Source organism: Flavimarina sp. Hel_I_48, assembly GCF_000733945.1.
In the GTDB taxonomy this organism is placed as follows: domain Bacteria; phylum Bacteroidota; class Bacteroidia; order Flavobacteriales; family Flavobacteriaceae; genus Leeuwenhoekiella.
The window spans coordinates 1,228,015-1,285,685 of the sequence record NZ_JPOL01000002.1; the positions used below are offsets into that span (position 1 = coordinate 1,228,015).

The 57,671-nt window shown below is 39.7% G+C and carries 46 protein-coding genes (2 of these 46 only partly in view); 25 read left to right on the plus strand and 21 right to left on the minus strand.

Going from position 1 to position 57,671, the window contains the following annotated elements:
• The 3 genes in view from fusA to rpsL are tightly spaced (at most 56 nt apart) and all read right to left on the minus strand, a layout consistent with a single transcriptional unit that may run on beyond the window.
• Positions 1-2,035 carry the 5' portion of an elongation factor G gene (gene fusA, locus P162_RS05570; RefSeq protein ID WP_031426253.1) on the minus strand. The gene continues 101 nt to the left of window position 1, outside the view, so the window shows 2,035 of its 2,136 coding nt (coding positions 1-2,035); the start codon lies at positions 2,033-2,035; its stop codon lies beyond the left edge, outside the window.
• A gap of 8 nt (positions 2,036-2,043) precedes the next feature.
• Entirely contained in the window at positions 2,044-2,520 is a 477-nt protein-coding gene (gene rpsG, locus P162_RS05575) for a 30S ribosomal protein S7 (RefSeq protein ID WP_031426255.1), read from the minus strand.
• Between the two features lie 56 nt (positions 2,521-2,576).
• Positions 2,577-2,951, minus strand: coding sequence for a 30S ribosomal protein S12 (gene rpsL / locus P162_RS05580; protein ID WP_031426256.1), 375 nt, complete (start codon positions 2,949-2,951; stop codon positions 2,577-2,579).
• A gap of 262 nt (positions 2,952-3,213) precedes the next feature.
• Here rpsL and P162_RS05585 point away from each other — a divergent pair, with 262 nt between their 5' ends.
• The 4 genes from P162_RS05585 (at position 3,214) to P162_RS05600 (ending at position 10,074) form a co-directional block, all read left to right on the plus strand.
• Positions 3,214-4,821 carry a BamA/TamA family outer membrane protein gene (locus tag P162_RS05585; protein WP_031426257.1) on the plus strand — a complete coding sequence of 536 codons (1,608 nt, stop codon included), beginning with the start codon at positions 3,214-3,216 and terminating at the stop codon, positions 4,819-4,821.
• Positions 4,822-4,956: 135 nt separating this feature from the next.
• Positions 4,957-8,172, plus strand: coding sequence for a SusC/RagA family TonB-linked outer membrane protein (locus tag P162_RS05590; protein ID WP_031426259.1), 3,216 nt, complete (start codon positions 4,957-4,959; stop codon positions 8,170-8,172).
• A gap of 51 nt (positions 8,173-8,223) precedes the next feature.
• Entirely contained in the window at positions 8,224-9,639 is a 1,416-nt protein-coding gene (locus P162_RS05595) for a SusD/RagB family nutrient-binding outer membrane lipoprotein (protein ID WP_164076214.1), read from the plus strand.
• Between the two features lie 249 nt (positions 9,640-9,888).
• Positions 9,889-10,074: a RagB/SusD family nutrient uptake outer membrane protein gene (locus P162_RS05600; protein WP_164076216.1), complete on the plus strand. Its 186-nt coding sequence runs from the start codon at positions 9,889-9,891 to the stop codon at positions 10,072-10,074.
• Between the two features lie 343 nt (positions 10,075-10,417).
• On the opposite strand, the gene P162_RS05605 is transcribed toward P162_RS05600, so the two are convergent.
• Complete coding sequence (locus P162_RS05605; protein WP_031426262.1) at positions 10,418-11,845, minus strand: amidohydrolase; 1,428 nt, start codon at positions 11,843-11,845, stop codon at positions 10,418-10,420.
• Between the two features lie 296 nt (positions 11,846-12,141).
• Between P162_RS05605 and P162_RS05610 the strand changes: the two genes are divergently transcribed.
• The 10 genes from P162_RS05610 to P162_RS05655 all read left to right on the plus strand — a co-directional run bounded on the left by P162_RS05610 (position 12,142) and on the right by P162_RS05655 (position 30,603).
• A complete protein-coding gene (locus P162_RS05610) occupies positions 12,142-15,363 on the plus strand; it encodes a SusC/RagA family TonB-linked outer membrane protein (protein ID WP_031426263.1) in 3,222 nt (1,073 codons plus the stop codon).
• A 14-nt stretch (positions 15,364-15,377) separates the two neighbouring features.
• The gene (locus P162_RS05615; RefSeq protein WP_031426264.1) at positions 15,378-17,033 is read left to right on the plus strand and encodes a SusD/RagB family nutrient-binding outer membrane lipoprotein; all 1,656 of its coding nucleotides are present in this window, start codon (positions 15,378-15,380) and stop codon (positions 17,031-17,033) included.
• Positions 17,034-17,044: 11 nt separating this feature from the next.
• Complete coding sequence (locus tag P162_RS05620) at positions 17,045-17,950, plus strand: hypothetical protein (protein WP_031426265.1); 906 nt, start codon at positions 17,045-17,047, stop codon at positions 17,948-17,950.
• A gap of 114 nt (positions 17,951-18,064) precedes the next feature.
• Positions 18,065-18,799, plus strand: a complete 735-nt coding sequence (gene rlmB / locus P162_RS05625) for a 23S rRNA (guanosine(2251)-2'-O)-methyltransferase RlmB (protein ID WP_031426266.1) — start codon at positions 18,065-18,067, stop codon at positions 18,797-18,799.
• Between the two features lie 393 nt (positions 18,800-19,192).
• Entirely contained in the window at positions 19,193-22,426 is a 3,234-nt protein-coding gene (locus tag P162_RS05630) for a SusC/RagA family TonB-linked outer membrane protein (RefSeq protein WP_164076218.1), read from the plus strand.
• A 10-nt stretch (positions 22,427-22,436) separates the two neighbouring features.
• Complete coding sequence (locus tag P162_RS05635; RefSeq protein ID WP_051907791.1) at positions 22,437-23,882, plus strand: SusD/RagB family nutrient-binding outer membrane lipoprotein; 1,446 nt, start codon at positions 22,437-22,439, stop codon at positions 23,880-23,882.
• A gap of 374 nt (positions 23,883-24,256) precedes the next feature.
• A complete protein-coding gene (locus P162_RS05640; protein WP_164076220.1) occupies positions 24,257-24,910 on the plus strand; it encodes a hypothetical protein in 654 nt (217 codons plus the stop codon).
• A gap of 128 nt (positions 24,911-25,038) precedes the next feature.
• Positions 25,039-27,672, plus strand: coding sequence for a carboxypeptidase-like regulatory domain-containing protein (locus P162_RS05645; protein ID WP_316931590.1), 2,634 nt, complete (start codon positions 25,039-25,041; stop codon positions 27,670-27,672).
• A 4-nt stretch (positions 27,673-27,676) separates the two neighbouring features.
• Positions 27,677-28,906 carry a DUF4249 domain-containing protein gene (locus P162_RS05650; protein WP_031426271.1) on the plus strand — a complete coding sequence of 410 codons (1,230 nt, stop codon included), beginning with the start codon at positions 27,677-27,679 and terminating at the stop codon, positions 28,904-28,906.
• Positions 28,894-30,603, plus strand: coding sequence for a hypothetical protein (locus P162_RS05655; RefSeq protein ID WP_031426272.1), 1,710 nt, complete (start codon positions 28,894-28,896; stop codon positions 30,601-30,603). Before P162_RS05650 ends, P162_RS05655 begins: the two co-directional genes overlap by 13 nt.
• Before the next feature lie 4 nt (positions 30,604-30,607).
• Here P162_RS05655 and P162_RS05660 read toward each other — a convergent pair whose 3' ends face one another.
• Positions 30,608-31,354 (minus strand): rhomboid family intramembrane serine protease, encoded by a 747-nt coding sequence (locus tag P162_RS05660; RefSeq protein WP_031426273.1) that lies wholly within the window; start codon positions 31,352-31,354, stop codon positions 30,608-30,610.
• An 83-nt stretch (positions 31,355-31,437) separates the two neighbouring features.
• Here P162_RS05660 and P162_RS05665 point away from each other — a divergent pair, with 83 nt between their 5' ends.
• Positions 31,438-32,715, plus strand: a complete 1,278-nt coding sequence (locus P162_RS05665) for a replication-associated recombination protein A (protein WP_031426274.1) — start codon at positions 31,438-31,440, stop codon at positions 32,713-32,715.
• Here P162_RS05665 and P162_RS05670 read toward each other — a convergent pair.
• From P162_RS05670 to radC, 6 genes are read right to left on the minus strand one after another with little or no spacing between them, the layout of a single operon-like run.
• Positions 32,709-33,638 carry a hypothetical protein gene (locus P162_RS05670; RefSeq protein WP_051907792.1) on the minus strand — a complete coding sequence of 310 codons (930 nt, stop codon included), beginning with the start codon at positions 33,636-33,638 and terminating at the stop codon, positions 32,709-32,711. The two genes, P162_RS05665 and P162_RS05670, sit on opposite strands and share 7 nt — an antisense overlap.
• 3 nt (positions 33,639-33,641) lie before the next feature.
• A complete protein-coding gene (locus P162_RS05675) occupies positions 33,642-35,042 on the minus strand; it encodes a DUF5723 family protein (RefSeq protein WP_051907793.1) in 1,401 nt (466 codons plus the stop codon).
• Entirely contained in the window at positions 35,029-35,583 is a 555-nt protein-coding gene (locus P162_RS05680; RefSeq protein ID WP_031426277.1) for a hypothetical protein, read from the minus strand. The genes P162_RS05675 and P162_RS05680 overlap by 14 nt, the downstream gene beginning before the upstream one ends.
• 50 nt (positions 35,584-35,633) lie before the next feature.
• Positions 35,634-36,326 (minus strand): YjjG family noncanonical pyrimidine nucleotidase, encoded by a 693-nt coding sequence (locus P162_RS05685; protein WP_051907794.1) that lies wholly within the window; start codon positions 36,324-36,326, stop codon positions 35,634-35,636.
• Positions 36,319-37,623 carry a polysaccharide deacetylase family protein gene (locus P162_RS05690; protein ID WP_031426281.1) on the minus strand — a complete coding sequence of 435 codons (1,305 nt, stop codon included), beginning with the start codon at positions 37,621-37,623 and terminating at the stop codon, positions 36,319-36,321. The genes P162_RS05685 and P162_RS05690 overlap by 8 nt, the downstream gene beginning before the upstream one ends.
• Before the next feature lie 37 nt (positions 37,624-37,660).
• The gene (gene radC / locus P162_RS05695; RefSeq protein ID WP_031426282.1) at positions 37,661-38,359 is read right to left on the minus strand and encodes a RadC family protein; all 699 of its coding nucleotides are present in this window, start codon (positions 38,357-38,359) and stop codon (positions 37,661-37,663) included.
• Positions 38,360-38,522: 163 nt separating this feature from the next.
• Here radC and P162_RS05700 point away from each other — a divergent pair, with 163 nt between their 5' ends.
• Positions 38,523-38,966, plus strand: a complete 444-nt coding sequence (locus tag P162_RS05700; RefSeq protein WP_031426283.1) for a DUF1569 domain-containing protein — start codon at positions 38,523-38,525, stop codon at positions 38,964-38,966.
• A gap of 49 nt (positions 38,967-39,015) precedes the next feature.
• Here P162_RS05700 and P162_RS05705 read toward each other — a convergent pair whose 3' ends face one another.
• From P162_RS05705 to P162_RS05730, 6 genes are all read right to left on the minus strand, one after another.
• Positions 39,016-40,368, minus strand: coding sequence for a UDP-N-acetylmuramate--L-alanine ligase (locus P162_RS05705; RefSeq protein ID WP_031426284.1), 1,353 nt, complete (start codon positions 40,366-40,368; stop codon positions 39,016-39,018).
• A gap of 104 nt (positions 40,369-40,472) precedes the next feature.
• On the minus strand, positions 40,473-41,429 hold the full coding sequence (locus tag P162_RS05710) for a tetratricopeptide repeat protein (RefSeq protein WP_031426285.1): 957 nt from the start codon (positions 41,427-41,429) through the stop codon (positions 40,473-40,475).
• Between the two features lie 78 nt (positions 41,430-41,507).
• The gene (locus tag P162_RS05715; protein WP_031426286.1) at positions 41,508-42,029 is read right to left on the minus strand and encodes a DUF4136 domain-containing protein; all 522 of its coding nucleotides are present in this window, start codon (positions 42,027-42,029) and stop codon (positions 41,508-41,510) included.
• Between the two features lie 134 nt (positions 42,030-42,163).
• A complete protein-coding gene (gene obgE, locus P162_RS05720; protein ID WP_031426287.1) occupies positions 42,164-43,180 on the minus strand; it encodes a GTPase ObgE in 1,017 nt (338 codons plus the stop codon).
• 48 nt (positions 43,181-43,228) lie between these two features.
• On the minus strand, positions 43,229-43,801 hold the full coding sequence (locus P162_RS05725; protein ID WP_031426288.1) for an adenylate kinase: 573 nt from the start codon (positions 43,799-43,801) through the stop codon (positions 43,229-43,231).
• Positions 43,801-44,337 (minus strand): phosphoribosyltransferase, encoded by a 537-nt coding sequence (locus P162_RS05730; RefSeq protein WP_031426289.1) that lies wholly within the window; start codon positions 44,335-44,337, stop codon positions 43,801-43,803. The genes P162_RS05725 and P162_RS05730 overlap by 1 nt, the downstream gene beginning before the upstream one ends.
• 168 nt (positions 44,338-44,505) lie before the next feature.
• Here P162_RS05730 and P162_RS05735 point away from each other — a divergent pair, with 168 nt between their 5' ends.
• The 4 genes from P162_RS05735 (at position 44,506) to P162_RS05750 (ending at position 48,994) form a co-directional block, all read left to right on the plus strand.
• Entirely contained in the window at positions 44,506-45,666 is a 1,161-nt protein-coding gene (locus P162_RS05735; protein WP_031426290.1) for a 5-(carboxyamino)imidazole ribonucleotide synthase, read from the plus strand.
• A gap of 129 nt (positions 45,667-45,795) precedes the next feature.
• Complete coding sequence (gene purE / locus P162_RS05740) at positions 45,796-46,281, plus strand: 5-(carboxyamino)imidazole ribonucleotide mutase (protein WP_031426291.1); 486 nt, start codon at positions 45,796-45,798, stop codon at positions 46,279-46,281.
• A 260-nt stretch (positions 46,282-46,541) separates the two neighbouring features.
• On the plus strand, positions 46,542-48,566 hold the full coding sequence (locus P162_RS05745) for a M3 family metallopeptidase (RefSeq protein WP_031426292.1): 2,025 nt from the start codon (positions 46,542-46,544) through the stop codon (positions 48,564-48,566).
• Between the two features lie 98 nt (positions 48,567-48,664).
• Positions 48,665-48,994: a TIGR04104 family putative zinc finger protein gene (locus P162_RS05750; protein ID WP_031426293.1), complete on the plus strand. Its 330-nt coding sequence runs from the start codon at positions 48,665-48,667 to the stop codon at positions 48,992-48,994.
• A 16-nt stretch (positions 48,995-49,010) separates the two neighbouring features.
• On the opposite strand, the gene P162_RS05755 is transcribed toward P162_RS05750, so the two are convergent.
• Positions 49,011-50,258 (minus strand): glycosyltransferase, encoded by a 1,248-nt coding sequence (locus P162_RS05755; RefSeq protein ID WP_241077735.1) that lies wholly within the window; start codon positions 50,256-50,258, stop codon positions 49,011-49,013.
• A gap of 75 nt (positions 50,259-50,333) precedes the next feature.
• Here P162_RS05755 and P162_RS05760 point away from each other — a divergent pair, with 75 nt between their 5' ends.
• From P162_RS05760 to P162_RS05780, 5 genes are all read left to right on the plus strand, one after another.
• Positions 50,334-50,837: a GbsR/MarR family transcriptional regulator gene (locus P162_RS05760; RefSeq protein WP_031426295.1), complete on the plus strand. Its 504-nt coding sequence runs from the start codon at positions 50,334-50,336 to the stop codon at positions 50,835-50,837.
• Positions 50,838-50,914: 77 nt separating this feature from the next.
• Positions 50,915-51,697 carry a hypothetical protein gene (locus tag P162_RS05765; RefSeq protein WP_051907795.1) on the plus strand — a complete coding sequence of 261 codons (783 nt, stop codon included), beginning with the start codon at positions 50,915-50,917 and terminating at the stop codon, positions 51,695-51,697.
• A 2-nt stretch (positions 51,698-51,699) separates the two neighbouring features.
• The gene (locus tag P162_RS05770) at positions 51,700-52,314 is read left to right on the plus strand and encodes a deoxynucleoside kinase (protein ID WP_031426297.1); all 615 of its coding nucleotides are present in this window, start codon (positions 51,700-51,702) and stop codon (positions 52,312-52,314) included.
• Positions 52,315-52,644: 330 nt separating this feature from the next.
• Positions 52,645-53,697, plus strand: coding sequence for a glutathione synthetase (locus P162_RS05775; RefSeq protein ID WP_031426298.1), 1,053 nt, complete (start codon positions 52,645-52,647; stop codon positions 53,695-53,697).
• A 74-nt stretch (positions 53,698-53,771) separates the two neighbouring features.
• Entirely contained in the window at positions 53,772-54,674 is a 903-nt protein-coding gene (locus P162_RS05780) for a succinylglutamate desuccinylase/aspartoacylase family protein (protein ID WP_031426299.1), read from the plus strand.
• A 102-nt stretch (positions 54,675-54,776) separates the two neighbouring features.
• Here the strand turns inward: P162_RS05780 and P162_RS05785 are convergent, their stop codons facing one another.
• The 3 genes from P162_RS05785 to P162_RS05795 form a co-directional block, all read right to left on the minus strand.
• Positions 54,777-55,970, minus strand: coding sequence for an esterase (locus P162_RS05785; RefSeq protein ID WP_031426300.1), 1,194 nt, complete (start codon positions 55,968-55,970; stop codon positions 54,777-54,779).
• Positions 55,971-56,172: 202 nt separating this feature from the next.
• Entirely contained in the window at positions 56,173-57,141 is a 969-nt protein-coding gene (locus P162_RS05790) for an App1 family protein (protein WP_051907796.1), read from the minus strand.
• Positions 57,142-57,407: 266 nt separating this feature from the next.
• A protein-coding gene (locus tag P162_RS05795) for a sodium-translocating pyrophosphatase (protein WP_035916885.1) crosses the window boundary here: on the minus strand, positions 57,408-57,671 show its end. Its footprint extends 2,013 nt past the window's final position; only the last 264 of its 2,277 coding nucleotides appear in the window; its start codon lies beyond the right edge, outside the window — the gene reads right to left on this strand; it ends in the stop codon at positions 57,408-57,410.

Consider the following 57,671-nt stretch of genomic DNA (forward strand, 5'->3'; position numbering starts at 1 on the left):
CAGATGATAATGTTCTTAAAGTAGTTACGTAACCAAACATTTCCGATAATGGTACAGTAGCCTTCACAACCTTAGCACCGGCACGGTCACCCATACTGGTCATTTGACCACGGCGACGGTTCAAGTCACCTACGATATCCCCCATATTCTCTTCAGGAGTGATAACCTCTAATTTCATTATAGGCTCAAGAACCACGGCTCCAGCTGCCTTAGCAGCAGATTTAAAACCTAGCTTAGCTGCAAGTTCAAAAGAAAGGGCATCAGAATCCACAGGGTGGAATGATCCATCTTTCAAAGTTACTTTCATACTATCCATCTCAAAACCAGCAAGTGGACCATTTACCATCGCTTGCTTGAAACCTTTTTCTACAGCAGGTATAAATTCCTTGGGAACGTTACCACCTTTAACAGCATTTACAAATTCAAGTCCTTCAAAAGTTTCATCTTCAACAGGCTCTATAGTAAATACGATATCCGCAAATTTACCACGACCACCAGATTGCTTCTTATAAACCTCTCTGTGATCTGCTGATCTTGTAATAGCTTCCTTGTACTCTACTTGTGGCTGACCTTGGTTAACTTCAACTTTAAACTCACGTCTAAGTCGATCACATATAATATCCAAGTGCAACTCGCCCATACCAGAAATAATGGTCTGACCAGAAGCTTCATCTGTACGTACCTGGAAAGTAGGATCCTCTTCAGCAAGTTTTGATAAAGCCATACCTAATTTATCAACATCAGCCTTCGTTTTAGGCTCAACAGCGATACCAATTACCGGATCAGGAAAGTCCATGCTCTCAAGAATAATTGGATGTTTCTCTGCAGAAAGCGTGTCACCTGTTTTGATATCTTTAAAACCAACAGCAGCACCAATATCTCCAGCTTCAATATAATCAATAGCATTCTGCTTATTAGAGTGCATCTGGTAAATACGAGAGATACGCTCTTTGTTACCAGAACGGTTATTCAACACATATGAACCAGCATCCAAACGACCTGAATATGCCCTGAAAAATGCTAGACGACCCACAAAAGGATCCGTTGCAATTTTGAAAGCAAGAGCTGCAAAAGGTTCGCTAACATCTGGCTTACGTTTTTCTTCTTTTTCAGTATCAGGGTTCACACCTACAATACCCTCTTTATCCACCGGAGATGGAAGGTAACGACAAACAGCGTCAAGCAAGAACTGAACTCCTTTATTTTTAAAAGCAGAACCACATATCATAGGAATTATGGACATATCCATTACAGCAGCACGCAATGCAGCATGCACTTCATCCTCTGTGATAGAATCCTCATCCTCCATGAATTTTTCTAAAAGACTCTCATCATAAGCAGCAACTTCTTCAATAAGCATACCGCGATACATGCGAACTTCTTCCTTCATTTCTTCAGGAATTTCAACTACGTCAAAAGTAGAACCCTGCGTCTCGTCATGCCATATAACACCACGATTCTTAACTAGATCTACAATCCCCCTGAAGTTATCTTCATCACCAATAGGAAGAACAATAGGCACTGCATTAGAACCTAACATTTCCTTAACCTGCTTACAAACTTCTAGGAAGTTAGAACCCTGACGGTCCATTTTATTTACAAAGCCCATACGAGGCACTTTGTAATTGTCAGCAAGTCTCCAGTTTGTTTCAGATTGTGGCTCAACACCATCAACTGCACTAAATAAGAAAACCAAACCATCAAGTACACGTAAAGAACGATTTACCTCTACGGTAAAATCAACGTGACCCGGAGTGTCTATAATATTAAAGTGATAATCTTTAGAATCTGGTAAAGGCTGTGCATTTTCCATGGGAAATTTCCATGAACAAGTCGTTGCAGCAGAAGTAATGGTGATACCACGCTCCTGTTCCTGCTCCATCCAGTCCATAGTTGCAGCGCCATCGTGCACCTCACCGATTTTGTGACTAACCCCAGTATAGAACAAAATACGTTCTGTTGTAGTGGTCTTGCCCGCATCAATGTGTGCAGCGATACCTATATTTCTTGTATATTTTAAATCTCTTTGTGCCATTTTATTTTCTAGAATCTAAAGTGAGAGAATGCTTTGTTCGCTTCGGCCATTTTATGCGTATCGAGACGTTTTTTAACAGCGGCTCCTTCTTCTTTAGCAGCAGCCAAAACTTCAGCAGCCAATTTAACGGCCATTGACTTTTCGTTCCGCTTACGGGAATAACTTATCAACCACTTCATTGCAGTAGAGATCTTACGATCTGGCCTGATCTGCATAGGGATTTGAAAAGTTGCTCCACCTACTCTACGGCTACGTACTTCAACATGAGGCATAACATTGGAAAGAGCATCTTTCCAAACCTCAAGAGAAGTTTTCTCTTCATTATTTTTTTTCTCCTCAACGATATCCATTGCATCGTAAAAGATTTTGAAGGCTACCGATTTCTTACCATCCCACATCATCATGTTCACAAAACGCGTAACAAGTTGATCGTTAAATCGAGGATCTGGCAACAATGGCCTTTTTTTCGCCTGTCTTTTTCTCATTGCTTCATTGTAATAATAAGTTCGTTTTAAAAAACGACTGACTTATCAGTTAATTTTTACTTTTTAGGGCGTTTTGCTCCGTATTTAGACCTACGTTGTAAACGGCCTTGAACACCAGCGGTATCCAATGCGCCACGTACAATGTGATATCTCACACCTGGCAAATCCTTCACCCTTCCACCTCTAACCAATACTATCGAGTGCTCTTGTAGATTGTGACCTTCTCCACCTATGTATGCATTCACCTCTTTACCATTTGTCAACCTTACACGCGCTACTTTACGCATCGCAGAGTTCGGTTTTTTAGGTGTGGTGGTATACACACGGGTACAAACCCCGCGGCGTTGTGGGCACGAATCCAAAGCAGCCGATTTACTCTTCTTGGCTATTTTGGTTCTTCCTTTTCGTACTAATTGTGAAATTGTTGGCATAATTTCCTTTACCTAATTATAGTTATTCTAATAACCCTATTTTCTAAGGGCTTGCAAATGTATAATAATATTTGTGTTTATCAAACCCATAATCAATTAATTTTCAAATGAAATCATGTTATAAATACAGTTCTGTAATTTTATCTTTGTTAATGCGTTAAAAGAAAGCTACAGACATCCTTTGATAAAAATCCAATATTTTATATACACTTTGTTACTATTGCTAACGGCTACTTACGCTGGTCTAGCACAAAATGTAAATTTGAAATTAGAAATCACTACTAAGGACAGCCTTACCACTATTTACGATAACAAGGAATATCAAAATTTTGAAAACCTAAATAACACTGTTCAAAAAACACGCGACAGCCTTCAAAAAATCGGGTTTTTTGACGCGAATATTTCTCGCTTAAAGAAAGAAAACGACTCTTTATATATAGCGTACATAAATGCTGGTGCTAAAACATCAATCCTCAGAATCAAATTAAGGGACAGTATAGTACGTACTTATGCTGAAAAATCAAACCTATTTGCGAGAGAAAATCAGGATTTATTCATAAATGTATCAGATTTTGAGTCCATTATGGCTGATTTTACAGCTAAGGAGTCAAAAAATGGCTACCCACTTTCTTCGTTTCAATTAAAAAATACAATATCTAATGGGGATACGTTGATTGCAGACCTTGTCCTTAAAAGAGAAAATTTGAGGAGGATAGATAAAATAGTAATTGAAGGATATGACAAATTCCCCCTAGCCTATCTCAAACATTATGCTGGTTTCCGACCTAACAATCCTTTTGACCGTATTTTGATCAATAGAAAATTTGAAAATCTTACGAATCTTCCATTTATTAATGCTCTAAAAGACCCTGAAGTACTTTTTGAAAAGGATAGTACAAGCCTATTTTTATACGTTGAAAAAATTGCTGCAAATCGTTTTGATGGTTTTCTCGGTTTCGGTAATAGTGAAGATTCAGGAAAACTTCGTCTCGATGGATATCTTGATCTACACCTTCTTAACAATTTAAATTACGGCGAACTTCTAGAACTGAATTATAAGAGTGATGGAAATGATCAACAAACGCTACGCGTAGCCCTGGAAATACCTTATTTATTCAAATCCCCTTTGGGAATTCAGGCTGAGCTCAACCTTTTTCGCAGGGATACTTCTTTTTCAACATCACAGCAGCAGTTGGATCTTTTTTACCAACTCAAAGGTAATTCCAGAATAAGCAGTGGAATCAACCTTGAAAATTCGACTTCATTAAAAGAAATCCTTAGTTTACCAAATGATAGTATTGCAGACTATAAAAAAACACAATTTAATATAGGCTTTAATCAAAATAAACGATCAAAAGAAAAACTCTTCCCAAGCAAAAGCGCTTTCTTTCTAAAAACATCGCTTGGCAAAAGAACATCTTTAGGTGCAACTGAAAATCAAATTGTAGTAGAAGGCGGTGCTCTTTATACGTTTGTTTTAAATCCTAAACAACGTTTTGTGATAAGCAATAACACAAAGAACATTATTTCGGATCAATACATCAGCAATGAACTTTTCCGTTTTGGGGGAATCAATAGCATAAGGGGATTCAAAGAGAATACTATAAATGCGAATTTATATTCCGTTTTTAGAACCGAATACAGTTTTCTGGCATCCCCAAGCCTATATGTTCATACTATAACAGATGCTGCTTATTTTGAAAATGAACTATTAAACGAACAAAGTTTTCTGTACAGTTTTGGAATCGGAGCAGGCATAGCGACCTCTGCAGGTTTACTCCACATAAATCTAGCCAACGGGTTAAGAGAAGGACAAAATTTCCAATTTTCTAATTCCATTTTACACATCAGGTTAACTACCAACTTCTGAAAACGATTTCGTACTTTTTAACGAATAACTTACGTTAACATTAACAAAACTATAACAAAACATTAGGTTAATTCCTACCTAAGTTCACTTCTTAAGTTTCAAATTTGGCAAGGCTAATTTAAATAATAATTAAACATGAAAACAAAATTAAATGGATTACTAACGCTTTTATTCGCGTTAGTAGTGCAAATTTCATTTGCACAAACTAAATCAGTGTCCGGTACGGTCACCGATGGAGGCGGTGTACCACTTCCTGGGGTGAATATTTTAGTACAGGGTACTGCCACTGGAACACAGTCGGATTTTGACGGGAATTATACAATTGAAGCCGCCACTGGCTCAAAACTTACATTCTCGTATGTAGGATTTTCCGATCAACTGGTAACTGTGGGAAGTGCTAATACATACGACATACAAATGGAGGCAGGTGAGTCTCTTGATGAAGTCGTTGTAACTGCTCTCGGTATATCCAGAGAAAAGAAAACTTTAGGTTATGCAACTGAGGAAGTTTCTGGAGATCAGGTAAGCACAGTAACTCAAGGTGGTAACGTTGCCAACTCACTTTCCGGTAAAGTTTCCGGTCTACAAATTAGACGTAACAGCAACATAGGTGGTTCTACTAACGTGCTTTTGCGTGGTACTAATTCCCTGACTGGGAATAACCAGGCACTTTTTGTTGTTGATGGTGTAATTATTGACAATTCAAATACCAATACCTCTTCACAGCAAACCGCTGGTTCAGGTTTTGACTATGGTAATGCTGCCTCAGATATAAATCCTGAAAGCATTGCAACAGTGAACGTACTTAAGGGTGCAGCTGCAACCGCCCTCTACGGTAACCGTGCCTCTAACGGTGCGATAATTATCACCACCAAAAAAGGAAAAAGAGGTGAAGGTCTGGGAGTTACCGTTAACTCTGGAATACAAATAGGAAAAGTAAATAAAGAAACTTTCCCTACGTACCAAAACCAATATGGTGGAGGTTATGGAGCGTTTTATAGTGATTTAAACCCATATTTCTTCGAACAGGATGTAAATGGGGATGGCACTAATGATTTAGTAACCCCACTTACCGAGGATGCTTCTTACGGTGGAGCTTTTGACCCTTCTCTACTTGTTTATCAATGGGATGCGTTTTTTGACCCTACCAGCCCTAATTTCAACACTGCAACACCATGGGCTTTTGCTGGTAAAAACGGACCTATATCTTTCTTCGAAGATGCGGTTACAATTACTAATAGTGTTGCAGTATCTGGTGGTACAGATGTATCATCATTCCGTTTGAACTACTCTAAGTTTGACGCAGAAGGTATCTTACCGAACAGTGAGCAAGATAAAAACACCATTAACTTTAGTGGTAGTTATGATTTTACTGAGGACTTTACAGTTTCCACAAACATCAACTTCATCAATCAGAAGACATTGGGTCGTAATGGCACGGGATATTCAGACAATATCATTTCCAATTTCAGGCAATGGGCACAGACCAACGTGAATTTTCAAGATCAGCGTAGGGCTTACGAACGCACAGGAATGAACTACACCTGGAACCCTTCATCTTCTACAAATCCAACCCCTATTTTCTGGGATAATCCTTATTATGTGCGTTATGAGAACTTTCAGAATGATGAGCGTAATAGGGTTTATGGTAACGTAGTACTTAACTATGATATGACAGATTGGTTTAGTGTAACTGGTCGTATTACAATGGACTCTTACGATGAAATGCAGGAGGAAAGAACCTCTACTGGAAGTAACCCTGTAGCGGATTACTCGCGTTTCAACAGAACTTTTAGGGAGTACAATTACGACCTGATTCTTAATTTTGATAAAGATATCACCGAAGACATAACTTTTAATGGTCTTTTAGGTACTAACATACGTCGTAGTAATGAGAATTCTATACGTGCTTCAACCAATGGTGGCTTTGCAGTACCAGGAGTATTCTCTTTGGCAAATTCCCAAAACCCTATAATTGCTCCAACAGAACAAGAAATAGAACTAGGTGTAGACGGTGTTTACGCTCAAGCAAGTTTTGGCTTTTTCAACAAACTCTATCTAGAAGGAACAATAAGAAGGGATGCTACATCTACACTTCCATCAAGTAACAATACTTTTTATTACCCATCAGTTACCGGAAGTTATATTTTCTCTAATGACATCAATGCAGACTGGTTGAGCTTTGCTAAATTACGTCTTAACTATGCAGAGGTAGGTACAGGTGCAGATTTTGCGGCCCTTAGGGATATATTTATTAAACCTACCCCATTTGGTTCTGCCAATTTATTTTCAGTATCAGATAGAAGAAGGAATCCAGACCTAAAAGAAGAGCGACTTACAAGTTATGAAGGTGGTCTGGAATTGGATTTCTTAAACAGAAGACTTGGTTTGGATATTTCTTATTACAGGACCTTAACCAATGATCAGACTATCCCATTAGCGGTTAGTGGTTCAACAGGTTATCTTGAAAAAGTTATAAATTCAGGTGAGTTGGAAAATAAAGGTTTAGAAGTTGCGTTAAACGCCAGCCCTATCCAAACTGAATCTGGATTTAACTGGGACTTGCGAGTGAATTTTGCACGTAACCGAAACAAACTCCGTAGCCTTTCTGAACAAACGAATAATATTGTTTTGGGAAGTTTTCAAGGAGGTGTGACTTTGAACGCAACAGTAGGTCAGCCATATGGTGTAATAAAGGGTACAGATTATGTTTATAATGACAATGGAGAACGTGTAATCAATGCTAACGGCCTTTTCCAACGAACTGGACCAGACGCCGTTATTGGGGATGTAAACCCAGATTGGACTGGCGGTATCTATAACTCCTTTAGCTACAAAAACTTAAGCTTGAGCTTCTTGATTGACATACAAAAAGGTGGTAGTGTTTTCTCACTTGACCAGTATTATGGTCAGGCAACCGGTCTATACCCCAATACTGCTTTTACAAATGACTTAGGAAATCCTGTGCGAAATACATTAGAAAATGATGGAGGAGTAGTATTTAATGGTGTGTATGAAAATGGACAACCTAACACTACACGTGTAGACGTTAGTTCCTTTGGAGTTTTTGGATATCAACGTTTTCCTAATTCAGAATTTGTTTATGATGCTGGTTACGTTAAGCTTCGTGAAGTGGCGCTTAGCTACACCCTTCCTGAAAGTTTCTTAAAAAATGTCTTCTTTCAAAAAGCCACATTTACACTTACAGGTTCTAACTTGTGGATTATTGATAAAAGCACTCCCTACTCAGACCCAGAAGCAGGTTTAAGTTCTGGTAACCTTCAGGGATATCAGAGTGGTGTTATGCCAACTACTAGAGATTACGGGTTTAACATTAATCTTCAATTTTAATACAATAGTATCATGATAATAAAGAGAATATTACTTATAGCTTTGGGACTTGTGCTTGCGCAATGTTCCAATGATATCGAGAACTTAAATGAAAATGAGAAATCATTTACTGACGTTCCCGGTGAACCATTAATGACGAATGGTCAGCGTGATCTTGTAGATCAGTTAGTCAATACCAGCGTAAACTTTAATGTATTCCGTCTCTTTGCTCAGCAATGGAGTGAAGCTACCTATGTAGATGAAGCGCGCTATAATATTACTACACGTTCTATACCTCGCAGACATTGGAATGTTATGTATGTGGATGTCATTAAGGATATGAATGAGGCAGCACTACGTATTAGTGCACAAGAAGTACTAAATGTAAGCCCAGCTCAGTTTGAAGAGGATTCTGCAATAAAGGCGAATAAACTTGCAATTATTGAAATTCAAACCGTTTTAGCCTATCAAATTCTAGTTGATACCTTTGGGGATATTCCTTATTCTGAAGCTCTTGATATAGATATTATCAACCCTTCTTACGATGATGATATGGCTATTTACATGGATTTAATTAGTCGTATCAATTCAGCACTTGATAATTTAAATACAACTTATGACAGTTTTGGAGCACAAGATTTGATTTACAATGGTGATACGGCAAGTTGGTTGACTCTTGGTAATTCCATTAAAATGAGAATGGCCATGCGCATTGCAGATGTGAATCCAGACTTAGCTCAAACTTTGGTTTCTGATGTAGAAGACAATATTATTGTATCCAATGATCAAAATGCCATCCTTCAATATCAAGCTACCACTCCAAATACAAATCCTATTTGGGTTGACTTGGTGCAAAGCAATCGTAAAGATTTTGTTCCAGCAGATACATTCGTAAATGCTTTAAATGGTCTTGATGATCCCAGAAGTGATGTATTTTTCTCAGACCCTGTAGAGGGGGAATATTTAGGTGGGCCTTATGGGAGCACAGTACAATATGCCAATTTTTCACACATTGGTGCTCCTTTTTACGAGCCAGACCTTCCAGGTGATATATTTGATGCTGCAGAAGGTAACTTTTTGCTAGCCGAAGCCGCAGCACGTGGTTTTATATCTGGAGACGCTGCAGATTTCTATGAGACCGCAATTACAGCCAGTATGGAGTATTGGGGTGTAAGTGCAGATGACATTGCTGCTTATCTGGCTCAAAATGACGTAGCTTATGATAGTGCTGATGGTGAATTTAGACAAAAAATAGGTGTTCAAAAATGGATCGCGCTATACAATCGTGGTTTTGAAGCTTGGACGGAATACCGCAGATTAGGGTATCCTATTTTAGAAGCTCCTGAAGGATCTGAGTTTAATGCTGTTCCTAAGCGTTTTACTTATCCAGTTGTTGAACGTACGCTCAATGAGCCGGGTTACACCGCTGCAGCATCTGCAATAGGAGGAGATGAATTAGATACGGCTATATTCTGGGATGTTGAATAACATTTGAGTATTATATATTTTAAAAGCCACCCCAAAAAGGTGGCTTTTTTATTTATAATTATGTTTACCAATAAATTAGTTCAATATTCAAACACCATTGCGTGCGATATAAGAAGTTTTCGGTAAGATATTACCCTAAAACAAAAGTATATTGATCGTCTTGATTATGATAACGATACGCGTATTATCTCATTATATAATGCAAATTAAATGCTACTCTTTACAAAATGGCAAAATCAATTTGCAAAAGTGCTAGGCATATGCTTAGCAGAGATGTACCTCATCAGCGCAGAAAGTAATTTTAGACTTAATGGTGATGTGGGTGCGGCATCATTAGATGATATTAATGTGCTTAGGGAGCGTGCAGGGGTTGAAAATGCTGGATCTATATATCTGGCTGCAATTCTGCTAGAGCGCAAAGGACATGGGTTTTGAAGGACGTGCGCTGCATTATATAAGAAGATTAAAGAAGAACATTGACAATCTGGCTTATAATGTTAAGCCGTTAATTCCTATCCTATAACCAGAAATAGATGTAAATCCAATTAGAATAAAAACCCCGGGAATACTAATTTAAAAACGCCAATAAATGTCTAAAAACGGCCATTTTATATCTAAAATAGGCCATTTTTTATATTTAAAATAATTGGTTTATATCATTTATCACTTAAATGGAATCAGGGGATAACACATTTAACTTTAAAGTATAGCATAAAAAAACCAATTGTATTTTCATACAATCGGCTTTTTATATTTTAGTTTATCTAAAAATTCCCTTCTACTCTACCCCATCCCTATAATCTAATGCAGGTTCACGGTCTCCCAATAGCGGTACATATTCAAAATCATTACCACGGGCTTCTTCAAATTCTTTTTTTGCAGCAGCGACAATAGCAGGGTCACTCAATAAATCCATACCGGTCAAGGCTATGGTTTTTGCAGCTACCATCATCCCCTTTTCCCCTATGCTCATTCCGCCAGCGGCAACAGCTTGCCAACTGTGCGCCGATGTACCAGGCACCCAGGTTGCCGCTGACATACCCACGGTGGGTATTGTGAAGCTCACATCGCCCACATCTGTAGAACCACCTGGTTCTGCATTGGGGTCAAAAGGTTCAATACCCTCAACATAAGAAACATCTAAAGGCTTGTCTAACGATTTTGAGATTTCTTCCGCAAAGACCTTTTCTTCCGAAGTGTAGGTATAACCTCCTACCTCATTAAGGTTATCATACATAAGTTTTTGAAGCGTCAAATTTGGCAGTAATTCATGTGTGCCACCTATCATTTCATAGTCCATTGTAGTTCCTGTTCCCATTGCAGCCCCTTCAGCAGCTTTTACCATACGATCAAAAATATCAATTACGATATCGCGCTGAGGACTTCTCGCGTAATAATAGACTTCGGCAAAATCTGGAACCACATTGGGAGCTTTGCCGCCATCTGTAATCACATAGTGAATTCTGGATTCCATGGGCACGTGTTCCCGCATCATGTTTACCATATAATTCATTGCCTCAACGGCATCAAGTGCAGATCGTCCTTTTTCGGGAGCTGCTGCAGCGTGGGCTGAAACTCCATAAAACCGAAATTTAGCAGATTTATTGGCAAGTGCTGCACCGGGATTTGCTGCATTTTTGTTTCCTGGATGCCAGTTTAAAGCCACGTCTACTCCATCAAACATACCTTCACGGGTTAGATACACCTTACCGGAGCCGCCTTCTTCCGCTGGACAACCGTAAAATTTGACCGTACCTGATTTACCGGTTGAAACAAGGTAATTTTTCATTGCGATAGCCGCTGCCATAGATGCCGTTCCAAAAAGATGATGCCCGCACGCATGACCCGCGACATCACCCATTGACTCTTTATGGGAAACGGCCTTTTGTGAAAGCCCGGGAAGGGCATCATATTCGCCCAGGACTGCGATAACCGGAGAACCAGAGCCATAAGAGGCAACAAAAGCAGTGGGCATTCCGGCAACACCTTTACTCACCGTAAACCCTTCATCTTCTAATGTTTTTTGAAGCAAGACGGTGCTTTTTTCTTCCTTATAACCCATTTCGGCCAATGACCAAATCTTATGGGCAATTTCTCCGTATTCCGTGGCTTTCGCATCGATTTGTTTGAGAATTTTTGCTTTGTTATCCTGAGCAGATATTGAAACTACTGAACAACATAACAGACTAAGTAAAAGATTTTTCATATGTATTCTATTGTTTTAAGTTAGATGTTATGGCAATATGCTCATTTTTATTGGAATATGTAATAAAATAGGAATGAGGTATAACAGAAACACCGCAAACGTTTTAGATTCTACGATATCGTTATAATAATCGATAAATAATAATGATAATTAAAATTTATTCACAAATCATTCATTTTAACGCAACAGATTTAAATAAAAGTTAATAAAACGTGAAATTATTACGATAAATTCAGTGCTTGATTGACAAATTTTATCCATTTTTGATACTGGCTAAATCAACTAAACATTAAACTATGAAATCAAACTACAAAAAACTGCTGATGCTGTTTTTCGCGTTGGCAATGCAAACCACGTTGTTTGCACAAACAAAAACAATTACGGGTACGGTCACTGACGAGGACGGTATGCCCCTACCCGGAGTAAATATTATGATTCAAAATTCCTCATCGGGTGCACAAACTGACTTTGACGGTAATTACAGTATATCTGCCACATCAGGCGATATTCTCGTTTACAGTTACGTTGGATTTTCATCGCAAGAAGAAATTGTGGGACCTAACGAAGTTATTGATATTACCATGAAAGCAGGCGAGGCTCTTGAAGAAGTAGTAGTAACTGCCCAGGGTATTACAAGAGAGAAAAAGGCACTTGGTTATGCCGTTGCCGAAGTAGATAGTGAGCAGCTAGAATCACGGGCGGAGGGAGATATAGGCCGCGTTCTGAACGGTAAAGCCTCAGGTGTTAATATTACCGCCCAGAGTGGACTTTCAGGTTCTGGGACAAACATTAATATTAGGGGACTTAGTTCATTTAGCGGAAGTAATCAGCCTCTATTTATAGTAGATGGGGTTCCTTTTAGTAGTGATACCAATGCGCAGGGCGATTTTGTGGAAGGTAATTCTGGTGGTAGCCGTTTTTTTGATCTTGACCCTAATAGTATCGCAAGTGTGAATGTCTTGAAAGGACTTGCAGCCGCTACTTTATACGGTACTGCGGGAAGAAACGGGGTAATACTAATTACCACAAAAAACGGAAGCTCAAAAGGTGGTCGTAAGAAAAATGAAATTACGGTAAATACATCAGTCTTTTTTAATAAGGTAGGTTCCCTTCCGGATTATACCATGAAATATGGTAACGGATTTGACCAGGCATTTGGCTGGTTTTTCAGTAACTGGGGGCCTAGTTTTTCTGAAGGAGGAGTCGCAGGTTGGGGCAATGACGCTGCGATTGATGACAATGCAACCCTTCCTCACCCCTATTCTACGGCAAGTCTTGGAACAGGAATTCCTCAGGCTTTCCCAGAATTTCAGGGAGCTCGTTATGACTGGAAGCCTTACAACAGTGTGGAGAACTTCTTCCGTACAGGTACGGTGAGCAACACTACCGTAAACGCTGCAGGTTCTTCTGATGATGGTACCGTTACTTACAATATTAGTGGTGGTCATCTTGAAGATCAAGGATTTACTCCTGAAAATGGCGTGATACGTAATACCCTGGGTATTGGAGGTCGTGCTAAACTGACGAATAACTTTACCGTTTCTGGAACAATGAACTTTTCAAGGACAGATTTCAAGTCCCCTCCAGTTTCTGCTGGTGATGGAAATACAGTTTTTGCCGGTGGTGGTTCTTCAGTATTCTCAAACGTGTTTTTCACACCTCGTAGTGTTGATTTGAATGGGTTACCTTTTCAAAATCCACTAGACGGTTCAAGTGTGTACTATAGACAATCAAACAATATTCAAAATCCCAACTGGACCGTTTTCAACGCCAGGTCAGAACAGGTTACAAACCGTGTGTTTGGTAATACTGCTGTTACCTATGACTTTACTGAAAATTTAAACCTGACCTATAGATTAGGTATTGATGTGTATAGCGAGAATAATGTTAACTATCAAAATAAAGGTGGTGTTACTGATAATACGAGAGTTAGAAGTGGTTTTTATGACACTTACAATAACACCAATACGATCTGGGATCACAATTTGACATTAAGTGGCAGCTATGACTTAGCAGAAAATCTTGGCCTATCCTTTAACTTAGGTGCCACAACCAGAAGAACTGTATTTGATCAAAATGGGGTTTCCAGTTCAGGACAGGCTGTTTTTGGAGTCTTAAGACATATCAACTTTCAATTACAGGACGAGATACAATCTTTCAATGAGCAAAATATAGCTGGTATTTATGGTCAGGCAGAAATTGACTACGATTCTTATCTCTATTTAACGCTTGCTGCTAGAAATGACTGGGTGTCAAATTTATCTTCTGAAAATAGATCTATAGGCTATCCAAGTGCGAGCTTTTCATTCTTGCCTACAGCAGCTTTTGAGGGGATGCGCGGAAGCAAAGTTCTCAATTTTCTAAAACTAAGAGCGGGTTACGGTACCTCCGCAAATTTTCCTGCGCTATATCCGGTGGCCACACGAACCTTATTGGAAACACAGGCATTTTTAGATGATGGTGGTGGATTTGTAACTACAAACACTACCGATGACAACCGTGGAAACCCTGATCTCAAGCCAGAAACCCTAACAGAACTTGAATTTGGTATAGAATCCCGCTGGTGGAATAATAAAGTTACATTGAACGCTTCATACTTCAATAGGGTCACAAAAGATTTGATCGTAAATCGCGACCTTGATGCATCCACTGCATTTACGAGTACCAGTACTAACATTGGGGAAATCAATGTGAAAGGTCTGGAAATCGATATGGGTGTTGATGTTTTTGAAAACAGGGAAGGCTTTAGCTGGAATCTCAATGCTAACTTTACAACCATTGACCCAGTTGTGAAAGACCTAGGTGCAGATACAGATATTATAGTCTATTCCGGTTTTACAAACCTGGGAAATGCTGCGATACCTGGCAAACCACTGGGTACTATTGTAGGATCCCGAATACTCCGCAATGACAATGGTGATTTAATTACTAACAGCCAGGGCGATTATGTAGTTGAAACCGGTCAATTTGATATTGGTAATCCCAATCCTGATTATACGCTCAACGTGGGAAGCACAATGAGCTATAAAAATTTAAGCTTTAGTTTCCTGATGACACATGTTTCAGGCGGAGATATATATAGCCAGACCATTGCCACACTTCTGGGAAGAGGACTTACTTCTGATACTGATGACCGTTTAAACAGTTTCATTTTGCCAGGTGTTAACCAGGATACCGGAAATCCAAATACAGTACAAATCAACAATTCTCAATACTACTTTGATAATATTCTATTTGGTCCTGATGAACTTCAAGTATACGATGGCTCAGTAGTAAGATTACAGGAAGTTTCGTTGGCTTATTCATTACCAGAAACTATTCTGGAGAAAACACCATTTGGTTCCCTTAAAATAAGCTTATCGGGTTATAATCTCTGGTTTGATGCCTATAATACGCCAGACGGTGTGAATTTTGACCCTAATGTTGCCGCTTTAGGTGTGGGTAATGGTCAGGGCTTTGATTTCTTGAGTGGACCAGGTTCTAAACGATATGGTATTAGCGTTCAAGCTTCATTCTAAAATAAAAAACTATCATGAAAAGAATATATATACTCTTAACAGCATTGCTCGCTACGGGAATGATTTTCCAGTCTTGCGAGACTACAGACCTGGATTTAACAGGTAACCCCAATGCACTTACAACAGATCAAACAGATGTTGATTTTTTCAACAATGCCATACAGATACGCTATGCAAATCTTATGGAAAAATTCGGTACGACCAGTGCCCAGGTAGTTCGTATAGAATACTTGGGAAGTCGTAACTATTTAAATGCATTCGCTCCAACCGCTTTCGATGATGAATGGGATGATGCTTATAGGGAAATACTCGCAGATGTACAAGCCATGCGTCCTATCGCCCTTGAAAATGAGCAATACAGGCACCTTGCCATCGCGCAGGTATTATCTGCAGATGTCTTAGTCACGCTTGTAGACAATTTTGGGGATATTCCTTATTCAGAAGCATTGCAGGGAGCTGATGATCTCTTAAATCCCAATGTTGATTCGGGTGTAGCTGTTTACTCAGCCGCAGAAGGTATGTTAAACGATGCCATAAGCAATTTTACCAGGGATGGCTCACAACCAGGCCCCGATACTGATTTGTTTTACGACAATGATTATGATCTTTGGGTAAAACTTGCAAATACCTTAAAGATGAAAATCTATTTACAGACGCGGCTCGTTGATGCAGATGCAAATAGCAAGTTCAACGCTATTGTTGCTGCGGGGAACTATATCACAGACACGAGTGAAGATTTTGAGTTTCAGTGGGGAACTAATGAAAATCAACCAGATACAAGAGCTCCAAAATACGCTGACAACTATACGCCTACCGGAGCCGGGGATTATTTATCTAATTGGTTGATTGGCACTATGCAGGACAAGGATGACCCACGATTGAGATATTATTTCTATAGACAAGTTAATGCAGTACCTGGTGAGGAAGTCCCTCCAAACGAGCAAACATTAACCTGTTCTTTAGAAAATGCCCCACAACATTACATTGACGGTGGATTTACATTTTGTAGTTTACCCAATGGCTACTGGGCACGGGATCATGGTGATAATGATGGTACTCCTGGAGATGGTTTTCTAAGAAGTACCTATGGTGTATATCCTGCAGGAGGAAATTTTGACGATAGTCGTTTTGATCCTGTAACTCAAGGTGGTGGTGGAGCTGGTGCTGGTATTACGCCTTTAATGTTAGCTTCATGGGTTGATTTTATGAAAGCAGAGATGGCATATCTCGAAAACCCTGCAACTGCCGAAGAATTTATTATTGCAGGCACACAAAAATCTATCGCTAAAGTACGGTCTTTTGGAAGCCTGGATGGCAGCGCAGATTTAAGTGTAGCTCCATCTGATGATGATGTAAGTACTTATCTTGACGACGTCGCATCAGATTATCAGAGTGCTACAGAAACAGGAAAATGGAATGTTATGGCAGAGCAATTTTGGATCGCCTCTTTTGGAAATGGTACACTTAATTACAATTTTTACAGAAGAACTGGCTATCCTACAACACTACAACCTAACAGGGAGTTCAATCCAGGAGGATTTATCCGTTCATTCAGATACCCTGCAAACTTTGTAAATAACAATTCATCTGTAAGTCAAAAACAGGATGTAACGGCCCAGGTTTTTTGGGACACCAATCCTCCATCGCCAGAATTTCCAACTTCTAATTAAAAAACGCTATTATGAAAAATATAAAACTAATTTTAGCTTTCACCTTCTTGACCCTTATATGGGGCTGTAGTGATGGCGACAGAATTGTAGATCAGGTTTTTGATGAAACCACCTCTGGTGGTATATTGAGGACATTGAGTACTAATAACGGCACATTCGATTTTAACGATCCCTCCATAGGTTGGTCCGTCACATTGGAAGCCCAAGATGAACAGAATGGTGACCTCCTGCAAGCTGTAAATGTGTATGCTGGTCTTTATCGTAACACCGCTCTTGTGGGCACAGAGGAATTTGTTAAAGAAGTTCCAGCTTCTGCTTTTACAGAGGGGAAAAATGGATTACCTGTGGGTGATGTTATCGCAACACTTACTGAAGTTGCCAATAGCCTTGGGTTGAGCCCATCAGACTATAGTAGTACGGATGAATTCAGGATTAGGCTGGAATATGTTATGACCAATGGGCAAACATGGAGTAGAAGCGATGGCGCCGGTACGGTATTGACAAGCTCTTATTTCAAATCTCCATACTTATATACCGTACCTTTTTTCTGTTCACTAGAGAATGCATCCATATTTAATGGAGATTACACTGTCACAACAGATTCCTGGGAAGATTACACTGCAGGCGATGTTGTACCTGTGGTTTATGATGCCGATAATGGCGAGTATACCTTTCATATACTGGCAACAAATAACCCATATCTTGTGAACGCAGATTCAGCCTATATGATCGTTACCATAGATCCTTCAGACGGCTCCGTTGATGTTACGGCAAACGAAGATTTTGATTATGGTGGTGACTTTGTGGTAACGGTAACAGGTGAGGGAACAGTTGCCACGTGTACCGGTAATATAAATCTTAGAATAGATTTCGGCCCTAGTTATACCGATAATGCTTTTCGTTTAACTAAAAACTAAGTTAATTAGCCAATTTAGTTTTCTGGGGACCGCCTAATAAGCGGTCCTTTTTTATATCGCTATTTTTTATTCCCTTCTTCTAAAAACCTAAAAACTTAATTCTAAATTTGCAATATGAGCAAAGAAACGAATATATACGGTACACGGGCCATAATAGAAGCCATCAAAGCCAAAAAAGAAATAGGTAAAATATACCTCCAGAAAGGAATATCAAATCCTTTGAGCAAACAATTGGAGCACCTCATTAAAGATGAAGGAATCTCAGTTTCTTATGTTCCAGAGGAAAAACTTCACAAACTTTCTTCTCAAAACCATCAGGGCGCAATTGCAACCATCTCCCCTATTCGTTTTGCCGACTTTAGCCAGGTAGCCGAAGCCATCTTGGCCGGAGAAAAAAAAGGGCTCTTTTTATTACTGGATCAATTATCAGATGTGCGTAACTTTGGTGCCATTATACGTACTGCGGAATGTACAGGTGTTGATGCTATTATAATTCCTAAATCTGGTGGGGCTCCAGTCACTGATGATACTATTAAAACATCTGCTGGGGCGGTTTTCAATATTCCTATATGTAAAGTAGATCATATTAAAGATGCCATCTTTTATCTACAGGGATCTGGTGTTCAAATAGTCGCAGCTACCGAAAAAACCGACGATCTTATATATGCTGTGGACTTTAAAGACCATACCGCAATAGTTATGGGAAGTGAAGGAAAAGGGGTTACTCCTGGAGTTTTAAAACTAGTAGACGTCAAAGCGAAATTACCCCTGAGTGGTAAGATAAGCTCACTAAATGTTTCTGTTGCCTGCGGTGCATTTTTGTATGAAGTAGTCAGACAGCGTTACTAATGGTCTTTTTTCGAGACAAAAAGACTGGATCTTTATATAAATTCCTTTGAATATTTCAAAGGAATTTTTCTTTATATAATATGCTGCTTTTAAACACAAAATAAATTCTATTAAAGCATATGAATATTTAAGCAATCAGTATTTCCATGAAGATTTAATTAAATATTTACATATATAATTGAACTAAGCGGTAGATGGCAGCAAAGGTTTGGAATATTCTTTTGAATATTGTGAAAATTAAACTTTTTCTCACAAACCTTTAAATAAAATAAGCATAAGCTTGTTTAGAGATGATTAATTATTGGCTAATTGAAATTTTTACACCATTTTTGACCAACTAATATTTAAATTATTTATATGAAATCAAACTACAAAGCATTATTTACGCTATTGTTGGCTTTGGTAGTGCAACTCGGGTTTGCACAAATCAAGACCATTACAGGCACAGTTACAGATGATGGAGGTGTTCCTCTTCCAGGTGTTAACATTTTAGTGAAAGGATCATCTACAGGAACACAAACAGATTTCGACGGAAACTATAGTATAGAAGCTTCTCAAAATAGCATTCTTGTTTTTAGCTACGTAGGTTTTCAAGAGGCCGAAGTTGCCGTAGGCACCTCCTCTGAAATAGACATGGAACTCGTGGCCGGTGAAATGCTAGAAGAGGTTGTAATCAACGCACTGGGTATAGAAGTAAATCGTGCAACACAAGCATCATCCGTTTCAGAAGTTGCGGCTACCGCAGTTCAATCATCTGGTGAAACAAGTATCGCTAAGGGTCTTGCTGGTAAAGCTTCCGGAGTTCAAATCATCAGCTCTTCTGGTGATGCAGGTTCTAGTGCCTTTATACAAATTAGGGGGCAAAGCACAATAACTAGGAGTCTACAGCCTTTGATTGTTGTAGATGGTATACCTATAAGCAACGAAGAAGTAGGTGCAGGTGTAGGGGGAGTTACCCAGCAGTCTCGTTTAGGTGATTTAAACCCTAATGATATTGCTGATGTAAAAATTTTGAAGGGGGCTTCAGCAGCTGCTTTGTGGGGTGCTAGGGCAGGAAATGGAGTTGTAGTAATTACGACCAAAAAAGGTAAAGGCCTAGGAAAAGGTTCCCTGCAAGTTTCTATATCATCAACCGTTAGTTATGATCAGACGAATGATGTATTAGACACCCAAAGCATATTTGGCCAAGGGACTAATGGCTCATTTGCTGGTGGAACACAGGCGAATTCTTGGGGAGACAAAATCAGCCTTCGGTCAGGAGGTCCTGATGAAATTGATGCTAATTCGTCAAACTATTTTGTTGCACGTGATGGCACAACATATTACCCAATTATTTCTAAGAACAGCACAGAAAATTTCAATGACAGCAATTATGACGCCGTAATAAACCAAGGTTTGTACCTTGAAAATAATGTTAGCCTAAGTGGAGCTACTGAATCAGGAAACTATTTTATGAGTGTTAGCGATCTCAAACAGGATGGTATCATTGATGAAAATGATTACAACAGAGTTTCACTACGCTTAAATGGCGAATTTAAACTCAATGATAAAATAAAATTTACAGCTACCTCTACTTACTCTCAAATCAATTCTAATCGTATACAACAAGGATCTAATACGTCAGGATTGTTATTAGGATTATACAGAGGCCCAGCTGATTTTGACATTAGGGACTATATTGGGACACGTTATCAAAATGGTGTTATCAGCACTACAAACAGTCAACGCTCATATAGAAGAGGGTTAGGCACCCTAGATAATGAATCTCCTATTTACAATAATCCATTGTGGACTACAAACATACAGTCAAACCCGAATACTGTTGAACGCTACATAATGGGTGGTCAGTTCAATTATAAAGCAACCGACTGGATGACATTGATTGCGAGGGCTGGACTTGATCATTTTACGGATGAACGTAAAAATTTCTTCCCAAAAAACTCTGCAGAGGCCAATGGAAGTGGAAGTGCTACAGAACGCTTGTATACAAGCACGCAGTCTAACATAGACTTCATTGCTCAAGGCGATCTAGTCTTTTCAGATAGGCTGAGTTTCGGGTATTTAGCAGGTCTAAACTTTAATAGAAGGTTGAATGAGACACGTGGTGGTGGATATACAAACTTCATTTTAGATAGTGATAAATTCTTTTATACAAATGCTGTTATTGCGAATAGATCAACTGTTATAGGCGAGAGCGAAGTCAGAATTACTGCGGGTTACGCACAGGCTAATTTAAGTTTTGACGATTTGCTCTTTCTAAACTTAACAGGTAGGGCAGAGACGGCTTCTACTTATGGAGATGCGAAAACATTCTTCTATCCTTCCGCAGAATTGGGTTTTCAATTCAATAAACTATTTGATGACCAAAGTACATTGTCAAATGGAAAGCTACGTCTTACATTTGGTAAAGTAGGTATTGAACCTGCAGCGTATGCAACAAACACATACTTTGAAAACGCAGATGGAGCAGAAGGATATGGTCCTGCTTATGATGCTGGGGCATATGACGGTTCTTTTGTAAGGAGTACGGTACAAGGCAATGCCAATCTTGAACCAGAGAAAAAAACAGAATACGAAGGAGGTATAGATCTGGGCTTTTTCAATAACAGATTTACTCTTGGGGCTACTTATTACTATAATGAAACTACAGATGCATTATTTACCGTTGCAATTCCCGGAACTACAGGGTTTTCAGGTCGTTATGATAATGCCGCTTCATTACAAAACGAAGGGCTTGAACTTGACCTTAGCATTGATGTAATTAGATCCGAAGATTTTGTTTGGAATGTTTATGGTAATTTTTCAACAAATGAGAATGAGGTAACTTCCTTAACAGGAACTGAGTCACTGTTTTTAAATGGTTTTACGGGCGTATCCTCTAGGGCTGTAGAAGGACAACCAGTTGGAGTTCTTTGGGGAGGACGTTATGCCAGGGAAGATAGTGGTTCTTTAATACTTGACGATCTTGGATTTCCAACTGTTGCATTGACGGAAGGTGTTATAGGTGATCCAAATCCAGACTGGAGAGCGGGTATTGGAACATCTTTCAGCTTCAAAGGATTTACTATAAGCACACTTTTTGATGCCTCTGTAGGTGGAGATGTTTGGGATGGTACAAACGGAGCTCTAAATAACTTTGGAAGAACTCCCGAAACTGCTAACGAAGTAACCGTGAGCGCTGCAGATGCTGAAACTATTATCGCAGCTAATGGCGCCACACTAGCATCAAGACCTCAGGCTGTAGTAAATGCTGATGGCTCATACACCATACGGGGAAACATTCGTGATTTTGGCGCAGGCCCACGTCTTTTGGATCAGGCCTACTATACTGGTATAGGTGGAGGTTTTGGCCCAGTAGGAGAGCAATTTATATACGATGGTTCATGGGTTAAGTGGAGACAACTCACCTTGAGCTATAACTTTGTAAACCAAAAATTGAAAGAAACCTTGGGTCTGAAAAATATTGAACTTTCTTTGACGGGAAGAAATCTTCTTTACTGGTCTAAGCACGATTTCGGTCAAGATCCAGAATCCAATCTTACAGGTGCATCAAACGGTAGAGGTCTTCAATATTTTAACAATCCGAACACTAGGTCCTATCTAGGAACACTTACCATTAATTTCTAATACTCGAAAAATGAAAAAAATATATTTACTCACATTCGCCAGTATCTTTTTTGCAACCTCTTGCTCTGACTATGTGGAAGATTTAAATGACGACCCTAATCAGCCTACTGATGCTGGTCTTGAAAATATAGTACAGGGTATTCAATTATCAAATCAGTTCTGGCAAACTGGAGAAGCTAACAGAACCGCAATGCTATGGCTTAATCAAGCTACCGGATCTGATAGGCAGTATTTAGCTCTTAACGATTGGAATACTGCTCAATCCACTATATTTGATGGTATTTGGAACGAAGCAATGGTGGGCACTATAAGCCAGGCACAAGTTTTAGAAAGTAAAGCTAGCGCACTTGGTAATACGTCTATGTTAGGTTTGGCTCAAGTAATAGAAGCAAATGCTTTTGGCACTTTAACATCCCTGTTCGGAGACATACCTTTTGAAGAAGTTAATAAATATGAAGAATTTCCCAATCCTTCATATCAACCACAGCAAGAAGTTTACGCAGGTGTTCAAAATCTTTTAAGTGCAGCAATTGCAAATTTAACTGAAGGATCAGGTGATATAGTCAATGATTTGGTATATAATGGCAACAATGAAGCATGGATTGATGCTGCATTTACTCTCAAAGCTCGTTATTTTTTGCACGTTAAAAATTATGAAGCCGCTCTCTTAAATGCACAGGAAGGTATTTCTTCTGCTGATGGAGATTATAAGGCCTATTATGGAACCACTTATGGTGCTGATTTTAATCCATTTTATAGCTTTCTTGTTTATGACAGAACAGGATATATGTCAGGTGAAAATGCCTATGCTCCTAAGCTATTAGACCCATCAACTACCATTTATAGAGGTAATATTAAAACAGATGAAACGGCAAGGTTTGGATTCAATTATCTTGATTCTGAAAACATTTATAATATTGGCTACGAAATGAATTTTCTTTCGGAATTTGACTGGGGTGCACCCGATGGGAAATTTGGCACTAATACTGATATGCCGCTTATAACTTATGGAGAAAATTTATTGATCATTGCTGAATGTGAAGCTAGGATTAATGGTATTGATGCAGGCATACAAGCCTATAACACTTATAGGGCTTTACTAGACACTGGCTACTCAATAGGAGTGGATAACAACGGGTACAATGATTTGACATTTAACTATGATCCTTACACCGCTGTAGATTTTAATTCTAATGGTATTGAAAACGCTGATGGCATTTCACAGCTTGATGCATTTTTACGCGAAATTTATGAAGAGCGTTACGTTTATTTCAATGGTCATTATGAATCTTTCGTAGATCTAAACCGCACTAATAATATTGCAGAAATACAATTAAAAACAGGATTTTCTGGCAATGCCGAAAGGTTTGTGTATCCTCAAGTAGAGGTGAATGGAAACCTAAGTATACCGTCTCCATTACCAGGTGTTCAAGATCCTACTCCTGTAAATCAGTAATTTTTATTTGATAGAAATCAGCTTTTAAAATTTCTTTATTAACCATAAAAAGAGGATGCACGAAGCATCCTCTTTTTTGTGGCTTACTGTTTATAGATAATTGAAACTCTTGATTAAAACATAACAAAAATAACTTCCATCAACTATTTTCAATGGAATTTATTTATTAAAAAGTAAAAAATAGTCATTAATCTAGAATTCTATTGTGTAGGAAAATTATAATTTTTAATATTATATCTTATACTCAGATTTTGAAGGAAAATGAAAATTACATACACACACTAAAATTAGAGAGAGACCATTTTAGTTTATTATCTTTTTATGTTGTTCTTTTTATTTTTATAGCGGTTTGGCCTATCCAAGCGCAACAGAATTTGAACTCCAAAGATGCCTCAAACTTTCTGGATGAACATTTGGGAAAAGAAAACCTCCCGGTATTTAATGGAGTACGCTTTTATGATCTTCTTCAAAGTAATAACAAGGATTTTCGATATTTTGAACGCTATAAGCCTTTCAAAGCGACGATTGTTTACAACAATAAGTCCTACCACAACATTCTTACGCGCTATGATTTACTGAAAGATCATCTAATTGTTTATACTGAAGGAAAAATTTCCTTCTTTCAGGTTCAATTGGCAAATGAAAGAATAAATGCTTTTCAACTGGATAGTCTGGATTTTGTTCGATTGGATTTAAGCACAAAATATACTAAAGAAAAAAATGCCTTCTATGAAATGGCCTATACCGGTGATTATATTAATTTATTTGCGGCATGGTCAAAAGCCGAAAATTTGAAGACCAATACCCAGAATCCCTATTATACATTTAAAGTTTCGCAGGAATATTATTTTCAGAAAAAAGAAGAATATTTTAAGATAAACAACAGGACTGATGTGATCGAATTGTTTCCCGAATTCAAATCGGAGATTAAAGCATTTTATAAAGCCTATAGCAACATTGATAAAAAAGACCCCAAACAATTCATGCGGAAACTAGCTTTATATCTGGATCAAACCCTGAAGAACTAAACTGTATTATGCAATTTTCAAAAGGGAATAAATATTTAGTACTCCTCCTACTCTTTTTGAGTTGCTGTATAAAAAACGTTTATTCACAAGATCAGACAGTGCTCTCACATACGTTTCAAGAGACAATTTTGACTGAAGCGCTATTATCTATAGAAAACGAAACCGATTATAGATTTTACTACAAGGAAGAATGGCTAACGCCATATACAGTAAATGCAACATTTGAAAATGCTGAACTAGAAACGGTTTTAAATGCCCTTTTTAAAGAAACCGAATTAAATTACATCATACGCGACAAAAGTATCATCCTTACCAAAAATGCGATTGTTTACCAGAATTTGCCTCAAAACTATTTCGATACGGATAGTTCAAATGTTGACGTCTCAGGACAAAATGCTATCATAAAAACTCAGAGCCAGCCTACAAGTCAGGTCATATCTATTGGAAAACAGCAAAGAGGAGATAGCAAAACTCACATCTTATCTGGTATCGTAAGAGATGCCGTTTCAGGAGAACCGTTAGCTTCACTTGCTATAACCACTACAGACCGATCGCACTATACCACTACCCTAACAGATGGTTCCTATAAATTGGAATTGCCCTCAGGTTATAATTCTTTAGAAACAAATTTACTGGGCTATCAGCAACAGTCTTATACTATTGTTCTCTATGGAGATGGAACCCTGGACATGAAATTAGAAGAGAACACCGAAATGCTGGGAGAAGTCCTCATTGACGCCGAAAGAGATAAAAATATTAGTGAAGCGGTAATGGGATTGACATCTATAAATATTGAATCCATTAAAACCATTCCGTTAGTTCTTGGAGAACGTGATATACTAAAAGCTGCCATTACATTGCCTGGAATTAGTACAGCAGGGGAAGGTGCAAACGGCTACAATGTACGCGGCGGCAGGACAGATCAAAACCTTATTCTTCTAGATGACGCCGTGCTTTATGCACCCAATCATTTTCTAGGTTTTTTTTCTGCGGTAAATCCATTCACGACAGCAAAAGCTGATATTTATAAAGCAAGTATCCCTGCAGAATTTGGAGGTAGGCTTTCCTCTGTCATTGATATTGAAACAAAAGATGGCAATACATCTGATTTTTCTGGAGAAGGTTCCATTGGTCCTGTAACCGCTAATATTGCGCTTGAAATTCCTGTAGTAAAAGAAAAAGCGGCTATTATCGCTGGGGTACGCGCGACATACGCAGACTGGATTTTGAATTCCTTAGATGAGGAATCCTTGAATAATAGTGAAGCTTCCTTCTACGACGCGATTGTAAAATATCATCATAAAATTGGAGAAAAAAATACCATTTCTGCTACCGGTTACTACAGCAGGGATCGTTTTAGTATTACCACAGATTCCCTTTATGATTATGAAAACAGTCTGGCTTCAATAAAATGGGAGACCCGATTAAATGATAAAACTAACGCAGATTTTCACTTAAACACCACGCATTATACTTATGATATCAACTTTGATGGAGATACGAATGCAGATTTCGATTATGGCTACGCGGTTAATGAAACGCAGTTAAAAGCTAATATTAACCACAACCTCAACGAAAAGCACAAATTGCAATATGGGCTTTCAAGTAAAATTTATGGCATACAGCCAGGAAATATCTCGCCAAGAGGAACAAACTCTGATGTATTGCCCTTACGTTTGGCTTATGAACGTGGGTTGGAATCGGCCGTTTTCTTTTCAGATTCCTACAAACCGAACAAAAATTGGCTTTTTGACCTTGGTTTTCGTTTATCTATGTTTAATGCCCTGGGCAGTTCGACTCAAAATTTTTATGCTGATGACGAACCTAAAAATGATGGCTCTATCGTACGTACAGAAAGTTACGATGATTTTCAGGTATATGAGACTTATTTTACTCCTGAATTTAGACTTTCGGGCCGCTATTTTTTGACCGAAAGCGCATCTTTAAAAGCAAGTTTTAATAGGTCTGCGCAGTATATCCATCAGTTAACAAGCAATACCACAGTATCTCCTACAGACATTTGGAAACTTTCTGACAGCAATATAAAACCGCAACGGGGTAATCAATACGCGCTGGGGATCTATAAAAATGTAGACACAAGAGATTTAGAAATTAGCCTGGAGGGATATTATAAAACAATGGATAATATTCTGGATTACAAAGTGGGGGCAGATCTTACTTTAAATCAAACTATAGAGCAAGAACTCCTACAGGGAACAGGGCGCGCTTATGGAGTTGAACTTTTGATCAAGAAGGAAAAAGGGGATTTTAATGGCTATTTTGGGTATACGTACTCGCGTTCAGAGCTGAGGTTAAACAGCACCATTCCAGAAGAAAACGTTAACAACGGGCAATATTTCCCGGCAAATTATGATAAGCCCCACGACTTTTCCCTCGTTTCTAATTACAGACTGACAAGGCGTTTCAGTTTCTCCTCGAATTTCGTATACCAGACGGGCAGACCAGTTACCTACCCCACCGGAAAATTTATTTACGCCGGCCAGGAACAAGTAGTGTATAGTGATCGCAACAGGTTTAGAATTCCAGACTATTACCGGCTCGATTTAGGGATAAATATTGAAGGGAATCATAAGAAGAATAAATTAGCGCATAGCTTTGTAAACATTTCAGTCTATAATGTTCTTGGTCGCAACAATCCCTATTCTGTGTTTTTTGTAACTGAGGACAATGAAATCAAAGCTTTCCAGACCTCTATTTTTTCGATCCCAATACCTACGATAACCTATAACTTTAAATTTTAACAGGATGAAAAAGATAGTCCACTACGCTTTTTTATTGGTATCTATCCTTTTGTTAGCAAGCTGTAGGGACGAACTTCCTTTAGACACTTTTGAATATGAAAATTATCTCGTCGTAGAGGCAATGCTTACCAATGTTCAAAAACGGCAGGAAATTAGATTGTCACGCACCACGCAACTGGACACTTCTTTTGCAAATGTTGAAAACAACGCAGAAGTTTATGTTGTGGTTAATGAAACAACACGTTACGATTTTGAGCAAAATGAAGACGACGGTACTTATGTATCAACCGAAGTTTTTGACGCGCAGACTGGCAACGACTACCAGCTTTTTATAAATACATCAAATGGGAAGTCATACTCCTCTGCTGTAGTACGTCCTGAAACTGTTGTTACTATTAGCGATTTGTATGCTGAGCGGGCTATTAACAAAGATAGTATAGAAGGTATACAGGTTTTAATGGACGTCAAAAGTGATGACAGTCGGTTTTTTAGATTTCAATACGAAGAAACCTACAAAATCGTATCTCCATTCCCTTCACCGGTAGATTTTACTATTATAAATTATGAAATCGATGAAAGAAATAGTATTTCTTTTGATGTAGATACAATGGCAAACCCCAGACTTGAAGAAGAGAGCGTTTGTTATACCACAAAGATGTCAACAGGATTTAATCTGGGTAGCTCAGGAGCATTGGAACGGGATGTACTTCTACGACAGCCCATTGTTTTTATACCCGCAGACGACCCAAAATTACAGCAACGCTATAGTATTCTAGGCAAAGTACTTTCGCAAAATGCGAGCAGTTACACATTTTATAAAAACCTGGAGGAACTTAGTACTAATGACGACCTACTCTCTCAAAAGCAACCTGGTTTTATTGCTGGAAATATCATCGCTATGGACGAGAATGGAGAAAATGTATTAGGTTTCTTTGATGTGGCAATGGAAGCAGAACAACGTATTTATTTCAACCATTCGGATTTTAATTTTAAACAGCCTCCATATTTCTATGATTGCGATACCATAAAACTGAATTATAATGATAATACCGTTCTTGACCGAACACCTAATCAGCGGGAAGAAATCTATTCTTCTCTTATATCTGGAAAGTATAATATTTATCAAAGATTCAACTATGGGGACATAGAGAATACATACATTTTAATCAGTGATTTGTGTAGTGACTGTACCGAATTTTCATCTCACGTAAAACCTTTATTTTGGGAAGACTAACCTTTATTCTAATAGCTACTTTAACATTTGTGCCATTAGTTGAAAGTAGCGGCCAAAAATCATCTGATACTTTAAATTCTTTAGAATATAACTGTACTGATACTAACACCTCAATAATCCTAAGTGGAGAAAATCTTTTGTATCGAGTAAAACTTTTCTCGCCTCAAAATCTGCTTAGCCAGATAGTATATGTCATTTTAATTGATGAAAACAAAAAAATCTGGTTTCATCACAAAGTGAAAGTAAATAAACAAGGTATAGGAGTTGGGAATTTTACCATTCCTACAGAAGCCAAGACAAGAAATTATAAGTTGATTTCTTATACTTTATCGTCTGAGAACAAAGGAAAAAATTCCTTCTTCAGTAAGGATATATTGATTATAAATCCTTTTTTTCCACTAGAACAGGCTAAATTATCAACAGTATCAGGGAATGCCTTTAGACTAAATTTGAAACCTCCGGCAACGCAGATTGTTCTTGAAAACAGTCCCATAAATTTGGGTATCAACGCACAGATATTTTCTCCCCGTGAAAAAGTGCAGTTAAAAATAAATATAAAAACAGCCCACTTTGATGGGAATTATCTTGTCTCCGTTCGGCAATTGCCCGAAGCACAAACCACTAAAAAAGTACCTGCCACATTCGTGGACCCAGAACCAACCTTTAGGACTTATCCCAAAGAACTCAAGGGCGAAATAATAAGTGGAACCATTTCTCCAAATATAACGTCAAAACAAAGCCCGCTGCTGGTTTCCCTAACTATTCCTGGTAGAGACTATCTTTTTAAAATAACCAGTACTCAGGAAGATGGAAGATTTAGTTTTTTAATAGATCAACCCTATTCTACAGCAGAAAGTACCTTACAGGTTCTGGAATCCCCCCAGGAATATACGATTACGCTAGATAAGACGATACCCCACTTACCTGAAACAATAAATTTTAAAAACGTAATTCTGAATCCCGCCCTAAAAGACTGGATTACCCAGCAAAGTATTGATCTGCAAATTGAAAATGCTTATAAAGAAATTCAAGAAGAAAATCCAGAAGACAGCATACAGCAGCCACCTTTTTACCATCCTTTTGCCACGCGATACATTCTTGAAGATTTCACCTTGTTTAAAAGCATGCATGAAACATTTATTGAAGTTATAAAAACCGCAGCGATGCGTTTAGATCCAGAAGGCACCCGCTTGCTTGTTTACAATGAAAAACAAGTTACAAGCGATGCACTTGACAGGCTGGACCCACTGGTATTGATAGACGGAATTCAAATTCAGGATTTTTCGTTGGTGGCTAATTTAAATCCAGCGCGTGTAAACTATATTGATGTAGTGGCCCAACAATACCGCTACGGACCAAAAATCTTTAGCGGAATTATTGCCCTATCCACCAAGAAAAATGACTTTAAATTGCCAGAAAACAGCCCTAATACGCTGAATTTTGAGTTAAAAAGTCCGGAGAAAAATAATGAATTTAGGGTAAAAAACAGCCGAAACCCAACCATTTCTAGCCGAATTCCAGATTACAGAACACAACTTTACTGGGACCCCTATTTAAAAATTACAAATGAACCTCAGGAAATTACATTTTATACTTCAGATAAAGAAGGGCTCTTTGAAATTTGCATAACTGGTTATAAAGCTTCTGGAGAAAAAATCGAGGTCAAGAAAACGTTTCGCGTAAAAGCAGGAAAATAATAAATTATTTCAAGTCATTAATATTTTCTTCTTCAACTCTTGACGTCACATCCTCAATAGTATCTTCTTCTTCTTCGGGAAGGAACTCTATAAAATTTCCATCCTTGTCAAAATGCCGTAGAAAATCATCGTTTTCTGCATTAAAATCGGGGTTTTCCCATTCGTATTTAACTGGTTTTGGTATTTTTTGCCTTATAAAATAAGCTAGGAACAATCCGCTTGCAAAACCGGAAAGATGCCCTTCCCAACTCATGCCAGGATCCAGCGGCATGGTGCCCCAGACCAGGCTTCCGTAAAGAAATATAACAATTAAGGAGAACGCGATAAGGCGGTAATATCCAGACCAAATTCCTTTAAAAAACAAAAAAGCAGCAAGACCGTAAACGATTCCGCTTGCCCCTATATGATAAGACTCCCTGCCAATAATCCAAGTACCTATACCAGAGAAGAGGAACAAAAGCACAAAAACTTTGCCCGCGACCGCCCGGTAAAAGTAAAAAAGACCACCGGTAAGCACTATAAATGGAATACTGTTATTGTACAAATGCTGTAGCGTGGCATGTATAAATGGAGAAAACAATATACCCTGAAGGCCAGAGAACGTCCTGGGCATAATACCATGAGGAGTGAAGTTCTCATGAAAACGAAGTTCATACCAGAAAACAATGAGCATCACAAAAACAAGGGCCAGAGGGTACGCAAGTACCGTTAAGCTAAATTTAAAATGGTTTGTTTCTGAATGCGACTTCATACGTTTTCCTTTGCAATAACGTGACCAAAAAAGAAATGCCGAAAGTTTGTCATAGGCTGCTATAATTTAAATAATTTTGACAAATGAATGCACCATTAGCAGAACGCTTACGGCCCAAGACGCTAGAAGATTATTTAAGCCAGGAGCACCTTGTGGGCCGCGAAGGCGCCCTCACTAGCTCTATAAAGAAAGGGATCTTGCCATCTATCATTTTATGGGGACCTCCGGGAGTGGGCAAAACAACGCTCGCCACTATCATAGCCGAAGAATCAAAGCGACCCTTTTACACGCTCAGCGCGATAAGTAGTGGCGTAAAAGATGTTCGGGAAGTGATCGATAAGGCGAAAAATTCTGGCGGATTGTTCACGCAGAAAAACCCGTTGCTGTTTATTGATGAGATTCATCGTTTTAGCAAATCACAGCAGGATTCTTTGCTGGGAGCAGTAGAAAAAGGATGGGTAACACTCATAGGCGCCACCACCGAAAATCCCAGTTTTGAGGTAATCCCCGCTTTGCTTTCACGCTGTCAGGTATATGTACTGAAACCATTTTCTGTAGAAGATCTTAAAAACCTCTTGAACCGGGCCATAGAGCAGGATTCCATTCTCTCAAAAAAACAAATTGAACTTAAGGAAACTCAGGCACTCTTAAGGTTGAGTGGTGGAGATGCCAGGAAACTGCTCAATATTTTTGAACTTATCATTACCAGCGAAACTTCAGAAAAGGTTGTGGTTACCAATAAAATGGTACTTAACAAAGTACAACAAAACACTGTTCTTTATGACAAGACCGGTGAACAACACTATGACATCATTTCGGCATTTATAAAATCGATACGTGGGAGTGACCCCAATGCGGCAGTGTATTACCTCGCCCGTATGATAGAAGGTGGTGAAGATGTAAAATTCATAGCCCGCCGACTCATTATTTTAGCTTCGGAAGATATAGGAAATGCCAATCCCACGGCACTTGTAATAGCAAATAACAGTTTTGCGGCCGTAACGACCATAGGTTACCCGGAAGCACGCATTATTTTGAGCCAGTGTGTAACATATCTGGCTACCTCTGCAAAAAGCAACGCTGCCTATATGGCAATAAATAAGGCGCAACAACTCGTGAAGCAGACCGGTGATTTACCTATTCCCATTGCCTTGAGAAATGCACCCACTAAACTCATGAAAGATCTGGGTTATGGTGAAGAATACAAATATTCCCACGATGGCCAGGGCAATTTTGTAAATCAGGAATTTATGCCCGAAGAAATCAAGGGAACCACTTTTTATGATCCCAGCGACAACCCAAGAGAAGAAGGAATCAGAAAATTCTTAAAATCCCGATGGAAGGATAAATACGGCTATTGATCTGCCGCCTTAAACTCCATTTTTATTAGGCCATCTACTCCTTTTATTTCCCGCTCAACGGTAAAAATATCGTCGTTCAAACTCCCTATGCCCACAAATTCTGTGGTAGTGACCAGATAAGACCCTGCGGAAGTTTTACGCGCCTCCCCTATTTTTGATTCGCCTTCGTAAAAGTCAAAACCGGCAGCTGTTCGTTTTAAAATATAACTTCCATCCATACTTTTATAAATCTCCCTTATTACGGTATTTTTTGGCTTATTTTCCGAAGATTTTGTTGCGTTTTGGGTGGTTTTTGGATTTTGAACCTGCGTAATTTTGGCTTTGTTCTCTGTTGCTTGTGAAGTAGATACTTTGGGATTTTTTGAAGTCTGAGGTACTGCACTAACTACCACAGTCTTTTCCGTAGTATTTATTCCATTTTTGGCAGCATTATTTGTTTCGGTATCTCCTTTTGCCAGCACATTGCTTTGCCTTGTATCTTTCATGGGAAGCACTTCGTCAGAATAAACATAACCCAATTCTTCAAGACCTGTCATTGCTTCACGCATGACTTCATTATAAGCGCCCTCGTACTGTTTGATCTTGCTCTTTCCCTCAGGTGATGTATAAACAACTTCGCCCCTACAGTTGGCCAGGGTATAGGTTAGGTTCGTTCCTAAAAAACCACCTGCTTCAGCCTCCATATTAAGGGTATTACAACCATTTGCATTGGCATCAAGCGGTAAGGTTTCACCCACTAAATAAGCATCAAAACCATATTTCTTGAATAAAAACTTAGTGAGCTGATTCACTTTATACTGGTTGGGCTCTTTTTGAAAACTGAATTGCTGCGGTACAATTACGTACTTATAAGCATTTAAATCCTGCGCCTTTGCCTGTAAAGTCAGAAATAACGCTCCACAAAATATAATTATGTTCTTCATGTTTTATTTTTTAGAATTAAATACAAACTGCATCCCAAATTGAAAGGCAATAGTATTACTTTTTGCAAGGTTTTCATAACCCAGCATATTATCTGCTGAGATATAAAGGTTAAATTTCGCTATTTGTGCAGAAACTAAAAAACCCAAATTAGTTGCCGTATAAGGATCTACCGTATAGGTAACTTTAGTATGTAAGAAGTTTAGCAATCTAGCATCAAAATACCCGGTGAGCGATGCCTGTGGCAATCGCGGTCTGTTTATGGCAAAAAGGGTGAGCCCTGTACGAAACCTGTAACTATTGTCACTGGGACGCAAACAGGTAAACCCTGTTGACTCTCCAAAACGGTACTCCAGAGAGGAGTAAAATTTTAAAGGCCTCATGGTAGTATAGGTTATATCTGTCTCGTTACCATAAGATACATTAGCCTTAAAATCATTTACCAACTGATCGTAATAAGGGGGTTCGTCATTTGGTTCGGTTACGGTGGGGTAAATAAAGCCAATACCGTCAAACTCATAATTACCATTGGCGTAGATCTCCCGTGTCTTATTACTATGAAATATAAAGCCCAGATCTACAAGACTAGCCGTTAATTGCCACTGTCGATCTAGTTTATAACTAAAGCCTACATCAACACCCAGGCCATAATTCCCACCAAAAAGTGAACTGGAAATCACATCACTGGTTTCAAGGTCCCTGAAGTCTTCAACACCAGACATTTTAAAACTCGCATCCAATCCCCTCAAATTATGGCGAAAAATATTGTTTCCATCAGGGGTACGTGTCGTTGAAAAAAGACCTTTATTACCAGTGCTAGTAGCGTTGAACATACTAGAATATATTTTTGCCCTACCTCCTATACTCAGGTTTTTTGACACCCTTTTATTGATGCCGAAATGCAATACGGAAACTACTTCGCCGCGCGCAGAGAGGTCCCCAAGATCAAAAGATTTCCCCAGGTTACCTGAATTGCCCTCATAAGCCAAAATTGCCGGGTCTTTGGGAAAATAAGCTATCACATTGGTCTCCTGGTACCAGCCGGCAGAAAGATAATTGCCTTTCCGGTTGCGCCATCCAGCACTTAGGATTTCAAGGTGTTGATCCACGCTAAAATAATCATTTCTGGAAACCGAGGATATGGCCTGCTCTATCCGATCGTTGATCGTTGTGGAAGGATCATTTCTAAAAATATCGTTTACAGTGATTTCCGTACTACCGAAACCTGCATGAATCCCCGATAAAAGGGGAATACCAAAATGGTAGTCATACTCAACTTCTACGCCCGGGTTCATCAATAACGATTGTGGCAAATAATCTGCATTATAAAGCTGAATATTCTGACCCCAACAGGTAAAACCGGTAAAAAGGCCCCAAAAACAGCAAAAAAGTCTAGTTAAATTCAAAATACAGGCGTGCTTTTGATTCAAAATTCAGTTCTCCCTTAATGGGAGACTCGCTTAATATTATTGATGAGCCTACCTGTAAGCGTAACGCATCTTTAAATAGTTCTAGGTCTTCACCTTGAATGACTTCCACATGTGTAGCATTAACTGGAACGCCATCAGCATCTGCGGAAGGAACAAAAAAGGTGAACTCATACGTGGGATCCCCATTTTCATTCAAAAAAGTTATTACGGTATTAAATGATTGTCTAAAGGAATTTTCTGTATTGAACGTGAAGTCTATTCGGGTCAGGTCATTTTGTACAAAACCATCGCGCAAAAATTTTAGGTCTGTAGTCTGGCTAACAAAACTTACCTCAACTTCTCCATTACTGTTCAGGAAATTATCCTGGGTAAGTTTAAGATATACAAGATCAGCTTCAAGTTCTGGAGTGACAGCAATGGCATCTGCCTGATCAAAATCCTGATCTTTTACGCAGCTGGTGGCAGATACCACCAGGCCGGCAAGCACAAGGATTTTAGTAATTTTATAAAATAGCATATAAAGTTAGGGTTGGATTAAAGAAAAACGTAAAAAACAGGCTCATATTGTCAGATATGTTCCAGTATTTCCAGAAGTCGCATCACGACCCTATCACCCTCCTGAGCCTCTGCTAAGTGGTAATTAAAAAGGATGGTTTCTATGCCAAGCGCACGGGCTCCCAGAATATCTGCCTCGTAGGTATCCCCTATCATAAGGCTGTTCTCTATAGAGGCACCCGCCTGAGCTAGTGCAAAATTAAAAATTCGAGGGTCTGGTTTTTTAACACCCACAGATTCACTCGTGGTAATGGTTTGAAAAAAGCAATCTATTTTAGACCTCTTTAGCTTTAGGTGCTGTACTTCTTCAAAACCATTGGTAATAATGTGCAAATTATAATTTTTTGAAAGTTCTGAAAGCAGATCGTATGTTCCCTCAAAAAGATGGTTATTATCTGGCAAGTGCGTGATATAGTCTTCAGATAATTTGTCGATCATATGCTTGTCAATCCCAAAACCCAAACTTGAAAAGCTATTGCTCAGCCTGCCGTAGCGTAATTTTTCCTTTGTGATTTTTGACTCTCGGTAATATTTCCAATACCTGAAATTTATCGGTTTGTACACTTCAAGAAATTCATGGAGTGGTACCGCAATATTGTTTTTTTCAAATATATGTTTAAAGGCAAGTTCAGAGTTTTTGTCAAAATCCCACAACGTATGGTCCAGATCAAAAAAAATATGCTTGATATTAGTCAATTTACTCATGCACAAGTTCTTTAAAGAAATTCTTCCACTGTCCTTCATCCTGGCCATTCCCCGTAAAAGACTTATTTTTAAAACTGAACACAAAAGTACCGTTGACCTGTTTTGTATATTCCTGCATCCTAAAGAATGTATCCAGCGACGCGTTGAGTTCTTTCTCCTGTAAATTATGTTGTTCAAAAACGCCCGATTGTGCGCAAATAGGATGTATCAATAAAGGCGTGGGACTTTCATAATCCAGATCATAATAGAGAAAAGGAGTACAGGTTCCCGCTCTAAAACCTAACAGGTCAGGATATCCCATAGAATAGTCATTCTCCACTTCCTGTTGTATCATTTCTCGGTAATTATCAATGAGCATTCCCATATGACTCGTGCAGCGCACGGCCTTTAAAGGCTTATTGGTTATACCTTCAATACGTTTTTTCTCTTTTTTCATTTGCTCCCCTTTATCTAACGCTTCCCGCGAGAAAAGCACGCCTATGGGAGCGTAATCCCCCATCATTTTAATAAGTTCCCTAAACCCCCTCTTATTATAACGTACATTACGCGTAAAGGTGGAATAGTCCCCTACCTGAAAAAAATAAACAAAACTATGCTGTGCATTTTTCTGAACATTGATAAGCCAACTAAAAGTATCGTAAGGATCTTTTCGAAGGCCAAGATTGACCTGTATACGCAGCAATAAATTTTTAAACCTAAACCGAAAAATATCCCGAAAGACACCGCCCAACTCCCGCATGATCCCTATTTGGTAAAGTTCATACGCCTGTTCTATATCTATTATAGGCTCAATGGCAAAGCTGCGTTCTTTCCATTTAAAATCGGGAAAGCGCTCTTCCAGCAGGTCCCGAAATTTAAAGGCCCAGATATCTACCACCGGCTGATCCAGAAAGTCATTCTGATAACCAAGACTTTCAGTGGCCGGGAAACGGCCTTCAACATCTTTTACATGCGGTAAAAATTCTTCATATCTGCTCAGAAGTACAAAAGCGGCCCCAAAAATATCAAAAGGCAATTCCCCGCTGCTACCAGTCGCAAAAAAACACATGGTATCATCCCAAGGCTTCACTTTAATTTCCATATCCGTGATTCCCTGTTCAAAAAGTACTTCCCTGCTTTTTATATGAAGTTCATTCCCCAGCGCTTTATTTGCGTAGGAAAGTTTTAGGCTATCATGTACTATAAATTCATCAACAGCCGTGGTAAATTTTACTGGCACCTGAAGGATACGCGTACAGATATGTTTAAAAACATAAGTAAGCCTGGGCGTTATTTTAGTGGTATATACTAAAAGCATGGTATGCGCGGGTTAATATTGCAGCGGTAAAACTACATTAAAGAAGACCTTCATCTGCAAAGCTAAAATAAGCCTTTTCAGTAACAATGAGATGATCGAGAACTTTTATGTCCAAGGCCGCAGAGGCCGTGGTCAACTTCGCCGTTAGGTTCTTGTCTGCCTGGCTTGGCTTCAGGGTACCAGAGGGATGGTTGTGCGCTAGAATCAAAGCCACCGCACCCACTTCTAGTGCACGGCGCAACATCAAGCGCACATCTACGAGTGTTCCTGTGATCCCGCCCTTGCTAAGCTGGTTCATCTGTATGACCTTATGGTTGTTGTTGAGGTAAATGATCCAGAATTCTTCGTGGGGAAGTTCACCCAGTACCGGTTGTAGAATTTCAAAGGCAGAAGTGCTTCCACTTACTTTTTTAAGTTCCAAGGCATCTTCGGCGCGACGTCTTCGGCCCAGTTCAAGACCTGCACAAATGCTTATTGCCTTGGCCTCCCCTATACCTTTAAATTTCATAAGCTGCGCAATGGATGTTTTCCCTAATTCGTTCAAATTGTTATCTACCGAAGCTAAGATCCTTTTGCTCAGAGCGACCGCGCTTTCTTCACGGTTACCGGAACCAATTAAAATCGCGAGCAGTTCTGCGTTGCTTAAATGCGCCTTACCTTTCTGCAGCAACTTCTCCCGTGGCCGGTCATCTTCAGACCAATTTTTAATCGAAAATTTTTCGGGAGGTTGCTTCATAGTTTGGCCAAATATAACAACTTGTTTTGTAATGCTTTGCCGAACAAGATAAGCTGCATAGAAATTCGTCAAAAACAGATATTTACCATTAAAAATGACTTATTTCTACTGATTTTTAGCTGAAAAACGACATAATTTCTCCAATTAAATAACAAGAAATACGATGGAAAATCTTTTAGAGGATAAAATTTATGATCAGATCAAAAACAGGTTGACCCTTCTTAATATAGACAGCAAACCGCAATGGGGCAAAATGACCGTCGCGCAAACGCTGCACCATTGTCAAAAACCTCTGGAAATCGCTCTGGGAAAAAAGGACTATGGGCTTAAAAGCAACTTAGTGGCAAAATGGTTTTTCAAGAAAATGATGTACAATGATAAATCCTGGCCCAGGGGAATGACGACTCCTAAAACTTTTAAAGTTGAGCAAGAGAAGGGTTTTTCAGAAGAAAAAAACGCTATTTTAAAACTGCTTAAGGAATTTCATAATAAGAAAAGTCGGGAAAAATGGCCAAAGCACCCCGTTTTTGGTCAGTTTACTCCAGAACAAGTAGGCAAGATGCAGTATAAACACCTGGATCACCATTTTAGGCAATTTGGGGTTTAACTATATGATTCAATACGCTGCAAATCCGCTTTTTTAATCTTTGTAAAACTTATAGGATTCCCTGAACTTTATCAAAATCAAGCCCTCCATAGTTGCCACTGCTCATCAATAAAAGTGTGGAATTATTTAATTTCTTTCCGAAAAGGTACTCTTTAAACGCCTCTGGATCTGTATAAATAATTAGATCTTCCCGTTCAAAAGCTTTTGCAATTTGCTCTTTGTTGATACTTTTCAGCTTTTTGATTTCTACGGCATCTGGCGAATAGAAAACAACAGCTTCCTCAGCGGCGTCGAGGGCGCCCTTATACTGTTTTAAAAATTCCGCATTAAGGCTGCTGTAGGTATGCAGTTCTAAACACGCGATCAGTTTTCGATCAGGGAATTGTTCTTTTACCGCCTCTGTGGTCGCTTTTACCTTGCTTGGGGAATGGGCAAAATCCTTAAAAGCAACATTTTTAGCCGTTTCCCCTATTTTTTCCAATCGTTTTGACGCTCCTTCAAAACTGCTTATCGCTTCATAAAAATCTTCCTCGTCAATACCCATATGCTGGCAGATCCATTTTGCCCCGGCCAGGTTATTGAGATTATGAGCCCCAAAAACAGCGATGGGCATAGGCCCTTCTGGAGTTTCTAAAAGGGTTTTGCCAGATTCTATAGTATATTCCGGAGTGTGGTAAGGGTGTTTTCTGGTGGGTGCCTGAGCGGCTTCGGCTATTCTCTTGACCTCTGGATCTTCTTCGTTGTAAACCAGGATTCCACCGTGCGCAATAGATTCTGCAAAAATTTCAAATTGCTCTACATAGTTTTCATAGGTAGGGAAAACATTGATATGATCCCAGGCGATACCGCTTAAAAGGGCAATATTAGGTTTGTAAAGATGAAATTTCGGCCTACGATCTATGGGCGAGGACAAGTATTCGTCACCTTCCAGCAGGATAAAATCGTTTTCTTCCGTAAGATGTACCATATTATCAAATCCCTGCAACTGGGCACCAATAAGAAAATCCACCGCGCGATCATGATAATGCAATACGTGCAATATCATGGAGGTGATCGTGGTCTTACCATGGGAACCTCCTATGACCACCCGTGTTTTATTTTTGGACTGCTCGTAGATAAATTCTGGGTAGGAATAAATTTTTACCCCAAGATTTTGCGCATGTATCAGTTCTGGATTATCTGCCTTAGCGTGCATGCCCAGAATCACCGCGTCCAGACCTTTGTCTATCTTCGCTGAAAACCAACCCATTTCTTCGGGTAGGAGTCCGCTTTTAGCAAGTCTTGATTTTGACGGTTCAAAAATAGCGTCGTCACTACCCGTAACCTCATCACCCTTATCATGAAGGGCTAGGGCCAGATTGTGCATTGCACTGCCACCTATAGCTATAAAATGTATGCGCATGGGATATTTTTGGAAGGTTTACTTATCAGGAAAAAGATATCACGACAAGATTCTTGCGGCGTCTATCTTTTGGTAAAATTCAGAAAAAAGAATGGATTTGTACCTTAAAGATTGCGTATATCTGCCCTAATAGCAATGGCTTCTTCAAAATCAGGGCTCGTAGCGATAGCTTTATCAATATATTCAAGTGCCAGGTTCTTATTGCCCAGGTTTCGGTAAATCTGTGCCAGACGGTAATACGCCCATTGCGTGGGCACGCCATCTTTGTAACTGTGGTTTGTTATATAATTCTGCAAACATGTTATCCCCAGTTGAGGCTCCATATCGTACTCTGCCGCTATCTTGCCTATTTGATAATTGAGCAAATTACGCTGGTGCTTTTCCAGGGATTTTTCGGCAGTTTTAATCGCCGCCTCGGGGCGGTCATTTTTTTCATAGAAAGTGGTCAGCTTCTCATAGGTATGTGGTGAACCACCTATTTCAATGGCCTGCTTGTAATATTTTTCGGCCGCTTCTTCGTTTTCATCGTACTCTTCTATATATCCTTTTGCAAGATAACCGTCTACTTCTGAAATTTGCTGAAGTTCATCTGCATACGTCTTCGCTTTTGAAGTACTTCCGCCTAAAATACCGGGCAGTTGCAGGTAAAGTTCAATGAGTGCCCACCGCGTTTCAATGTGTTTAGGGTCAAGATTCGCAGCAGCGGTAAAATGTTCCTTTATATCGCCTATGTACGTCAATGCACGGATGCGGCTTAGAGAAAGAGCTTTCATACCCAAGGCCCCACCGTACTTAAAATGATAATTTGCGTTTTTATCTTTTTCTTCAACAAGGTCTTTGTAAAATGAAATAGCTGTATCCCAGTCCTTATTATTTGAAGCAATATCCCCTAAATATTCACGTGTTTCCCTATGATCTGGATGCGTTTCTAAATAGTGCTGAAAAAGGGGTTTGGCTTCATTATATTTACCTTGATCAAAGTAAGCTTCTGCTTTGCTCAAAGTGGTGCTCTGAGCAGTCATTACGATAGGAAGCAAAAAAAACAAAAAAAGATTTTTCATAAGTGGTTGGGAGATTGCACCAAAGCTAAACAAAAAACACGCCACTATTCAACTGAAAATCAATACGTGTTGAAATGGTCAATTTTGTGGAGGGAACTTTTTAAAAACTTTTTCCATCAATTTCATAAAATACGCCTGGCGCTGTTGTGGATTCGCTTTTAATTTCACATTGCTATCACTAACTGCCTGCCAGATGAGCGCATCTTTTTCTGCATTGACCAGATTTATGGTAATGGTCCGGTGCAGTTCACGACCGCCCAGCGGAATCCCGCCGCCCACGCCTACACCTACATTTCCGCCGCCGCTGCCCACGCCAATTCCCAGTGTATTCCTGGAAGCTTGTTCATACTGATCACTAGAAACATCAATCAGCAAATCTGGGTTTTCACTAAGCGTATAGCCCCGGTTTTGGAGTATACTATCCGTTGCTTTCATGAGCCGGTTGAGATCCAGCTGGTTCATGCCTGCTTGCATCTCTTGGATGTAATTATAGGTTTTGAACATTTCAAAATTGGCCTGCTCATCGTAATCGTATGCCACTTTTATGCCTCCACAAGAAGCCAGCGTTCCTAGAAGCAAAAGTAAATAGATAGTTTTCATCGTTCTTTTTCTTTGTAAGATAACGGAAAAACAAAGCATTTAGTTTCAGCACAAAACTTTAAAAAGTCGCAAATCAAGGTATTATATGGAGGAAAAGAGCTGAAAACCAACCATTTTACCTGTTTTTTGACTTTTTAATTGCTATCTGAACCTTTTTTGTTCAGCATTTCCCAGAGTTTATCCTTCAATTCGGTAAGCCCTTTTTGAGCTACGGAAGAGATAAACAAATAGGTTATGGGAAGGCTTTTATCGAGTTCCTTGGCCAGTTCTGCTTTGAGTTCTTCATCAAGCATATCACTTTTTGTGATCGCGATCAGCCTGTCTTTATCCAGCAGTTCAGGATTGTATTTTTCAAGTTCGTTGAGCAAAATACCATACTGCTCACCAATATCCTTAGCATCTGCCGGGATCATAAAAAGCAATGTAGAATTGCGTTCTATATGGCGCAAAAAGCGGTGCCCCAGCCCTTTTCCTTCCGCAGCGCCCTCAATAATCCCGGGGATATCCGCCACGACAAAGGTTTTGAACTCGCGGTATTCTACAATACCCAGATTAGGTTTTAATGTGGTAAACTCATAGTTGGCAATTTTTGGCTTAGCCGCGGTGATCACGGAAAGCAGTGTGGATTTCCCTGCATTGGGGAAACCTACCAGGCCTACATCTGCTAAAATTTTGAGCTCAATGGTCACATCAACCTGCTGGCCTTCCATACCGGGCTGGGCGTATCGTGGGGTTTGATTTGTGGAAGATTTGAAGTGTGAATTTCCACGGCCGCCCATTCCACCTTCCGCAATAATATATTCCTCACCTTCTTCGGTAAGTTCTTTTAGTATTTCCGTAGTTTCCGTATCGCGTATCACGGTACCCAGGGGCACTTCTATATAAGAATCTGCTCCTTCTGCGCCGGTACTGGTCTGCTTACCACCGTTTGAACCATGCTCTGCCCTCAGGTGGCGCTTGAACTTAAGGTGCAAAAGCGTCCACATATTTGAAGTGGCACGCGCGATAACATGACCGCCACGGCCTCCATCACCACCGTCAGGACCACCTTTTGTCACAAACTTCTCGCGTCGCAGGTGCGCTGATCCCGCTCCACCATTACCAGAAGTAACGTGCATTACTACATAATCAACAAAATTGCCTTCGGTCATCTCACTCTTTTTTGATACTGAAAATTATAAATCCTGGCTAAAATAATTTTAAAGCCCCTCAATTACAGTGGCTAATCTAACGGTAATATCTTTGACATCACCCTCTCCATCAACACCATAATACTTATCCTGTTTCTCGTAGTAATCCTTTAAAATAGCAGTTTCTTTATAATAAACGGCGATTCTATTGGTAATTACAGCCTCATCTGCGTCATCTTTTCTACCTGAGGTTTTACCGCGCTCCAACAATCTTAAGATCAAAATTTTGTCTTCAACTTCAAGAGCGATCATTGCCGCAACCTCGGTATTTTTACTGGCTAAAAGTTCGTCAAGCGCCTGCGCCTGCGCGGTGGTACGCGGAAAACCATCAAAGATAAAACCCTTTGCCCCCACATTTTTCTCGACTTCGGCATTGAGCATTTTAATGGTCACTTCATCAGGCACCAGCTGCCCTTTATCCATAAAGGATTTTGCCAGCGTGCCCAGTTCTGTCTCGTTCTTTATATTGTACCGAAACACATCTCCGGTTGAAATGTGCACAAGATTGAATTTTTTCTTAAGGATTTCTGCTTGTGTCCCCTTCCCGGCTCCGGGAGGGCCAAACAATACCAGATTTGTCATTAGTCGGTTTTTTTTAGTTTATAAATTGCATTGAGGTTACGCCCCAAACCGTTGTAATCAAGGCCATAACCCACGATAAAATCATTCGGGATTTCCAGGCCGGCGTAATGTATTTTATATTCTTTAGTGTAAGCTTCAGGCTTAAAGAAAAGGGTGGCGATACTATAATTTGCAATGCCGCCGCCGGCGATCATATTGACCAACTTCTCTAGCGTGTTGCCGCTGTCTACAATGTCTTCCACGATTATAATTTCCTGATCTTCCAGGTCAAAATCCAGCGCCATGTGCGTCAGGACCTCACCGGTACTTTCTGTACCATCGTACGAACTCATTTTTACAAATTCCACACGGCAATCGCCTTCAAATCTACTGATTAATTCTGACGCGAAGCGGAATGCACCATTGAGCACCACCATAAAAATGGGGGATTTACCGGCATAAGCCGCATTGATCTCAACCGAAATCTTTTCAATCGCTTCGGTTATTGTCTTTTCCGAAATAGATTCTTCAAACGAAAGGTCATTTAATCGTATCATAATCAGTGAAGGTTGGGTTTTGGCGAAGATACACAATATTGCTTTGCAGAAAATACATAGATCGCTTTTAGGCCTATAAAACCCCATAATTTCACGTTAAACAAGTACCTTTGTCCCGATTAAAAAACGGACAAAAACAACCCGTTTTTGCCTAAAAATCGGCTAAAAATGAGACATTATTTTTCTACGGATTTTAAACTTGGGATTCTGGGAGGCGGCCAGCTCGGTAAAATGCTGTTGCAGGAAACCCGAAAATTTGATATACAAACCCACGTTCTCGATCCCAGCGCAGAAGCGCCTTCACGCTTTGCCTGCAACCATTTTGAGCAGGGCAGTTTACAGGATTTTGATACCGTTTACAACTTCGGGAAAAAAGTGGACGTGCTCACCTTTGAGATCGAGACCATAAACGTAGATGCGCTTGAAAAACTGCAGGCAGAAGGAGTGACCGTTTATCCTAGTCCGCAAACTTTGCGCGTGATTCAGGACAAAGGGATACAGAAGAATTTCTATACGGAAAAAAACATCCCCACGTCGCCCTTTTCGGTATATAATGACCTAAAAGCGCTTAAAAAAGACATCAAATCGCGTAAAATCGAACTTCCTTTTGTCTGGAAGAGCACCCAGGGCGGTTATGACGGCAAAGGCGTAAAGATCGTCAGGAAAGAAACAGACCTCCAGGAATTGCCAGATACAGTCTGTCTTGCCGAAAACCTGATTTCTTTTAAAAACGAACTTGCGGTTATCGTGGTACGCAATGCAGAAGGCCAGGTTAAAACGTATCCTGTTGTAGAAATGGAATTTCACCCGGAGGCCAATCAAGTAGAATATGTGATCTGCCCCGCCAGAATTTCTGACAAAGTAGCAAAAAGAGCGCGGGAAGTTGCCAAGAATGTTTCCGAAGCCTTTGAGCATGTGGGATTGCTCGCGGTAGAGCTTTTTCAGACCGAAGAGAATGAGATACTGGTAAACGAAGTTGCGCCGAGACCGCACAACAGCGGCCATTATAGCATAGAGGGAAGTTTTACCAGTCAGTTTGAAAACCACCTCCGTGCGATATTGAACCTCCCACTGGGAAATACGGATAGTAAAGTTGGCGCCGTCATGGTAAATCTCGTGGGTGCAGAAAACCACGAAGGACAGGTAGAATACAAACACATCGCAGAAATCCTGGCCATGAACGGTGTGACCCCGCATATCTACGGTAAAAAAATCACGCGTCCCTTCCGGAAAATGGGGCACGTTACGATAATAAACAAAGACCTGTCCGAAGCTAGGAAGATCGCCGAGAAAGTAAAAGGGACGATTAAGGTGGTGTCGTCCCCCTAAAAATCCCCCTAACCCCCGAAGGGGGGATCAACGCTTAATGTTCTCAACTGAGATGAATTTTTAAAAACATATAACCGCCCCCCTTATAAGCTCCCCCTTCGGGGGCTGGGGGGAATAAATAATAATAAAATGAGCGTAGCAATAATCATGGGAAGTACAAGCGATCTGCCGGTAATGCAGGACGCTATTGATGTTTTAAAAGAATTTGGAATCCAGACCGAAGTAGATATCGTTTCTGCTCACCGTACGCCCGAAAAACTTTTCGATTATGGTAAAAATGCGCACGAACGCGGCATACAGGTTATTATCGCCGGTGCCGGGGGTGCAGCACATTTGCCGGGTATGATTGCATCCCTCTCCCCGCTTCCCGTGATTGGTGTGCCGGTAAAATCGAGGAATTCAATTGACGGTTGGGATTCTGTGCTTTCTATTTTACAGATGCCGGGCGGAGTGCCCGTTGCGACCGTTGCCCTCGATGGTGCCAAAAATGCAGGGATACTCGCGGCACAGATTTTGGGTGCTTCCAACAAAGAAATCCAGCAGAAAATCGTGGATTATAAAGATGGATTAAAGAATAAGGTTATTGAAGGGGCAGAATCCTTGAAAAATAGCTGAATTAGGATGAAATTGACCAGGTTTTGACCTTTTTTTGAATCAATTTTGGGCATCTCCTGGCGTTTATTTCCATTTATAAGCGAAGTCAGTTCGAGTGCGCGACGGTAGGAGCGTGTATCGAGAACTCTTTCACAACGGAATTATTTTTCACAAAACGAATTGATTCAAAAACACTTCTCGATACATTTTTAATTTCCGCTGTCGCTTCAATTAAAACACTCGAAGCGACAAAGATATTTTCACCATAAAATCTAAAATACATGTCGAATATACTAATGGAGGCTTTTAACGAAGCTCCTTTTTCTCAAATAAAAACCGAAGATTATCAACCTGCGATAGAAGCTGCGATAGAAAAGGCTCGAGAGGAAATTGATGCCATCGTGAACCATCCTGATGCGCCCACTTTTGAAAACACCATTGAGGCCCTTGACTACGCAGGGTACCAACTGGAGCGCGTGACCAGCATTTTTTTCAATATAAACAGCGCAGAAACCAACGAGGAAATTCAAAAAATAGCACAGGAAATCTCCCCAAAACTTTCTGAATTTTCAAACGATATTACACTTAATGAAGCTTTGTTTAAAAGAGTAAAAGCAGTTTACGACGATCGTAAAAACCTGGAGCTCACTCCTGAACAAGGCACCTTGTTGGACAAAAAATACAAAGGCTTTTCACGCAATGGAGCAAACCTTCCGGAAGATAAAAAATCCCGCTTGCGCGAAATTGACGCTGAACTTTCTAAATTAAAGCTCAGTTTTGGTGAAAATGTTTTGGCTGAAACCAATAAATACGAACTGCACCTCAGCGATGAAAAAGACCTTGCCGGACTTCCTGAATACGCTAAAGAAGGCGCTGCTCAGACCGCTAAGGAAAAAGATAAAACCGGTTATGTGATTACCCTTGAATATCCCAGCTATATTCCGTTTATGAAATATGCCGAAAACAGGGAATTACGCAAAGAACTTTCCATTGCCTTTGGCGCAAAAGGTTTTCATGGCGACGCGCTTGATAATCAGGAAAACGTACTAAAGATTGCAAAACTACGGCAGGAACGTGCGGTTCTGCTGGGTTATAAAACCCATGCACATTTCGTTCTCGAAGAACGCATGGCTAAAAGTCCGCAGCAGGTGGAGAATTTTCTGGATGAAATGCTGAAAAAAGCAAAACCCGCTGCCGAGCGTGAATTTAGCCAACTGGAGAATTTTGCCAAAGAGCTGGACGGGATTGACCGTTTAGAAAAATGGGACAGTGCTTATTATTCGGAAAAACTAAAGCAAAAACTTTTTGATCTCGACGATGAAAAGCTGAAACCTTATTTTGAGCTAAAAAATGTCATCAACGGCGTTTTTAGCGTAGCAGAAAAACTTTACGGATTACATTTTAAAGAAGTAGATTCCATCGAAAAATACCATAAAGACGTTAAAACCTACCGTGTTTATGATGAAAATGACGCTTTTATAGCGGTTTTTTACGCAGATTTTCACCCGCGTGCCGGCAAACGTGGCGGCGCGTGGATGACCTCATACAAATCCCAAATGGTAAAAGATGGAAAAAACGAGCGCCCGCATATTTCCATTGTTTGCAATTTTACTAAACCAACCGCAAAAACACCTTCGCTGCTAACGTTCAACGAAGTAACCACACTTTTTCACGAGTTTGGTCATGCATTGCATGGTATGCTGGCAGATACGGTTTATCCCAGCCTTTCAAGTCCTAATGTGTATTGGGATTTTGTGGAGCTTCCCAGCCAGATTTTAGAAAATTGGTGCTATGAGCCAGAAGCGCTTGCCCTTTTTGCGACACACTACGAGACTGGTGAGAAAATCGCAATGCAACTTATTGAGCGCATTAAAAAAGCGGCCAACTTTCAGGAGGGGATACAAACCTTGCGACAACTCAGTTTTGGCCAACTTGATATGGCGTGGCATGGTATAGACCCAGGCAATGTTCAAAGTGTGCAAGCGCATGAAGATGCCGCTTTCGCAGATACTAAACTTTATCCCGACGTCGCGGAAAACTGCATGAGCACTTCCTTTTCGCATATTTTTCAGGGCGGTTATTCTTCAGGATATTATTCCTATAAATGGGCAGAAGTGCTTGATGCGGATGCTTTCGCCTACTTTAAAGAAAATGGGATCTTTAACAAGGAAATCGCGGATAAGTTTAAAAAACATGTACTTTCACAAGGGGGAACGGAAGATCCTATGGTTCTTTATAAACGTTTCCGCGGCAGCGAACCCAATCCAGAAGCGCTTTTAGAAAGAGCGGGATTGCTTGACAAATAAGCCTGATAGCCCTGTTTAAATATTATGGCGTAACAATTGTCTTATATTTAAGACAAATAGATTTATAAAGGGCTATCTTCCTTAAAAATTTCCTTAGAATGGATACATGTAAAAAATGTAAGAATGAGCTCGGTTTCTGGCAGGTACTTAAGAGTTTCTGGCTCAATTACAGATCAATAAAATGTTTCTTTTGCGGTGCGGTACAGCAACATGCAGATCGCAATAAAGTAGTGGGCGGAGCGGTCATTTTTCTTACTTTGCTTTTTACTGCAAGGCTGCTGTTTACCGGGGAATTCAACGAAATGATCCTCCTGGGGTATCTTTTTGTTACCGCGTTTACAGGGATTATTTTCTCTCTGGGCGCTGTTCCTTTTTTAAGGTTCAACATTTTACAAACCCAGCGATTTGATAATAAAAGAAACCGTTAATAAGAAATTTCACTTTTTAACTTTTATTTTTTTCTTCAATCCATTTACTCATAAATTTAGTTGCCTGGAGGGATTGATGCCTTAGCATTGATCCCGTAAAGTTATTTAGCCGGTGCGCTTCTAAACTATTTTGCAATTCTTCTATATGTTGCCTCAAAATAGGTGACCAATGTTGCGCTAAAAATCGATTATTGACTATTTTTTGACCGTTTTTCTGGGCTTTTTGCCATTTTTCTTCTTCGGTATACAACGTTATTGCAGCTGCTGCAAAGTTTTCTGCCGTATTTTCTATACTCCCGTTAAACTCAAAATCACCTTGCATTCCTTCTGCCCCTATGGAAGTTGTCACACAAGGGGTTCCGTATTGCATCGCTTCTAATATTTTGCCCTTAAGTCCCGCACCTATACGTAATGCGGCAAGGCAAACCCTTGAATTTTTAAAGACCTCCTGAGAATTCTCCACATACCCGTGAATCAAGAATCCGTCTTTTTTATTCTGTAATTGTTCTACCTTGGCGGAAGGATACGCGCCGTAAATATGCAGCACGGCTTGCGGGAGTTTCTGCCTGATAAGCGGCCAGATTTCTTCTTTTAAATATAGCACGCCGTCATAATTGGGCAAATGTTTAAAATTACCGATGGTCATAAAATCGGTTCGCGCTTCAAAAGGTTTCCAATCTGCAACCTCCTCATCACTTATTTTTTCAACCATAAACGGGAGATAAAGCAACAAACTTTTAGGTACACTAAAAAAACCCTGCAGCAATTCCATTTCCACCTCAGATATGATTAGGGAAAGATCGCAACGATATATACTGGCGATTTCCCGTTTTGCAGTATCGTTGATAAGATACTCATTCGTAGATGGTTGTTTCTTTTTTAAAGCTTCTGCCCTTGCATTTCGCAGGCCGTGCAGATCTTCCGTATCAAGTATGCGCAGCGCGTCAGGACAGTTTTCGGCAATGCGCCAGCCAAATTGCTCTTCGACCATAAAGCGGTCGTATACTACCACCTTTGGATTCAAGGCTTTTACAAATGCGTCAAACCCACTGTCATTCAGTTTTATCTCATGTGTTTTAACGGTCAACGATTGCAGCTCATAAGAGCGGGCACCCTGTTGTGCCGTGCTGGCAAAATGAACTTCTCCTCCTGCTTCTGCAAATACATTAATAATTTGTAACATACGGCTGCCCGCAGCAGATGAACTGGGCTCTGGCCAGACGTGACCTATGATCAATACTTTCATGTCGTAAAGGTAAAACATTCTATTTTTGAAGAGAAAATGAAATTAACTCTGATTTATTATTGAAGTCAGTAGCTTTGTACTATATTTTCAATTATGGAATTTAGAGAAGCAAAAAGTAAATTTTTAGACGCCTGGGGCGATCTGGGCAATAAATGGGGAATCAATAAAACCATGGCTCAGATTCATGCATTGCTCATGATTTCACCCACGTCACTTTCTATGGACGAGATTATGGAAGAGCTTGATATCTCCCGTGGAAATACAAGTATGAACCTTCGTGCGCTTATAGACTGGGGCTTGATCTACAAAGAATATAAAGCAGGGGAACGCCGTGAATATTTTGCGGCAGAACAGGATGTTGACCAGATGGCGCGTAAAGTAGCCGAAGAGCGCAGCAGGCGCGAGATCAAGCCCACCATTGAAGTTTTGCAGAGCATACAGCAAGTGGATAACGATCATTCTGCCGAAGCCAGACAGTTCACAGCAAAAACCAAGCAACTTTATGACTTTATAAGCGATGCAGATCATATGCTTGAAAAACTGGTGAACCAAAAAGAAAACTGGATCACCAAGACCATAATGAAGTTGATGCGCTAAGGCTCTTTATATAAAAAGCGCTACTTCCAGTAAGTGTTCATTTACCTTAAGTTCCATTTTCGCTCATAAGTTTAATTATGCGGTTACGTATTGCTCTTTTTCTTTTAGTACCACAATTTTTTTCAGCTCAGGCAATAAGCCCTGTATTGCTGCAACAGCAGGAACTCCTAGCAGAAACATTTGTGGGGGCAGATAAATATGGAAATCTGTACACCACGACACAGCGCGTATTTTATAAAATTTCAGAAAAGAAAACGTTTCAATTTAGCGACCTCCAACTTGGCCCCATAAGCAGCGTAGATCTAATAAATCCGCTACGGATTACCGTTTTTTATGATCAATTCAATACCGCAGTAATTTTAGACAATACGCTAAATGAAATTACGAGGATTGATTTTAATCAAAACGGGGATTTTAAAAACATTAGTCATGCGCGTACCGCAAGTGATAGGCGCTTATGGATTTTTAACGTTGACCTGCAACAATTAGAACTTTACGATTATCAGTCCAAACGCGTGGTTGCGACATCTCCCCCATTTAGTGATACGGCAACGGCCATGACCAGCAATTTTAATACGTGCTATGTATTCACACGTAACGGCCTAAAAGTGTTCAACAACTATGGCAGCCTTTTGAAGACAACACCTGTTAACGGAGTCTCCCAGGCTTTTTTGAATAAGGAGACCCTCCTGGTTCAGCAGGATAAAAAGATCCTGCTTTTACCTGAAGGTGTATTGGATTTCAAGGATGTGAATTTGGTCGAAAAGCAGTTCAAACAGTTGTTTTACGCTAATGAAATCCTTTATATTTACGACGGGGCATTTTTAAGAACCTACACTCTTAAACTATCTAAAAACTAAGCATGCACGTAGCGATCGCCGGCAACATAGGTGCCGGAAAAACCACTTTAACGCGCCTACTGGGCAAACATTTTAAATGGCAACCTCAATTTGAGGACGTTGTGGACAATCCCTACCTTGACGATTTCTACAATGAGATGGAACGCTGGTCCTTCAACCTACAGATTTATTTTTTAAACAGTCGTTTTAGGCAATTGCTACAAATACAGGAAGGTGGCAATGATGTGATTCAGGACCGTACGATCTATGAGGATGCTTTCATTTTTGCGCCAAACCTACATGCAATGGGATTGCTTACGAACCGGGATTTTAAAAATTACAGTTCACTGTTTGAATTGATGGAAAGCGTGGTTGCCCCTCCAGATCTGCTTATTTATCTGCGCAGTAGCATCCCAAATCTTGTAAAACAGATCCATAAACGAGGCCGCGATTATGAAGCGAGCATCAGCATAGATTATTTAAGCAGGCTCAATGAACGTTATGAAGCATGGATTCATGGTTATGACAAAGGAAATCTGCTCATCATTGATGTCGACAAAATAGATTTTGTCGATAACCCTGAGGATCTGGGTGATATCATCAACCGTATCGATGCACAGATCAACGGACTCTTTTAGCTCATAACTTCCGTTTTTCTTTAAATCCTTTATGGAATAGTCTGTTTCAAAAAACGACTTTTAAAAGATTTCCTTTCCAATAGTGCCCTGTCAACTACTTCTGAAAAGTACTCTTATTAAGTCAAAACCCCTTAAAATTAGATTTTTCTCCTAAAATATTGAACAAAAATAAATGCTTTCCCTAAAAATTTCAATAGGATCGCTATCTTTAGTAACAGCATTATTTATTCCCCACTTTAGATTTTTAAACAAGCAGCGAGACTGAATCTGTTCAGGATTTAGCCTCAATTCAGTAATAGGGTGCGGTGCTGTAACTTTAAACCTTAGGATATGAAAATCTGTTATGTAGTAAGCAATATAAAAAGCGAACGCTGCGGCACCACACTGGTACTAATGAAAAAAGCCCATGAACGCGGCCATACAGTTTACGTCATGAACGTGGGTGGCTTTAATTTCATGCAGGGATCACCCATTTGCATTTGCTGTAAAATGGTTCCTGAGAATTTTGATTACGAAAGTGAAGAGGACTTTCTCGCAAAAATGAAAACCGATGCGATCCCTTGGAAAATGCTTGATTCAGCAGAACTTGACGTCATGTTCTTGCGGAATAACCCTACCGAAGAAACGATAGACCGACACTGGGCAGAACGTTCTGGCCTTGCCTTTGCCCGGTTAGTGCAGCAACAGGGAGTATTAGTCCTCAACGATGCGAATTCCATGTCGCATTCCTTTATTGATAAATTGTATTTTGAGGAACTTCCAGAACTCATCAAACCCGACAGCCTTATTACCAGGGATAAAACCGCGATCATTGATTTTTGGGAAAAATCTGGAAAAAAAATTGTCCTCAAACCCCTTGAAGGTTCTGGAGGCAAGAACATTTACCTGATTGATGAGCACAGGAGCAATTTTAATCAAATTATCAAAACACTTACTGAAAAAGGCTATATCATCGCCCAGAAATTTCTGCCCGAAGTAAGCGAGGGCGATGTGCGTGTGCTGGTAATGAACGGTAAAATTCTAGAAAAAGATGGCGTTCCGGCAATTATGCGCAGGGTTAATAAGGATGAATCAGAGTTTAGGAGCAATGTTTCGCTGGGCGGAAAAACGGTAAAGGCAGAATTGACCCCGTCCATGGAACGCATTGTCGCCCTTACCGCCCCAAAATTGATAAGAGATGGATTCTTTTTTGTTGGTCTTGACATCGTAAAGGACAAACTAATTGAAATCAATGTCATGAGTCCCGGCGGACTCTATTATGGCGGGAAATTGGGCCTTCCGGAATTTGGGGATACCGTAATTGAAGCCATTGAGCGCAAAGTTGAATACAAAGCATTGCACAAGGACAATTTCAGCAATAAAATGCTTGCCACCATGGATTGAGGTAGGGCAAAATCCACCTTAGAACCCTCAAAAACTACCCTAAAAACGTATAAAATACCTAAAATTCAACACTTTTGGATCAGAAAATAGACCGCATACTGGGAACTTACAGTTCAGGAAAAAAAGGTCCGCTACTTTTTTTAAGTGGGGGCATTCATGGTAATGAACCCAGTGGCGTGGAAGCAATCCTAAAAGTTTTTAACCAACTTAAAAAAGATAAACCTCAGATCGCGGGTACGGTTGTGGGCGTTTCCGGAAACAAGATAGCGCTCAACAAAGGTACGCGTTACATTGAAGAAGACCTCAACCGCTCCTGGACCGAAGAGAATATTCGTTTGAAGAAAAAAAATTCCAGCGAACAAAAGCAAATGTTCGAAATTATAGATGTTTTACAAAAGTATCCCGCTGAAGCTTTTACAAAGCGTTACTTTCTGGACTGCCACACAACATCCTCTGCGAGTCTTCCCTATATTTCCGTACAGGTCGTTAATGAAAATGATGAGTGGGCACACCGTTTTCCACCTTATATTATACGTGGGTTTTCTGACATTGTTTACGGTTGCATAGATCATTACCTAAGCAGAATAGGTGTAACGGGATTCGTTTTTGAAGGCGGCAGACATGATAGTCCGCATGCGGTTGAAAATCACGAGGGCATGATCTGGATAGCACTTGAAAAAGCCTGCGATCTTGATCTAAAATCACTTTCGGAAATGCCAAAATCGATTGGAAAAATTAATAATAGTCAAAAAGACCAAAAGACTTTTGAAATTGTTCATCGTTTCGGGCTAGAGGATGGAGATACATTCTCAATGGAACCCGGTTATGAAAATTTTCAGAAAATCAAAAAAGGAGAGTTGTTGGCTATTTGCAACAATAAAGAAATACGGAGTAGCTGGGATGCACGCATCTTTATGCCATTATATCAAGATCAGGGAAATGACGGCTTTTTTGTGATTAAGGAAGTGGAATCCTAAAGATAAATTGGTATTTACTTTTTTATCACTTTTCGGTATTTTCAAAACAAAAAAAACCCTTTTCATTAAAAAAGGGCTTTCGTTCTATTACGTAAGGGAATCTTAATCCTTAAATAGCATAGGCGCAAAGTCAGAAAGATAGACGCGCCAGTTCCTCCAGATATGGCCACCGTCACTTTCCACATATTCGTAGGGCATACCCATCGCATCCAGTTTAGCCCGGTATTCTTCATTTGCTTTATATAGAAAATCCTTTTTCCCAATAGCGATCCAATAAAGCTTATAGCCGTTATCCATCTGAGTTTTCAGCGTTTCATCAAAATTACTGTAAACCCCTTTACCGCTTTTATCATCGCGAGGCATGATCGCCGCCGAAAACAAACCGATATAATCAAAAGTATCTGGGTATATGCGGGAAATATGCAAACTATGGTATCCACCCATAGAAAGACCTGCGATCGCACGATTTGCTTTATCTGCTTTTACACGGTAATTAGACTCAACAAAATCAATAATATCCTTAAAGTTCGCTTCATATTTACCATTCATCGTTTCTGGCGTCATAAACTGCGGAGTATAATATCCTTCGCTACCAGCACCCGGCGCAGCATCTTGCCCCACGTTTCCGTTTGGCATTACTACAATCATTGGCTTCGCCCTACCTTCAGCAATAAGATTATCAAGAATCTGAGCTGTACGGCCCAAGGACAACCATGCTTCTTCATCACCTCCCGCACCATGTAGTAGATACAAAACTGGATACTCCTCAGTCGAATTTTCATATCCTGGCGGGGTATAAATTGAAATTTTACGTTCTTTTTCTAAACCGGGAGAATCATACCAGCGACTGGCAACGGTACCATGAGGTACATCCTGTACGCGGTAGAGATCAGCCTGTTTACCGGGAACGATAAAGATATTTGTCACCGAAGCCACATCGCGAATCAAAAATGGATTTGCGGGATCTGTGGTTTTGAAGCCATCTACGATGAAAGAATAACTGTACAATTCGGGATCAAGGGGTTCAGTCTCAAAAACCCAGACACTGTCTTTTTCCTGAATAAGGTTTACTTTGCCCGGGCCATCCATCTGCCCCATAGGGGTATCTACTTTTTCGCTTGGCAGAAAATCGCCGGTCACCTGTACAGCGTCTGCATTAGGTGCGTTTAACCTAAACGTTACCGAATTATCTTCGTTAAGCTCTGGCGAACTTACCTGCTGCCCCCCGAATAATGCTTCTTGCGCCTGAGTAAAAGTTGCTATAAAAAGGAGTGCAACTACTATATGGTTTTTCATAAATATTAAATTGGTTATTCTCAAATATAAAGATTAACAAACTCTATATTCCATATTAGTTATTATTCCTTGTATAATTTTAAGGGAAGCCATATATTCTTTAATTCTAAAGAATGAAGAAACCTTGCAGTTAAATTCAGATTTAAGAAATCAGTCCTAATTCTCGTGCGTGATCCTCTGCAACCTTGCTTTCTTTAACCAATTAAGCAGGTGTATCCACAAAATTTTCCAGCAGGCCGCTCACCCGAAACATACGCTTCTTATGATTCACACTGCGTAGGTAAATTGCCTTGATACGCTCTGGAAATTCTTCTGCAATCTCAATATAAATATCCGCATCGTGTTCCCCACTGTCACCTATAAGTACAAAATTAAGCTTTGGGTAGGTTTTTAAAATATTACGTATTTCATGTTGTTTGTGGGGCTTTTCAGGAACTGGTGTTTTATCAAAAGGCGTACGGAAATCACGTAACAAAATGGGCCCTTTCGGGAAATTGTTATGCTTTATGAAAGCTTCAAGGTAGTGATAGAGATTCCATGGGCTGTTACTCACATAAAAAATAGGGTTAGATGCTTTACCAGACTTTCCTATATGTAATTTTTGATAAAGGCTTGCCGCACCTTTTAATGGCGTTCGGTTACCCACTCCTTTAGAAAGGGTATTGATAATCACTCTCCACTTCATCAGTGAGGCCACGCCAGTCTGTAAGATTGTGTCATCTATATCGCTGATCACCCCATATTCTGCATTTTTCTCAGGGATAAGCATCTGAGCAGGAAACTTATTATCATTAAGAATCACACGATCATGCCTATTTCCCTCATATGACAATTGCATGTTCAACCATCCCTGGTCATTAGTCAACTCCTCGAGATTTTCAGAAGTAATATCTATTTTGTAATAGCCGTCTGTATTGGTTTCCGTATAAAAAACACGGTTGTCTGGTAATCTCACCTTTAGCTTTGCGCCCGGCAACTCATCACTTCTAAATTGTTTATACGCATTTTTAAGTGCGTTGTAAACACCCTTTTTCTTAAGGTTTACACCTTCAAACTCAAGGGCGCGGCCCAGGGCGTACAAATGATCCTGCGTTCCATAACTTTGATAGCCATGTATTTGCAATGGGTCCTTATCATGTAAACCAAAGCGTTGTAGAATTTCCTTAAACATGTTATGATCTTAGAAGCATGGCTTGCCATACAATTCTGGAAAAGATAAATTTTTAATAGAAGAAAGTTGCTATTAAGAAGCTAATTTTAGGACTATTTATAAAAAAAAACCCATCGTAGAGATGGGTTTTTTTTATAACATATAAACGTTCACCTTTTTTATCCGGAATTTATATTTGCACAACTTAATAGTTTTAAGCTAAAGACAATAATACAACTTCTAATTGAAAAGATTTCTTTTCTATAGATTTTCATATTATTGATGACTCAATCCTTTTTATTTTCTCCGTTCATTTCCAGAACAGCTTCAGTCGTATTTATATCTTCCGCATCAGCAACTACCTGTATGGTCTTAGAACCTGTTCTAACGGCACTTACTGGTTCATCATGATCCCCTAAAATAGGTGCGATCACAAGTCCTACAAGACAGGTGAGTTTTATCAATATATTCATGGAGGGGCCAGACGTATCCTTAAAAGGATCTCCCACAGTATCACCAGTTACCGCTGCTTTGTGTGCATCACTGCCTTT

Coding starts and splice junctions, on each gene's coding strand:
- P162_RS05705 (WP_031426284.1), bottom strand. CDS start 40,368: ATGCGCATACATTTTATAGCTATAGGTGGCAGTGCAATGCACAATCTG.
- P162_RS05615 (WP_031426264.1), top strand. CDS start 15,378: ATGAAAAGAATATATATACTCTTAACAGCATTGCTCGCTACGGGAATG.
- P162_RS05760 (WP_031426295.1), top strand. CDS start 50,334: ATGGAATTTAGAGAAGCAAAAAGTAAATTTTTAGACGCCTGGGGCGAT.
- P162_RS05590 (WP_031426259.1), top strand. CDS start 4,957: ATGAAAACAAAATTAAATGGATTACTAACGCTTTTATTCGCGTTAGTA.
- P162_RS05605 (WP_031426262.1), bottom strand. CDS start 11,845: ATGAAAAATCTTTTACTTAGTCTGTTATGTTGTTCAGTAGTTTCAATA.
- P162_RS05650 (WP_031426271.1), top strand. CDS start 27,677: ATGAAAAAGATAGTCCACTACGCTTTTTTATTGGTATCTATCCTTTTG.
- P162_RS05665 (WP_031426274.1), top strand. CDS start 31,438: ATGAATGCACCATTAGCAGAACGCTTACGGCCCAAGACGCTAGAAGAT.
- P162_RS05735 (WP_031426290.1), top strand. CDS start 44,506: ATGAGACATTATTTTTCTACGGATTTTAAACTTGGGATTCTGGGAGGC.
- obgE (WP_031426287.1), bottom strand. CDS start 43,180: ATGACCGAAGGCAATTTTGTTGATTATGTAGTAATGCACGTTACTTCT.
- P162_RS05680 (WP_031426277.1), bottom strand. CDS start 35,583: ATGCTATTTTATAAAATTACTAAAATCCTTGTGCTTGCCGGCCTGGTG.
- P162_RS05785 (WP_031426300.1), bottom strand. CDS start 55,970: ATGAAAAACCATATAGTAGTTGCACTCCTTTTTATAGCAACTTTTACT.
- P162_RS05750 (WP_031426293.1), top strand. CDS start 48,665: ATGGATACATGTAAAAAATGTAAGAATGAGCTCGGTTTCTGGCAGGTA.
- P162_RS05670 (WP_051907792.1), bottom strand. CDS start 33,638: ATGAAGAACATAATTATATTTTGTGGAGCGTTATTTCTGACTTTACAG.
- P162_RS05745 (WP_031426292.1), top strand. CDS start 46,542: ATGTCGAATATACTAATGGAGGCTTTTAACGAAGCTCCTTTTTCTCAA.
- P162_RS05775 (WP_031426298.1), top strand. CDS start 52,645: ATGAAAATCTGTTATGTAGTAAGCAATATAAAAAGCGAACGCTGCGGC.
- P162_RS05620 (WP_031426265.1), top strand. CDS start 17,045: ATGAAAAATATAAAACTAATTTTAGCTTTCACCTTCTTGACCCTTATA.
- P162_RS05710 (WP_031426285.1), bottom strand. CDS start 41,429: ATGAAAAATCTTTTTTTGTTTTTTTTGCTTCCTATCGTAATGACTGCT.
- P162_RS05635 (WP_051907791.1), top strand. CDS start 22,437: ATGAAAAAAATATATTTACTCACATTCGCCAGTATCTTTTTTGCAACC.
- P162_RS05700 (WP_031426283.1), top strand. CDS start 38,523: ATGGAAAATCTTTTAGAGGATAAAATTTATGATCAGATCAAAAACAGG.
- P162_RS05660 (WP_031426273.1), bottom strand. CDS start 31,354: ATGAAGTCGCATTCAGAAACAAACCATTTTAAATTTAGCTTAACGGTA.
- rlmB (WP_031426266.1), top strand. CDS start 18,065: ATGAGCAAAGAAACGAATATATACGGTACACGGGCCATAATAGAAGCC.
- P162_RS05685 (WP_051907794.1), bottom strand. CDS start 36,326: ATGAGTAAATTGACTAATATCAAGCATATTTTTTTTGATCTGGACCAT.
- P162_RS05765 (WP_051907795.1), top strand. CDS start 50,915: ATGCGGTTACGTATTGCTCTTTTTCTTTTAGTACCACAATTTTTTTCA.
- P162_RS05730 (WP_031426289.1), bottom strand. CDS start 44,337: ATGATACGATTAAATGACCTTTCGTTTGAAGAATCTATTTCGGAAAAG.
- P162_RS05690 (WP_031426281.1), bottom strand. CDS start 37,623: ATGCTTTTAGTATATACCACTAAAATAACGCCCAGGCTTACTTATGTT.
- P162_RS05790 (WP_051907796.1), bottom strand. CDS start 57,141: ATGTTTAAGGAAATTCTACAACGCTTTGGTTTACATGATAAGGACCCA.
- P162_RS05770 (WP_031426297.1), top strand. CDS start 51,700: ATGCACGTAGCGATCGCCGGCAACATAGGTGCCGGAAAAACCACTTTA.
- P162_RS05715 (WP_031426286.1), bottom strand. CDS start 42,029: ATGAAAACTATCTATTTACTTTTGCTTCTAGGAACGCTGGCTTCTTGT.
- purE (WP_031426291.1), top strand. CDS start 45,796: ATGAGCGTAGCAATAATCATGGGAAGTACAAGCGATCTGCCGGTAATG.
- P162_RS05610 (WP_031426263.1), top strand. CDS start 12,142: ATGAAATCAAACTACAAAAAACTGCTGATGCTGTTTTTCGCGTTGGCA.
- P162_RS05725 (WP_031426288.1), bottom strand. CDS start 43,801: ATGACAAATCTGGTATTGTTTGGCCCTCCCGGAGCCGGGAAGGGGACA.
- P162_RS05755 (WP_241077735.1), bottom strand. CDS start 50,258: ATGTTTTACCTTTACGACATGAAAGTATTGATCATAGGTCACGTCTGG.
- rpsG (WP_031426255.1), bottom strand. CDS start 2,520: ATGAGAAAAAGACAGGCGAAAAAAAGGCCATTGTTGCCAGATCCTCGA.
- rpsL (WP_031426256.1), bottom strand. CDS start 2,951: ATGCCAACAATTTCACAATTAGTACGAAAAGGAAGAACCAAAATAGCC.
- radC (WP_031426282.1), bottom strand. CDS start 38,359: ATGAAGCAACCTCCCGAAAAATTTTCGATTAAAAATTGGTCTGAAGAT.